Genomic DNA, 57671 nt, shown 5'->3' with positions numbered 1-57671 from the left:
AACGCCATCACGCGAGTGGCGCCCTTCATCCTGCACTGGACAGCGCTGCGTGCCACCCCGGGCGCCGACCTGCCCGGAAACCTGGAAGACCCCTTCGAGCCCTTGATCCTGCTCTTCGAGCGCGACGGCGGCTTCCACACCGAGAACGGTGCGGCCGACTTCGAATGGAAATCCGTGCGTCTGGCAGGTTGGCGCGACCGCGCCGACGACCCGCCGATGCCCAGCTTCGCCCCCGACTACCTGGACGAGATCGACCGGGCGGGTTCGATCGCGCAGTTCGGTTACGTCATGGAGCCTCTTGACTGACAGAGGCCGCACCGTGGGGTGGGCGGCCGCCACCGCGCACCCCACGGCTGTCATGGTCAGTTGCTGAAGATCTGGAATTCGGCGGCGACCGCGTTGGTGGCGGCCGGGGCGGTGGTGGCGCAGTCGGTGGTGGAGCGGGGGTCGTTCTCCTGCTCGCCGGCGTACAGGGGGTTGGCCGTGCACTGGTTGCTCAGGATGCGGAGCTTGACGTGCGTGGCCGGGGTCGGGCGGATGGGAAAGGACTTCAGGAGCAGGTTGGGGACCTTGGGGCGGTACTGGCCGGTGTCGAAGGCGTTGGCCGGGCTGGTGTAGGCCACCTTGTATCCCGCGTCGCTCGCGCAGTCCGCGCCCGCCGCCGCGTTGCAGGTGAGGATCTCGAACTGGCGGACGGTGCTGTACATCGTGGAGGTGGGGGCGCCGCCGCCCGGGAAGGCGCTGAGCTGGACGCGGGAGACCAGCTTGGCGGCGTCCGTGGGCAGGTCGACGGTGACCTGGCGGCCGGCGGCGCCGCCGGTGGCGGTCCAGGCCGTGCCCTCCGCGTCGTCGGTGAGCCGGGCGGGGGCCGTGCCGTCGCCGGTGATGGTGGCGCCGGAGGCCGCCGAGGCGAGGTTGGTCGGCATGACCACGCCGATGTCGGTGGTGACGCCCGGGTGGACGGTCTGGGTGAAGCGCTTGTGGCCGAAGCCCGCGCCGATGGCCAGGAAGCGGTACGTGCCCGGGGCCAGGGTGACCGTGGCCGGCAGGGCGGTGGCCGGGTCGGTGTCGGCGACCGGCACCGAGCCGAAGTCGTAGTCGCCGACGTAGAGGCGCACCGGCTTGCCGGCGGCCTCGCCCAGGGCCTTGAACGTCACCTCGGAGTTCTCCACGTACGGCGAGGCGAAGCTGGGCACCGGGTCGCTGTCGGACGGGCCGCTGGCGGCGCCGGCGCCCATGCCGCGGGCCGCGAAGGCGTTCCACAGCAGGTCGGCGTTGGCCCCGCCGAAGCGCAGCGCGTCCGCGGTGATCATGTTGTCGCGCATGTCGAGCATGCTGATCGTGCCGGTCGCGGCCAGCAGGAACGAGTCGAAGACGAGCTGCACCCAGCGGCGGTTGCCCGGGCACTCGGTCACCGGGGTGGTGCCCGCCGCGCAGCTCTCCTGCTGGGCGCGGCTGCCCGCGCCGTAGCGGGCGAGGAAGGCGCGGCGGACGTCGAAGTTGGTGGCGCTCCAGATCTCGCCGTCGGGGTGGACGGCCGCGCCGCGGTCGTACCCGTAGTTGGAGTAGTTGAGCACGCTGTTGCTCATGTCGTAGTTGCGGATGCCGGTCACGACGTCGCCGGTGACGTAGCCGCCGGTGACGTACGGCGTGTTGCCCCGCGGGGTGTAGCCGCTCTCGAACAGGTACTCCATCGCCAGCAGGTCGGACCAGCTCTCCCCCATCGCGCCGCCCTGCGAGGAGCTGATGCCGCTGTCCGGGCCGGCGATCATGCGGTTGCTGATGGCGTGGGTGTACTCGTGGCCGATGACGGTCATGTCGAAGTCACCGTCGACGCACGGCGGGTACGCGGCCCCGGCGAACGGCTGCCACATGTACATGTTGGTGGTCGGCTGCATGCCGTCCGGCGGGGTCGCCTGGTTGGCGTTGTTGCGGGTGGTCGCGGTGGCCGCGCCCTGCTGGGCGTTGCCGCGCTCGGGGTCGCCGCCCTTGCCGTACGTGCCGGTGTTGACCTTCTGCAGGTTCCAGGTCGCCTCGGTGAAGCCGAGCTTGTACGACCAGTCGTGCATCCGGTTGTGCATGGCGAACAGGTTGGCGGTGGCCGCGTCGGCGTCCGCCTGCTCCGGGGAGGTCAGCGAGTTGGGGTCGCACTTGCTGGTGTTCCACTGGTTGGTGAACGGGTAGACGTACTCCCGGTCGGGCCGGGCGGCGGCGGGTACCGCCGGGTTGCCGTTGCCCCACAGCCGTACGGTGTCGGCCGAGTTGCCGCTGGTGGTGAGGCTCGGCGTGCCGGTGGCGGCGTCGACGTCCCAGGCCTTGCCGGTGGCCGGGTCGAGCACCTGCCGGGCGCAGCCGGTGGCGCCGGCGGCGCACCAGATCTGCCGGGCGTCCGCGCCCCCGGCGGGCGGTGTGGCCGGGAAGACCTTCCAGTGCGGGTCGTCCTCGGCGAAGTTGACCAGGTTCTCCCGCAGCAGGATCCGGCCGTCGACGGCGTCCACATAGGTGGTGTAGCCGAGCGGGTGGTCGGCGTCGCCGGACATGACGACCACCTCGTACGCGGCGCGCGGCTCGGCGCCCGGCATCGGCACGGCGACCAGCCGCACCCGGGAGTCGGCGAGCTTCTCCCGCGGGATCTTCGCGTCGGCGAGGGCGGCGGTGAGGGCGTCCGCGGGCTGCAGGCGGGCGGCGGCGGGCGCGGCGGTGCGCGGGCTCAGCGACGAGGTGACCCGCAGGACGTCGCCGCCCTTGACCGCGACGGCGACCAGGCCGTCGTGGGCGGCGGGCAGGCCGCCGTACCGCTGGCGCATCAGCACCACGGTGCCGGCGCCGATCTTGGTGGTCGCGATGGTCTCGAGGTCGTCGACCGCCGCCTGGCGCAGCGCGAACAGGGCACGGCTCCGCTTCAGGTAGCGGCGGGCGACGGTGTCGGCGTCGCCCGCCGGCCCGGTGGCGAGCCGCCCCTCGATCGGGGTGACGGAGGCGGGCGTGCCGAGCCTGTTCCATCGGGTGACGACGTCGTCGGCGCGGAGCTGGGCGCGCTGGGCCGAGGTCGGCGCGGCGCTGGCGCCGCGGTTGTCGACGAAGGCGTACGCCTCGTCGAGATGCTCGCCGGTCAGCGGCGTGGCCGGGGCGGGCAGCGGGGCGGGCGCCGCGCTCGCGCCCAGCGGCGCGGACGCGAGGATGGTGGTAGCGGCGAGGATTCCGGCGACGGCGGACCGTCTGCGTATGCGCACGCAAGCCTCCTGGGGTCGGCCTGGGGGATCTCTCCAGACGATCCGAAACCTTACGTGAACATAGACGTTCGTAGATGAAGTTTTTGTTGCGACAATGACGTCGGTCGATACCCCTGGGCGACTTGCTAAGTTGTCGGGCAGGGAGGTCGCCGATGACGCCGCTCGAGGAACTGGCCGCCACGCTGAGGGTCGCCCTGGGCGCCGGCCGGGTCGTGTCGGACCGCCAGGAGCTGCGGACGTACGAGTGCGACGGGCTCGCCCACTACAAGGTCACGCCGGGTCTCGTCGTGCTGCCCCGCGACGCGCGGGAGTGTGCCGTGACGATCCGGGCCTGCGCGGCGGCCGGGGTGCCCTTCGTGGCCCGGGGCTCCGGCACCGGACTGTCCGGCGGCGCGCTGCCCCACGCCGACGGCGTGCTGGTCGTCACCGCCAGGATGCGCGAGATCGTCGAGATCGACCCCGCGGACGAACGGGCCGTCGTCGCGCCCGGAGTGATCAACCTGCACGTCAGCAGGGCCGCCGCGGCGCACGGCTACTACTATGCGCCCGACCCGTCGAGCCAGCAGATCTGCTCGATCGGCGGCAACGTCGCGGAGAACTCCGGCGGCGCGCACTGCCTGAAGTACGGCTTCACCACCCACCACGTGCTCGGCGCGCAGATCGTCACGCCGGACGGAGACCTCGTCGAGCTCGGCGGGCGGGCACCGGACACGCCCGGCTACGACCTGCTCGGCGCCTTCGTCGGGTCGGAGGGCACGCTCGGGGTGGCCACGCGGGTCACCGTACGCCTGACCCGGCTGCCCGAGTCCGTGCGTACGCTGCTCGCCGCTTTCCGGACCACCGACGAGGCCGGCGCCGCCACCAGTGCGATCATCGCCGCCGGGGTGGTCCCCGCCGCCATCGAGATGATGGACGCCCTCGCGATCGAGGCCGCCGAGGCGGCCGTGGCCTGCGGCTATCCCCCGGGAGCCCAGGCGGTGCTGATCGTCGAGCTGGACGGCCCGGCGGCCGAGGTCGAGGCCCAGTTCGCGCAGGTCACCGCCCTGTGTGCGGCCGCCGGCGCGACCGAGCTGCGGATCGCCGCGGACGAGGCCGAGCGGGCGCTGATCTGGAAGGGCCGCAAGTCGGCGTTCGCGGCGGTCGGCCGGATCAGCCCCGACTACATCGTGCAGGACGGCGTGATCCCGCGGACCGCGCTGCCCGAGGTGCTGCGCCGCATCGGCGAGGTCGCCCGCTCGCGCGGGGTGCGGGTGGCGAACGTCTTCCACGCGGGCGACGGCAACCTGCATCCGCTGGTGCTCTTCGACGCCGCGGTCGAGGGCGAGGCGGAGCGGGCCGAGGAGGTGTCCGGCGCGATCATCGACCTCTGCATCGAGTACGGCGGCTCGATCACCGGCGAGCACGGCGTCGGCGCGGACAAGGCGAAGTACATGCCGCGGATGTTCACCGACGACGACCTCGAGACCATGCACCTGCTGCGGTGCGCGTTCGACCCGGCCGGGCTGGCCAACCCCGGCAAGGTGTTCCCCACCCCGCGGCTGTGCGGCGAGGTGCCGCGCCGGCACCGCGCGACGGACCCGCCCGCCGCGGCGGAGATCTTCTGATGGGCTGGCGCCCGGCCACCGGCGCGGACGTGGTCGCGGGCCGTCCGGCGCGGTTCGTGGCCACGCCGGCCACGACCCAGGAGGCGTCGCAGGTCCTGCGCGCGGCCGCGGAGCGGAACCTCGCCGTGGTGGTCCGGGGCGCCGGCACCAAGCTGGGCTGGGGCATGCCCCCGCGCCGGGTCGACCTCATCGTCGACACCCACCGCCTGAGCGGCGTGGTGGAGCACGCGGCCGGCGATCTGATCACCGTGGTCCGGGCCGGCACCCCGCTGGCCGAGCTCGACTTCGGCGGCCAGCAGCTCGCCCTCGACTCGCCGCTGCCCGGCGCCACCGTGGGCGGCGCGGTCGCGGCCGGCACCAGCGGACCGCGGCGCCTGCACTACGGCACGGCCCGCGACCTGATCATCGGCATGACGGTGGTCCGGCCGGACGGCACGGTCGCCCGTTCCGGCGGCAAGGTCGTCAAGAACGTCGCCGGGTACGACCTGGGCAAGCTGTTCGCCGGCTCGTACGGCACCCTGGGGCTGATCACCGAGTGCGCCTTCCGCCTGCACCCGGTGCCGCCGGAGCGCGCCGTGGTGCTCCGCGAGGTGCCGCCCGCCGAGCTGGGCGCGCTGCTCGCGGCCGTCCGCGCGGAGCAGGTCGCGCCCAGCGCGGTGGAGATCGACCGGACCGGCTCCGGAGCCGTCACCGTCGCGGTGCTCGTGGAGGGCACCGCCGCCGGCGTCCGGGACCGGGCGGCCCGGCTCGAGAAGTGCCTGTCCGGCGCGACCGGCGACCTCCCGCCGTGGTGGGGCACCCTGCCGTGGCCGCCGGACGGCGTCGGCGTCAAGCTCACGGCCGCGCTGTCCCAGGTGCCGTCCCTGCTGGCGGCCGTCCCGGAGGTCCGGATCCGGGGTTCCGCGGGAGCGGGCGTGCTCTACGCGCACGTCGAGTCGGACGTTGCGGCGACGATCACGAGACTGCGGGCCGCCGCCACCCGGGCCGGGGGGCACGCCGTCGTGCTGACCGCGCCGGAGCCGGTCCGGCAGGGCGTCGACATGTGGGGTCCGGTGCCGGGCCTGGACCTGATGCGCCGGGTGAAGGACCGTTTCGATCCGGGGCACCGCTTCGCGCCCGGCCGCTTCGTGGGAGGGATCTGATGGTCGACGCCACCCGGGGGACCCACGACGACCCGCCCGACGTCCTCGGCCCGGTCGCCGGCACCCCCGCCTTCGACGACGACCGGCCGCCCAGCGCCGCCCTCGCCGGCGACTGCGTGCACTGCGGCTTCTGCCTGCCCACCTGTCCCACGTACGCGCTCTGGGGCGAGGAGGCGGACTCGCCGCGCGGCCGGATCTACCTGATCCAGGCCGGGCTGGACGGCGAGCCGATGAGCGACTCGATGGTCCGGCACGTCGACCGGTGCCTGGGCTGCATGGCGTGCGTCACCGCCTGCCCGTCCGGGGTGCGCTACGACCGGCTGATCGAGGACACCCGGGCGCAGGTCGAGCGGCGCCACGACCGGACGCCCCGGCAGCGGGCCCTGCGGGCGGCGATCTTCGCGCTCTTCCCGTACCCGCGGCGGCTGCGGTTGCTGCGCGGGCCGCTGCGGGCGTACCAGGCCAGCGGTCTGCGGCGGCTGGCCGCGCGCACCGGGCTGATGGAGCGGCTCGGTCCCACCCTCGCCACGCTGGAGTCGCTGGCCCCGCGCCTGCGCACGGTTCCCCGCCCGCCGCGGCTGGTGCCCGCCCTGGGCCCACGGCGGGCCGTCGTCGGGATGCTGACCGGATGCGTGCAGAGCGCCTTCTTCCCCGAGGTGAACTCCGCGACGATCCGGATCCTCGCGGCGGAGGGCTGCGACGTCGTCATCCCGCCGGGACAGGGCTGCTGCGGCGCGCTCAGCGTCCACAACGGGCGCCGCCCGGAGGCGCAGCGCTTCGCCCGGCGCCTCGTCGACACGTTCGCCCGCGCGGGCGTCGACCATGTCGTGGTCAACGCGGCGGGCTGCGGCTCGGCGATGAAGGAGTACGCCGACCTGCTGGGCGACGATCCCGCATACGCCGGGCCCGCCGCCGCGTTCGCCGCGCGGGTGCGCGACCTGTCGGAGCTGCTGGTGGAGCTCGGCCCGGTCGCGACCCGCCATCCCCTGCCGGTCACCGTCGCCTACCACGACGCGTGCCACCTCGCGCACGCGCAGGGCGTCCGCGCGCAGCCGCGGACGCTGCTGGCGGGCATTCCGGAGCTGACGGTACGCGAGATCGCCGACCCGGAGATCTGCTGCGGCTCGGCGGGCGTGTGGAACGTCCTGCATCCCGGGCCGGCGGCGGAGCTGGGCGAGCGCAAGGCCCGCACGGTGCTGGCCACCGGCGCGCAGCTGCTGGTCACGGCGAATCCGGGGTGCCTCATGCAGGTCGCCGCCGCGGTCCGGCGGCTCGGCGGGCAGGTCGCCACGGCGCACACCGCCCAGGTGCTGGACGCGTCGCTGCGCGGCCTCGCGCCCGGCGCTCTGCTGGGCGGGGACGTTCAGCCCGGGACCAGGTCGTCCAGGTAGGCCGACAGCTCCGCGGCGGCCTCGTCCGGGGTGAGGTGGCCGGCGAGAACGTGCACGGTCAGGCCGTCGACGACCGCGTGCAGCCGCCGGCCCGCCCGCTCGAGGTCGGCGCCGGCCGGCAGCAGGTGCCCGGCCAGCTCCCGGCAGAAGCCGGCCATGCCGCTGAAGTGCAGGCGCTGGACCCGGGCGAGCTCCGGGTCGCCGAGGCCGAGCGCGAGGAAGGCGAAGGCGATCGACGCCTCCAGGTGACGCCGCTCGTCCAGCGGCATCGTCTCGCGCAGCAGCGCCTCGGCGGCCTCGCGGACGGTGCCCTCGGGGCGCAGGTTCTCCAGCCGGTGGGTGACCGTGGCGATCACCTCCTCGCAGGCGAAGGCGAGCAGCTCGGCGCGGGTGGCGAAGTAGTGCCGCAGGGCGCCGGAGGACCACCCCGACTCGGCGGCCACCGTCCGGATGGAGACCTCGGCCACCCCGTCGCGGGCGAGGACGCGCCAGACCGCGGCGGCCAGTTCCCGGCGGCGTGCGGCGTGATCGACGACCTTCGGCATGACCCGATTATCGCACGACTGTGTTATGAAGGATGTAACACGATCGTGCGAGAACGGGGAGGACGACATGATCGTCGCGATCATCGCCTGCGAGGTCGGTTTCTGGGTGCTGCTGGCCGCGGGCCTGGCGACCCGGTATCTGCTGCGGCGCCGGAGACTGAGCACCGCCCTGCTGTGGTCGGTGCCGCTGGTGGACGTGGCGCTGCTGGCCGTCGCCGTCGCGGACCTGCGCGGCGGCGGCGAGGCGCACCTGGCCCACGGGCTGGCCGCGGTCTACCTCGGCGTGTCGGTCGTCTTCGGGCACCGGATGATCCGCTGGGCCGACCAGCGCTTCCGCCACCGCTTCGCCGGCGGTCCGGCGCCGGCGCGGGCGCCGCGGACCGGGGCCGCCCGGGCCGCCCGCGAGCGCCGGGACTGGCTGCAGCACCTGCTGGCGTACGCGGCGACGGCCGTCGTCCTGGGCGTCTTCACGCTGCTGGTGGGCGACGTGGAGCGCACCCTGCCGCTGTGGTCGGTGATGAAGCCCTGGGGCGTGGCGGTGATCGTCGACTTCGTCGTCTCGTTCAGCTACACGCTGTTCCCGCGCCGCGAAGCGCGCTGAAAGCCGAGCCGGGTTCCCCGAACGGCGGGCCGGGCCGGGCGCAGGTGTGAGGAAATGGGATGCGCGTGGCGGACCCGATTCCGGGGAGGACATCCGTGCAGCGACGCGGGCTGGCACTCGGCGCGGTGGCGATGCTGCTGCCGGCCTCCCTGGCCGCCCTGGGGCCGGCGCACCCCCAGGACCCGCCGGCCGCGACCGCCGCCCACGCCGCGGCGGACCCGGCGGACGCGCCGAACCCGGCGGACCCGGTGGACGCGCCGGACGCGGCGCCGGTGCGGATCATGCCGCTCGGCGACTCGATCACCGGCTCGCCGGGGTGCTGGCGGGCGCTGCTGTGGCGCAGACTGCCGGCCCGGCGGGTGGACTTCGTCGGCACGCGGCCGGCCCGGCCGTGCGGGTTCGCCCACGACGGCCGTCACGAGGGGCACAGCGGCTACCTGGCCACCGACGTGGCCGCGCGCGGGCTGCTGCCCGGCTGGCTGTCGGCCACCGACCCGGACGTGGTGATGATGCACCTCGGCACCAACGACGTCTGGCGCCACCGGAGCGCCGCGGCGATCCTGGCGGCCTTCACCACACTCGTCGGCCAGATGCGCGCGGCCAACCCCCGGATGACGATCCTCGTCGCGCAGGTCCTGCCGATGGACCCGGCGGGCTGCGCCGGGTGCGCGCGGCGGGTCGCCGCCCTGAACGCGGCCGTGCCGGGCTGGGCCGCGGCCCTGTCCACCCCGCGCTCGCCGATCGCGGTGGTGGACCAGTGGACCGGCTTCGACACCGCCGCCGACACCTCGGACGGCGTGCACCCGAACCGCGCGGGCGACCGCAAGATCGCCGCACGGTGGTATCCGGCCCTGCTGGCCGCGCTCAGCCGACCGCCATCTCCCCCAGGTCGGACCAGTCGTCCTGGTCCACCTTCTGACTGATGATCCGCGGGGTCGACCGCAGATGCGGGGGAAGCTCCCGCTGGGCCTGCTCGAAGTGCGCGGAGTTCACGTGCGCCGCACCCGCCGCGTCGTCGCGGAACGCCTCGACCAGGACGTACTCGTCCGGGTTGTCGAGGCCGCGGGACCAGTCGAACCACAGGCATCCCGGCTCCGCCCGGGTCGCGCGGGTGAACGCGGCGGTGATCTCCGGCCATCGCTGCGCCGACTCCGGCTTGACGAGGAACTTCGCCGTAATGAAGATCATCGTTGGATCCCTCCTGCCCGCACGGTCGGCGGCTCCGCGGTCCATCATGCCGAGGAAACGCCGCCAGCGCCCCTTCAGATGATGACAACGCGCTAAATCGAACCAGTGTTGACACCGACGATCAGTGCGCGGAAGCTACGAGCAGTCAGCACTTGCATCCGATCAGTAGATATCGCTGAGGATCCGCTGTGGACCTCGCCAGAGCCGGCCAGATCGCGATCATCATGCTCTCGCCCACGCTCGCCGTGGGCGTGGCGCTCTACGCTCCACGCGCCGCCCGGGCCCTGTGGCACCTCGCCCGGCGGCGGGACGACCCGCTGGGTCCGCACAGCCCACCCATCGAGCAGCTCGCCACGGACCTGCGCCGGCTGCTGTACCAGCACGACGACCTGCGCACCGACACCCGGCCGGGCCCGCGCGGCCTGCGGTTGCGCGCCCTGGAGGCGGCCATCACCGACCTGGCCGTCGAGGCGGCGCGCGCGCTGAACGTGCCGGCCCGCACACCTGCCCCGCACGCCGGCATGTCCCCCGCCGCGCTGCGCCGGCTGCTGCACGACCTGACCGATGCGGGCCTGGCCCTGCCCGCCGTCGGCCTGCTGGCGGGTGATCGCCCGCGCTGACCGAGGAGCCCGAGAGGAGCACGCCCGTGATCGGTAGCAGAACGGCCGGCCACCGCAGATCGGTGGCGGCCGCCGCCGCGGCCGCCGTCGCCTGTTCCGCCCTGGTCGGATGCGGCGGTGACACCGGCGACTCCCGGACCCTGAACTGGTACATCAACCCCGACAACACGGGTTCCACGCAGGAGGTCGCGGCGCAGTGCAGCCGCAACTCGGGCGGGCGCTACACGATCGCCGTCTCGGTGCTGCCGGCCACCGCGGACGGCCAGCGCGAACAGATCGTCCGCCGGCTCGCCGCCGCGGACCCGTCCATCGACTTCATGACCATCGACCCGCCGTACAACCCGGAGCTGGCCAGCGCCGGCTGGCTGTACGAGTTCACCGAGGCCGAGCGCGCGGAGCTGCTGACCGACATCCTCGAGTCGCCGATCGAGACCGCCGAGTGGAAGGGCAAGCTGGTCGGGGTGCCGTACTCGGCCAACACCCAGCTGCTCTGGTACCGCAAGTCGGTGGCCCGGGCGGCCGGCGTCGACCCCGCCGCGCCGTCCTTCACCTGGGACCAGATGATCGACGCGGCGGTCCGGACCAACAAGATCATCTCTGAGCAGGGCAAGCGCTACGAGGGCTACATGGTCTGGGTCAACGGGCTCATCGAGTCCGCCGGCGGCGCGATCATCCGCGACAACGAGCGCGGCCGCGACGCCACCGTCGCCATCGACTCGCCCGCGGGCCGCGAGGCCGCCCGGATCATCGCCAGGCTGGCGAACTCGACCGCCGCGGACCCGGCGCTGTCCACCGCGGACGAGGAGGTCGGCCGGATCGCCTTCCAGGGCGCGAACGGCGGGTTCATGCTGAACTGGCCGTACGCGTACGCCTCCCTGCAGGGCAACGTCGCCGACGGCACGACCGACCCCTCGGTCCTCGACGACGTGGCCTGGGCGCGCTATCCCCGGGTCCGTCCCGACCTGCCGAGCAAGCCGCCGATCGGCGGCGCGAACATCGGCATCAGCCGGTTCAGCACCAAGAAGGACCTGGCGGTCGAGGCCGTCAAGTGCCTGATCTCGCCGCCCATGCAGAAGATCCGCTTCCTCGGCCTGGGCGACCCGGTCGCGACCGGCTCGGTGTACGACGACCCGGACGTGCGCAAGAAGTACCCGATGGCCGACCTGATGCGCGAGTCCATCAACGACGCGGGCCCCCGCCCGATCACCCCGTACTACGGCGACGTGTCCGCCGCGGTGCAGCGGACCTGGCACACGCCGGCCGGCGTGGACCCGGACGAGACCCCGGCGACCGCCGCCCGGCTGATCGACGACGTCCTGCACGACCGGCGGCTGCTGTGACGGCCCCCGAGCCGGAGAGGAGACCCCGGTGACGGTCACCCGAGAACCACCGGCCCCGGCGGCGGCGCGCCGCAAGGCACCCCCGTTCGCGCTCACCGACCGCGCGCTGCACGAGCGCCGGCTCGGCTGGCTGCTGTCCGCGCCCGCGTTCATCCTGATGGTGGCGGTCACGGCGTACCCGATGGCGAACGCCGTCTACCTCTCCACCTTCAGCTACCGGCTGACCGACCCGGCGGGCAAGGAGTTCGTGGGGCTCGGCAACTACCTCGTCGTGCTCACCGACCCGCTGTGGTGGCAGGACGTCGGCACCACGGCGCTGATCACCCTGGTCACCGTGTCGGTCGAGCTGGTCGTCGGCTTCACCTTCGCGATGGTCATGCACCGGATCATCTTCGGCCGCCGGACGATCCGGACGTCCATCCTGGTCCCGTACGGGATCATCACGGTGGTCTCCGCCTTCGCCTGGCGGTACGCCTTTGCCCTGGACTCCGGCTTCGTCAACAACTGGCTGGGGCTGGGCGACTTCGACTGGTTCGGCCAGCGCTGGTCGGCGCTGATCACCATCTGCGCCTCGGAGATTTGGAAGACCACGCCGTTCATCGCCCTGCTGCTGCTCGCCGGCCTGGCCCAGGTGCCCGACTCGCTGCTGGAGGCGGCCCAGGTGGACGGCGCGACGTTCCGGCAGCGGCTCTTCCGGGTGATCATCCCGAACATGAAGGCCGCCATCATGGTGGCGCTGCTGTTCCGCACCCTCGACGCCTGGCGCATCTTCGACAACGTCTTCGTCATGACGTCCGGCGCCAGCGGCACCGAGACGCTGTCGTTCCTCGCCTACCGGCAGAACATCACCCGGGTCGCGCTGGGCATCGGCTCGGCGGTCTCGGTGCTGCTGTTCCTCTCGGTGCTGCTGATCGCGTTCGTCTTCATCAAGGGCTTCAAGACCGATCTCGGACAGGTACGGGGGGACCGCCGATGACCACGACCCGACGCTCCCAGGTGGCCTGGATCATCGGGGCGGTCCTGATCCTGCTCTACACGCTGACCCCGATCGCCTGGATGATCTCGCTGTCGCTCAAGCCGGGCGACGACATCTACAACAAGCGGTTCCTCCCGAGCGACTGGAGCCTCGACAACTACCGGACGGTGTTCCAGACCGACCTGTTCACCAGCGCACTGCGCAACTCCATCGGCATCTCGTTCATCTCCACCGCCTTCAGCGTGGTCATCGCGATGTTCGTGGCGTACGCGATCGCCCGCCTCGACTTCCCCGGCAAGAAGCTCATCCTCTCCGTCGCGCTGGCGATCGCCATGTTCCCGGTGATCTCCCTGATCGGGCCGCTGTTCGACATGTGGAGGGCGATCGGGCTGTTCGACACCTGGCTGGGACTGATCATCCCGTACATCTCCTTCACGCTGCCGTTGTCGATCTGGACCCTGTCGGCGTTCTTCCGCGAGATCCCCTGGGAGATGGAACAGGCGGCCCAGGTCGACGGGGCCACGCCCTGGCAGGCGTTCCGGCGGGTGATCGTCCCGCTGGCCGCGCCGGGCGTCTTCACCACCGCGATCATCGCGTTCTTCGCGGGCTGGAACGACTTCGTCTTCGGCGTCTCGCTCACCTCGACCGACGCCGCCCGCCCGGTCCCGGCGGCGCTGGCGTTCTTCACCGGCGCGTCGCAGTTCCAGCAGCCCACGGCCGCGATCGCCGCGGCGTCCGTGGTCGTCACCGTCCCGATCGTCATCGTCACGCTGATCTTCCAGCGGCGCATCGTGGCCGGCCTCACCTCCGGCGCCGTCAAGGGCTGAGCCCGGCGAGAAGAGAAAGGACCGCCCGAGATGGCAGCCATCACCATCAAGAACGTCGACAAGACGTACCCCGACGGCTACCACGCCGTGAAGGACGTCAGCCTGGACATCGCCGACGGCGAGTTCATGATCCTGGTCGGGCCGTCCGGCTGCGGCAAGTCCACGCTGCTGCGGATGATCGTCGGGCTGGAGGACATCACCTCCGGTGACCTGCTCATCGGCGGCGAGCGGATGAACCAGAAGGCGCCCCGGGACCGCAACCTGTCCATGGTGTTCCAGAACTACGCGCTCTATCCGCACCTGTCGGTCTTCGAGAACATCGCGTTCCCGCTGCGGCTCAAGCACACCCCGGAGGCCGAGGTGCGCGAGCGGGTCAAGGCCGCCGCCGACACCCTGGAGCTGCACGAGCACCTCGACCGTAAGCCCAGCCAGCTCTCCGGCGGGCAGCGCCAGCGCGTCGCCATGGGCCGGGCCATCGTCCGGCAGGCCGACGCGTTCCTCTTCGACGAGCCGCTGTCGAACCTGGACGCCAAGCTGCGCGGGCAGATGCGCACCGAGATCCTGCGCATGCAGCGCCGGCTCGGCACCACGACGGTGTACGTGACCCACGACCAGACCGAGGCCATGACGCTCGGCGACCGGGTCGCCGTGCTCCGCAAGGGCGAGCTCCAGCAGGTCGCCAGCCCGCGCGAGCTCTACGAGAAGCCCGCCAACCTGTTCGTCGCCGGGTTCATCGGCTCGCCGCCGATGAACTTCCTGCCGGCCGCCGTACGCGGGGACGAACTGCGCCTGCCATTCCTCACCTGCCCGCTGCCCGGCGAGGTCGCGGACCGGGTCGGCGACGGCCAGGTGCTCATCGCCGGCGTCCGCCCCGAGTACTTCGAGGACGCCACCCTCGTCGACGAGCGCAAGCGCGACCGCGGGGTGGTCTTCGAGGTCGAGGTCGACGTCACCGAGTGGCTGGGCAACGAGCAGTACGCGTTCATCCCGTACGAGGCGCCCGGCGACCTCGCCGAACAGCTCGCCGGCCTGCAGCGCGAGCTCGACAGCGAGCAGATGCGCACGCAGATGGTGGTCTCGCTGGACCCGACGAGCCGGGTCCGCGACGGGGAGAAGGCGTCGCTGTGGCTGGACCCGTCGCGGATCCTGCTGTTCGACCCGCGTACCGGGAGAAATCTCGCCCTGGGCGAGGAAGCCGGCGGCCGCCACGCCGAGCCCGAGATCCCGCCGCAGCGCGCGGGCTGAGCACCGGCCCGTAAGCTCGCACGGTCAGCCGTTGCGAGTGAGGAGGCCGGCCACGCCCAGGGAGACCGGCCGCAAGGTCATCGCGTCGAACCGCAAGGCGCGCCACGACTACGCGGTCCTCAAGACGTACGAGGCGGGACTCGTGCTGGCGGGCACGGAGGTGAAGTCGCTGCGCGCCGGCTACGCGTCCATCGTCGACGCCTTCGCCCAGGAGCACGAGGGCGAGATCATGCTCTACAACCTGCACATCGCCGAGTACGGGTTCGGCTCGTGGACCAACCATGCGCCGCGGCGTACCCGCAAACTCCTGCTGCACCGCGTGGAGATCGCCCGCATCCTCGACAAGCTGCGCGAGCCGGGCATCGCCCTGGTGCCGCTGTCGCTCTACTTCCAGGACGGCTGGGCCAAGGTCGAGCTCGCCCTGGCCAAGGGCAAGCGGGAGTACGACAAGCGCCAGGCGATCGCCGAGCGGGACGCGAAGCGGGAGATCGCCCGGGCCATGGGCCGGCACCTGAAGGGCCGCACCCGCTAGGCACCGCCGCCGCTCTCCCCGGTCAGGGGCAGCTCGGCGGCCTCCGCCGGCCGGGGCGGCCGCGGGGAGTGCTCGGGGGCGCTCAGGGCGCTGCGCGAGTACCGGCCCTGGTGGCGGGTCACGTGCACCGCGATGACGTGGATCGGCGGCGGCGCCTCGGCGATGCGGCCCGGGCCCCAGCGCACCCAGAACGGGATCCGCCCCTCCTCGGCCTCGGCGAGCAGCTTCTCGACCGTACGCCGCCGATCGGTGTGATCGACCTCGACCACGATGGGCGGCGCGCCGGGTCGCGCGAGGGCGACGTCGAGCACGGAATGGCGGCGGTCCATGGGCGGCGGCAGCCGCATCACGCTCGGCGCCCGCCGGTAGACGCGCCAGCCCTGCGCCTCACCCCACGCGGCGACGGTGTCGATCACGAGCGCCGTCACCTGGTCCTGGGTGAGCCCGCGGAACGTCAGCGCCGCGAGCCGGTCGGCCAGGTCGTCCACCCCCGCAGCCTATCGACCCCGCCGCCGCCCTCCCGCCGGCCGCCCCGGCCTCGGACACCCCGCCGCCGGCCGCCCCGGCCTCGGACACCCCGCCGCCGGCCGCCCGCCCTCGGACACCCCGCCGCCGGCCGCCCGCCCTCGGACACTCCGCCGCCGGCCGCCGCCGAGCGCCGCCGGGCCGCGGGACGTCGCGCTTACCCGTCGGTAATGAAAGGATGCCCGCATGACGACGCTCGATCCGGCGGCGGCCCGCGAGGCGTGGCGGTTCGCCGAGCCGCTGCACGCGATGGTCTACTTCGTTCCCGAGTCCACCCAGCGCTTCGAGGCCCTCGGGCTGCCCGCTCGCGCCGGCTACTTCGCGTCCCGTGGTGGCGCGTTCGGCCCCGTCGGCCCGGGCCCGGTGGTCGCGAGCTTCTACAACTTCCATCCCGGCCTCGTGGCGCGCTTCCTTCCGGAGATCTGGCACACGGTGAGCCCCGCCGCGGTGATCGAGGCACGCCTCGCCGCGGCGGACGCGGCCCTGGACCGCGGCCTCGGCGACGTGCTGCGCAGCGACGAGGTCGCCGAGGCGGCCACCCTGGCCCGGCGCGCCGCCGAGTCGGCGACCGCGCACGTCTCCGGCCGTCCCCTCTACGCGGCGCACGCCGACCTCGCCTGGCCGAAGGAACCGCACCTGGTCCTGTGGCACGCGCAGACCCTGCTCCGCGAGTTCCGCGGCGACGGGCACGTCGCGGCGCTGCTGCTCGCCGGCCTGTCCGGGCTGGAGTCGATCGTCCTGCACACCGCATCGGGCGAGGTGAGCGGGGACTTCCTGCGCGCCAGCCGCGGCTGGAGCCGCGAGGAGTGGGCCGCGGCAGCGGAGTCTCTGCGCTCCCGCGGCCTGATGACCGGCGACGGCCTCACCGACGAGGGCCGTGCGCTGCGCGCCCGCCTCGAGGCGGAGACCGACCGCCTGGCCGCGCCGGCGTACGAGATCCTCGGCGCCGGCGGTTGCGCCCGCCTGGTGGAACTCGTGCGGCCGCTGAGCCGCACCCTGGTGAAGGCCGGTTTCCTCGCCGGAGCCCTCCCCGCCAGGCCGAAGTGACCTGGTTGCTCCCGCTGCGACGGTTCCCTCCCGGGGGAACCGGCCCGGGTGTGACGGGATCGACGGCGGTTCGCGTGCGGACCCGGCGAACGGCTCCCCTATGATGCGCGCTACATCCGCATCTGAAGCCGTCCGGAGGCAAGTCGTGGCATCGTTCCTCTACCTCGTTGCCGGGTTGGTGGTCGGTGTGCTCGCCGGCTGGCTCCTGCGAGGACGCCAGGTAACCGCAGCCCAGCACAGCGCGACGAGCACCGCCACGCCCGCCGCCCCCGAAACCGCCGCCGAACCCGCGGCCGCCGAACCCGCCGCCGCCGAACCCGCGGCCGCCGAACCCGCCGCCGCCGAACCCGCCGCCGCCGAACCCGTCGTCAGCGGGCACACGCCGGCGCCCGCAGCGGTCGCCGAGGAGCGCGCGTCCGCTCCCGAGCCCCCCGCCGGCGACCACCCGGTGCTCGCACCGCCCGCCGAGGAGCGCGCGTCCGCTTCCGAGCCCGTCGAGGAGCAGGCCTCCGCGTCCGAGCCGGTCTCCGAGAAGCCTGAGCCGGCGCACGAGCGCGAACCCATCGCCGACCTGGAACCGGCCGGCAGGACCGAGCCGGTCACCGCGCCGGAGCCGCTCACCGCGACCGAGCCGGGCCTCACGCCCGAGCCGGGCCTCACCCCCGAGCCGGGCCTCACGCCCGAGCCGGTCCGGGCGCCCGAGCCCGTGGTCGCCGACGAGCCGGTCACGCCGGCGCCGGCGCCCACCGTGGTCACCGCGCGCGTGACGGAGCCGGACCTGCTCTCCGAGCCCGTCAAGGAACCGGTGCCGGTCCCCGAGACGGAGCCGGTCACGGTCGCGGAGCCTGCCCTGCTCACCGAGCCCGCGACGGAGCCGGTCGCGGTCACCGAGCCCGTCAAGGAGCCGGTCACGGCCGCCGGGCCGGCGACGGAACCGGTGGCGGTCACCGAGTCCGCCCCGGAGCCGGACCCGGCCGCCGAGCCCGTGACGGAGCCGATCCTGCTCTCCGAGCCCGTCAAGGAACCGGTCGCCACCATCCCGGCGCAGAGCGGGCCGGCGGACGCCGGGCCGGCGCACGAGCCGGACGACCTGACGAAGATCGCCGGGATCGGGCCCAAGATGGCGATGGCCCTCGCGGCCGGTGGCATCACCACCTACGAGCAGCTCGCCGCGGCCGACGTCGTCGCGATCCGGGCCGCGATCACGGCCGCCGGGATGCGCCCCGCGCCGAGCCTGGGCGCCTGGCCCGAGCGCGCCCGCGCCCTGACGACCCGCTGACCGGTCGCCGCACCGGCGTCACTTCGGGTTCACGCGGATCCGCGCCCCGGCGCGGATCCGCGTCAGCACGGCCGCAAGTCGCCGCGACCCGGATCTCCGTCCACGCCGGTCCGCCGGCCCGCTCCCCGACCCGGCCGCCATGGGCGGCCGCGCGCACCGATCGTGCCCGCCCGGCCAGCCGGGCGGGCACCGCCGTTACATGATCATGAAAGTCGGCTCCGCCGGGGGAGGCGCCCCTGTGACCTAGTTGCCAAGACTATGCAACAGCATCCCATGCCCAATATGCTGGCCCGCAGTTCGCGGACCGGGGAGGCATGATGGATGTAGTGGCGATGCACATCGCCAACGGGATCGTGGACGGGCCGGTGTCCGCCCTCTTCGCCGCCGTCGCCGCCGGGGCGCTGGCGTGCTGCGTGTGGCGGGCCCGCGCCGATCTCGACGACCGCCTGGCGCCGATGGCCGGCCTCGTGGCCGCGTTCATCTTCGCCGTGCAGATGCTCAACTTCCAGGTGCTGCCCGGCGTCTCCGGGCACCTGCTCGGCGGCGCCCTCGCGGTGGTCCTGGTCGGACCCTGGGTCGGGGCGCTCTGCGTCTCCACCGTGCTGATCGTGCAGTGCCTGCTCTTCGCCGACGGCGGGCTCACCGCGCTCGGGCTCAACATCACGAACATGGCGCTGCTCGGCACCGCGGCCGGCTACCTGCTCGTCGCCGGGCTGATGCGGCTGCTGCCGAAGACTCCGGCCGGGGTCGGCGCGGCCGCCTTCGCCGCCTCGGTCGTCGGCGTGGTCGTCGCCTCGCAGGGCTTCGTCCTGCAGTACTGGATGGGCGGCACGACCGAGCTCTCGATGCCCACGATCGCCGCCACGATGGCCGGGGTGCACACCCTGATCGGCATCGGCGAGGGCCTGATCGCCGCCACCACGGTCGCCACCGTGGCTCGCGTACGCCCGGATCTGGTCTACGCCCTGCGCCGGTTCCGCACCGCGCCGGCCGTCGAGCCGGTGCCCGTCGCCGGAGGTGTCCGATGACCAAGCGGCTCGGCTGGTTCCTCGCCGGCGGGCTCCTGGTGGCCCTGCTGCTCGCCGGGGTCGTCAGCGCCTTCGCCTCCGGCAGCCCCGACGGGCTCGACGCCACCGCGCGGCAGGGGTGCACGTTCAACGCCGACGACGAGATCACCGGCGGCACCTGCATGCTGCAGAAGGAGCAGGAGCACCAGCTCGCCGGGAGCCCGCTCGCCGACTACGGCATCCGCGGCCTCGGTACGGGTGCGCTGTCGACGGGGCTCTCCGGCGTGCTCGGCGTGCTCGTCACGTTCGGGCTCGGCGGCGGCGTGTTCTGGCTGGCCCGGCGGCGCACGCGGACGGAAGCCGAGGCCTAGTGGGCGCCGGTCACGCCCACCCGCTGCACCTGCACCGGCCGAGCCCGGTGCACCGGCTCGCGCCGGAGGTGAAGATCCTCGCCATGCTGCTGTTCACGGTGGTGGTCGTGGCGACGCCGCGGGAGGAGTTCGCGGCCTTCGGCGGGTACGCCCTGCTGCTCGCCGCGGTCGCCGTGACCGCGCGGGTGCCGGCGTCCTGGCTGGCCAAGCGGGCCACCATCGAGCTGCCGTTCGTGGTGCTGGCGGTCGCCCTGCCCTTCGCGGGACACGGCGACCGGGTGGACTGGCTGGGCCTGTCGCTCTCCGTCGACGGCCTGTACGGCGCGTGGAACATCTTCGCCAAGGGCACGCTCGGGGTCGTGGCCTCGCTGCTGCTCGCCGCGTCCACCACGATGCGCGACCTGATCCTCGGGCTGGACCGGCTGCGCTGCCCGGCCGTGTTCACCCAGATCGCCACGTTCATGCTGCGCTACCTGGACATCCTCGTCGAGGACGCGCGGCGGATGCGGATCGCGCGGCTGTCGCGCGGCTACGACCCCCGGTTCCTGTGGCAGGTGAAGGCGTTCGCGGTGAGCGTGGGATCGTTGTTCCTGCGGGCGTACGAGCGGGGCGAGAGGGTCTATCTGGCGATGGTGTCGCGCGGCTACGACGGACGCATGCCCCGGCCCGACACGGGCGGCGCGAGCGCGGCGCAGTGGGCCCAGTCGGCGGCCCTGCCCGTCGCGGCCGCCGCCATCGCCGTGACGGCGGTGCTGCGATGAGCCTGCGGGTCGCCGGGCTGACGTACGCGTACCCGGACGGCAGCGTCGCCCTGCGCGGGGTGGACCTGGACGTGGCCGAGGGTGAACGCGTCGCCCTGCTCGGCCCGAACGGCGCCGGGAAGACGACGCTGGTGCTGCACCTCAACGGCGTGCTGCACGGCGGCGCGGGCACGGTCGAGGTCGGCGGCCTGCGGGTGGACGCCCGCGACCGGGGCCGGCTCACCGAGATCCGCCGCCGGGTCGGCATCGTCTTCCAGGACCCGGACGACCAGCTTTTCATGCCGACGGTGGCCGAGGACGTCGCGTTCGGCCCGGCGAACCTGGGTCTGCGCGGGCCCGAGCTGCAGGAGCGGGTCGACGAGGCCCTCGCCGCGGTGGGCATGTCCGCGCATCGCGACCAGGTGCCGCACCACCTGTCGTTCGGGCAGCGGCGGCGGGTCGCGGTGGCCACGGTGCTGGCGATGCGGCCGCAGCTGCTGGTCCTGGACGAGCCGTCGTCCAACCTGGACCCGGCGAGCCGGCGCGAGCTGGCGGAGATCCTCCAGCGGCTGCCGGTGACGGTGCTGATGGTCACGCACGATCTTCCGTACGCGATGCAGCTCTGTCCCCGCTCGGTCATCCTCGACGGCGGCCGCATCGCGGCCGACGGGCCGACCGCCGGCATCCTCGCGGACGACGATCTGCTGCGCGCCCACCGGCTGGAGCTTCCCTACGGCTTCCATCCGGTACGCCCGTAGCACCGCGTCACGTGGTCGGGGCGCAGGCTCCCGGTGGCAGCTTCGCCTCGCCGATGATGCCCAGCGACTGGTGTGCCTCGGTGAGCCTGCCGAGCCGCTGGAATCCGGCGCCGACCACCACGTCGACCACGGCGCCCCGGCGGGCGGGGTCGTACGCGCGGGTCGCCTTGCCGAAGAAGTAGGCCTGCACCAGCTGGGCCGCGCCCACACCCTCCGGGCCGTAGCGCAGCTCGGCCACGTCGGCGACCTGCTTCCTGCTCATCGCCGGCTTCTGCACCTGGAACCGGCGGTCGACGAAGTCGGCGGACACGCGCGCGCCCAGCCCCGGGGTCGCGGTGCCGTTGAAGACCTTCACGGTCACCTGGGACGGCCCGGGCGGGAGCCGGAGGCTGGCGACGGGCGCACCGACCGGGCAGGCGGGGCCGGCGACCGGGCCGCCCTGGGAGTCGCGGGCCACGGCGAGAACGACGACGACGATCGCCGCCACGGCGAGGAAACCGACGAGGAGGAGGGCCCGGACCCGCGTGAAACTCACGAGGCGCGACGGTAGCGAGCCCGCGCAACATCCACCGCGTCCTCCGATCGGCCCCGTGCCCATCGCCCGATCGGGGGAGGCGGTAGCCCGCCATTGGTACAAAGGTGGCCATGCGCTCGGAGCACTTCACCATCACCCGGGTCATGGTCGACGGCGGCCGCGAGGTCTGCGTCCGGCTCATCGGCGACCTGGACGGCGACGCCCGCGACCCGCTGCGGCGCGAGCTCTACGACGCCGTGCACGACAACGGGGCTCCCCTGCTCGTGGTCGACCTGCACCACACGCTCTTCCTCGACTCCGAGGCGATCGGCGCCCTGCTCGACGGCCTGCTGCGGGCCCAGGAGGCGGGCAAGGACGCCCAGATCGTCAACGCGCGGGGCGCGATACGCACGGTCCTGCAGGTCACCGGCGTGCTCGAGCTGTTCGGGGCGAGCGCCGAAGCGTCCGCCCGGCTCGCCGGCACGGGCGGCGCGACGGTGCTGCCGCTGCGCCCCGCCCCGGCGGTGCCGGACGAGGAGCCGCCGGTCCGGCGCTGGGCGACCTGACCTCTCGGCGCCCGAAATGCATTTACCATGGCATTTCGGGCAGAAGGTGAGGGCGGGGGTCGCCATGACGCACGCACAGCCGGAGTTGCCGGTGCCGGAAGAGCTGGAATGGGCGCTGGACGAGGCGAACAAGGAGGTCGTGGCCATCGCGCCCGGCTGGTTCCGGGCCTGGCCCACCGGGGACGAGAAGTGGTCCGCGGTCAACGTCCGCGCCGCCACCCAGGTCATCGTCAACCACAGCCGCGAGGACGACCGCCACCCGGACAGCTGGACGGTGCGGGCGCTGTTCGGCGAGCACGCGGTGGAGCTGCGCGTCGGGCCCTACGACAACCGGACGCAGGCCATCTGGGTCGCGAACGCCATCCTGAGCATCGCGTACGGGAGCGAGCGCCGCTGACCTCCGTTGCGAGTCACGCCGTCCGTCGTACCCGTCCGGCAACCCACATGCCCTCCGGCGGCAACCGGTCCGGCCTACCGTCAGATCGCCGGGTGTCGACGAAGGTGGGTTCGAGTGGGTACGAACGGAGCGCTCGAGACGCGGTTCGCCGAGTGTGCCCGTGATCGGCAGCCGGAGCGACTGGCGGCTGCCCTCGAGGCGCTGGAGATGGAATCCGTGGCAGCGCCCCGGAGCCTCGCGGAGTTGGCCGGCCGCGCGGAGCGGCTGGCGAGCGAGCTGGACCGCATCGAGTTGGTGATGCGCGCCCGGCTGATCCGCGGCGAGGCGTGCCGGCAGGAGGGCGACCTGACGACATCGGGCCGGATCGCCCACGACGTCAGCGCATGGGCGACCCGGCACCGGCATCCGTACGTCCTGGCCCGCAGCCACCTCGCGGTGTCCCGCTTCCGGCGCCACATCGGCGACCAGTCCGACGCTCTCGCCCACGCCGTGCAATGCCTGGCCCACACCGGCGACGACGTGCCCGCCGGCATCCGTGCGAGACACATGTCGCATCTGGCGGTGACGTTGTGCGAGAGCGGCTCGGTGGACGAAGCCTCGCGCCGGTACCGCGAAGCGTTCGCCATCGCGTCCGCCATCGGGGACTTCGCGCTGTCCCTGCGGCTGCTCAACAATGTCGCCTACACGGCGTACAAGAACAATGACGGCGAACAGGCCCAGAACCTCATCGAGGAGATCCGGGCGTTCTCCGCCCGTCACGACGTGCCGCTCGACGCCTCCTACCTCGACACCATCGCGCGGATCGAGATCATGCGCGGCTGGTACGCCCGGGCGCGGGCCACGCTGCACCCGCTGCTGCACGGCACCGCCGAAGTGCCGGTCGACAGCCACACGCTCGCGGAGTCCCTCCTGACCCTCGCGTTGGCGCAGCGGCTGGATGGTGATGTCGCGGCTGCGCAGGCCACTCTGCGCCGGGCGGTCGCCATGTGCGAGGAGCAGGACCTCGCTTCCGTGCGGGCGCGGGCGCGCGACGAGCAGGCCCAGCTGTATGCGGTGACCGGCCGGTACCGCGAGGCCTACGAGGAGTACCGGCTCTTCCACGGCGAGACTCAGGCGTTGCAGTCGGCTCAGCGCGAGGCGCGTGCTCGTACCCTGCAAGCGGTCTTCGAGACCCAGGAGGCGCGCCGGGAGAGCTCCCGTTTCCGGGAGATGGCACTGCGGGACCCGCTGACCGGCCTGTACAACCGCCGCTTCGTCGACGAACACCTGACGATGCTGTGCGAGCGGGCCGCCGAACAGGGCACGCCGCTCTCGGTCGCACTGGTCGATCTGGACTACTTCAAGCGGATCAACGACACCCTGTCGCATGCCGCCGGCGACACGGTCCTGCAACAGGTCGCCGTGCTCCTGACCGGCACGGCGGCCGAGCCGGCCGTCGCCGCGCGGCTCGGTGGTGAGGAGTTCGTGGTTCTGCTGCCGGACACCGGCACCGACGATGCGGTGCTCCGCTGCGAACGGTTGCGGCTGGCGATCGCCGGTCACCCGTGGCAACCGGTCACCGGGGAATTGCCGGTGACCGCCAGCATCGGTGTGACGACCATCGACGCCGGGAAGACCACGCCCTCGGCGTTGCTCGCCCGAGCCGACCACAACCTCTACACGGCCAAGCGCACGGGTCGCAACCGGGTCGCGGCCGACCCGGCCGGCCATGCCTCACTCGCGGCAGCGAGAGCCACATGACGGCGTGAGCCCCTGGACGGGTGCCCTCCGGCGGAGGGCACCCGCTCGGGTGCTGCCGGCGCTACTGCGTCACGGACGCGTACGCGTCGACGATGCCGTGGCCGTAGAAGCCGTTGAAGCTGCGGTCGCCGGAGCAGTAGGCGTTGTACTCGGACGACCGGCCCTCACGGGTGTACGTGCGCAGCCGCGGGTTCGGGCAGGCGCGCTCGGCGGACGACGCGTAGAGGCGCTGCTCGAGCGCGTCCGGGTCCATCGTCAACCCGCCGCGGGTGGCGTCGCGCGTGCCGTACTTGCTGGCGATCAGCGCCGCGACGCCGCTGGCGTGCGGTGCGGCCATCGAGGTGCCCTGCAGGTAGGTGTAGTAGCCGCAGGAGCCGCCGGTGGTGCAGCGCTTGAAGACCGAGCTGGCGTACGACGAGCGCACGTTGCCGGCGGCGTCCACCTTGTTCTCCTCGCGGAGCACCTTCAGCGGGTAGCTGGACAGGATCTGGTTGGACACCGAGTTGAACGAGCTGGTGCCGTAGCCGTCGCCGCGGAAGCCGCCCGGGGCGGCCACGGAGATCTGCTCCACGCCGTAGTTGGAGTAGTCCGCCTTCGAGCCGGACGGGCCGACCGACGAGACGCCGATGACGTGCGGGCCCTCGACGGGCAGGTCCCAGCAGCTGGCGTTGTCGATGCGGCGCGGGCGCGGGGTGCCGCCGAAGTTGGGGCTCGAGGTGTCGGTACGCGGGCTGCCCAGGTCCTCGTGGTTGTTGCCGAGGGCACCGACCAGCGTGACGCCGCGGGTGTGCGCGTACTCCAGTGCGCGCTTCATGCCGGCGATGGTCGCCTGCTGCCCGGCCTGCTCCGCGGGGCTGTCCGCGGCGTTCGCGGTGCAGTTGTAGAGCCACGGGTCGACGTAGAACGACATGTTGACCACGTCGAGGCCGGCGTCGCCGGCGTAGGTGAGCGCGTTGACGACCGGCTCCAGGAAGAAGGAGCCCGAGTCCTGGCCGCCCTTGAGCTCGACGAGGGTCACGCCGGGCGCGACGCCCGAGATGCCGAAGCCGTCCGCGGCGGCGCCGATGGTGCCCGCGACGTGCGTGCCGTGGCCGCCGTCGTCGGTGCCGACCGGATCGAGGCAGCTCGCCACCTCGCACGGGCCGTCCTCGGGGATGTCGGGCGCGAAGTTGCGCGACAGGCTCGCGCTGAAGTTCGCCGCGAGGTCGGGGTTGCTGGCGTCCAGGCCGGTGTCCAGCACGCCGACGGTGATGCCGCGCTCGCCGGCCTCCACGCTGCGCGCCCGGTCCGCCCGGACCATCTTGAGGCCCCAGAGCCGGGTGTCGAGGGGGTCGAGGCCCGCGGTGCTGCCGGCCCGCCGGGGAGCCGCGGTGGTCGCGGTGGTCGCGGCGGTCGCGGCGGGCAGCGCGGCGACCGGGGCGGCCAGGGTGGACCCGGCGGACTGCACGCCCGCCTCGACGCGCGGCGCACGGGGGCTGCGGCCGATCGGCGCGCGCAGGTTCGCCCCGATGAGGACGCCGCTCTCGGCCGCCTTCGCGGAGAAGTCGGCCCGGGCCGAACGGACCCGGTACAGGCCGACGGCCTCGTTGCGGGCGACGACGCTGCCGCCGGCCGCGGTGATGGCCGCGGTCGCGGCCGAGACGGACACACCCTCCTCGGCGACGACGGTGTACTCGGTGGAGGCGGCCGGAGCGGCCTCGGCGGATCCCGTCACTATGGTGCTCAGCAGGGTCAGCGCCGCCACGGCGGCGGCGCTGACGATGCGGGGTTTCGTCATTGATGAACATCCCTCGGGTGAGTTGCTTTGCAGCAGTCCACCCGAGCAAGGTCACTTTTAGATATATAAATAAATCTTCCTGGTCGCGGCCGGTCAGCCCGGGCCGAAGGCGGTGAGACCGCACCATGCCACGTACTCCTCCGGGCCGCCCCCGGAGGACAGCGCCCGCCGGGCGTGCCACACCGCCGTGGCCAGCGAGTCGCCGCGGGCGATCCGCTCGTGCAGCACCGCCATGCACCGCGCGCTGGCCCCGTCCGGGATCGGCAGGTCGGTGGCGGCGATGCCCGCGCTGCCCTGCGCCATCATGGCGGCGACGAAGCCGAGGACCTCGTCGCCGCCGTACGCCCGCTGGGCGCCCGAGTCGCAGGAGGCCAGCACGACCCGGTGCGGCGCGACCCCGCGAGCCAGCAGCTCGTAGAGGGTGAGCCGACCGTCGCTGAGCTCGAGCGCGGAGAAGAGCGGGCTGTCCGAACGGAACAGTCCGTGGCACGCGACGTGCGCCAGGTCGGCGTCCCTGATCAGCTCGACGGTCGCGTCCACCGTGCTGTCCGGCGGCAGAAGCGTGCGGGCGTCCGGGTGCGCCGCGGCGACCGCCTCGGCCTCGGCAAGCGCGCAGGGCAGGTCCGGGCCCGCGACGACGGCGACCCGGGCGCGGCCGTCGGCGTCCGGCGGCCCCTTCGGCGGGGTGCGCCGCGCCCGGGCCCACAGGGCCGCGGACGGCGTCACGGTCACCGGTGCGCCGTGCAGGGCCGACCACGGTACGCCGGGCAGCCGGGCCGACGGGACCACGACCAGGGGCACGTCCGCGGGCACGCCGACCGGCGCGACGAGCAGCCGGGCCAGGGCGTCGACGGCCTCGGCCGCGGCGGCCAGGGCGACCGCGGCGAACCGGGTGCCGTGCAGCAGCCGGCGCAGCCCGAACATGAGCGCCGCGGCCTCCTGCCGGACCGGTTCGGCGGCGCCGAGCTCGACGAGGCGCAGCCGGCGCGGCTCCACCACGACGGCCAGCAGGCGGTCGCCGGTCACGGCGTACTCCACGAGCCATTCGCCGTCGAGGGCGCGGCGCAGCTCCGCTCCCCGGACCGGGGCCGCCGCCACCGTGCCCGGCTCCTCCCGGGTCCAGGACCGGCGCCGGATCCGCGCTTCGAGCGCGCTCTGCCGGGCCAGCAGCGAGGCCGGCTCCTCGCCGCGCTCCAGCCGGGCGACCCGCAGTTCCTGGGCGATGCCGCGCAGCGCGACGACGTCGGAGTCCACGCCGGTGGCCGGTGGGTGCACGCGCAGCAGCGCGGCGGCCCGGGTGCGTTCCAGCCAGTCCAGGACGCGCGCGGCGGACCCGGCCGGGAGCAGGTGGCGCAGGCCGGCCGCGCCCAGCTCGGTGCCGTGGCCGGAGGCGAGCACCCGCAGCTCCAGCGATGGCAGGGCGGCCCGGTGCCGGGCGAGGTCCCGCAGGCCCCGGGCACATTCGCGCAGCACGTCGCCGGAACCCTCGGCCTCGGCGAGCAGCACCCGGGCCACCCGGCCGCGCAGACGCACGAGCAGCGACTGTCCCTCGGCGACCTCGCGCACCGCGGTCAGTTCGGCACGGGCGGACGCGAGCCTGCCCAGCGCCAGGGCGGCCCGGCCGGCGGCGAGGTGCCCGTACGCCGCCTCGGCGCGCAGCCCCTGGTCGCCCAGGGTGGCCGCCGCCGTGCAGAGCCGGCGCAGCACCTCGGGCGAGTAGCCGTCGCGGGCCGCCAGGGCCTCCGCCTCGGTGACCGTGGCGCGGGCCGTCCACGCCGGACGGCGCTGGCGCCGGAAGTCCCGCCCGGCGGCCCGGGCCTCGGTCAGGGCGGTCGCCGGATCGCCGAGCTCCAAGGCGAGGCCGGCCACGCGCAGCCGGGCCTCGGCCGCCATGAGCCGGGCGCCGTGGCGCTCGAAGTCGGCCGCCGCCGAGCGGGCCGCGGCCATGGCCTCGTCGAGCAGCCGCAGGTCGCGCAGGACGTCGGCGTACTCGACAAGGTGCTCGCCGAGCGGCAGCCCGGCGGCGGCGTGCAGCCGGCCCGCCTCCTCGAAGTGGCGCACGCTCTCGGCCAGCCGTCCGGCGTGGAAGGTGGACCAGGCCCGGCTGTCGGCGATCACGGCGGGCAGCTGGGGACCGAGGTCGCGGGCGAGGACGGCGGCCCGGTCGAGGTGTTCGAGCGCCTCGTGCGGGCAGCCGAGCAGGGTCTGCGCGTTGGCGAGGTTGTTGGCGGCCTTCACCGCGACGATCGGCGGGCACTGCGGGTCGGCGAGCAGCTCCCGGTACGCCTGCGCCGCGGCGACGACGCGGCCCCGGTTGTGGTCCAGGACGGCGAGCTGCAACCGCAGGTCGGGCCGGTCGGCGGGCTCGATCAGGGGCTCGGCGCGGCGCAGGTCGCGGGCCGCGGCGTCGTGGCGGCCCAGCTCGTGCAGGGCCACGGCGCGGGTGACGAGCAGCTCGCCGAGGCGGCGGGACAGCCCGTGCCGCCGTGCCGTACGGACGCCGCCGTCCAGCAGCTCGCGGGCGCCCTCGTTGTCCAGCCTGGCGTGCCGGGCCCAGGCCACGGCCCGCAACGCGACCAGGTGCGCATCGACGTTCGTACCGGCCCGGGTCCGCCGGAGGGTCACTTCTGCCGCGTGCGCGTATCTCGCCGGATCGCGCAGAACTCTCCGGTAAGCGGCGTCGGCCTCCGCTCCTAGGCTCACCTCTGTGTCCACGTGCACCGCCCGAGGTCGAGGCGAGGAAGTCGACGTCAGCGTACCGACGGACAGGGGGAGAAATCCATGACCATCGCCGCACGTTGGCCGCTACCGGACACCCGGACGGCCGCGCAGCTGGCCCATGACCGCGAGGACGTCGCCCGGCAGGTCGCCGTCCTCGCCACCGCGCAGCAGGACATCGTGGAACGCATCCGGGTGCGCCGGCGCTCGGCCGGCGACCCGATCCTGGTCGTGACCACGGACGACGAGCGCATCGCGCTCACCGCCGAGAACCAGCTGGTGGTCGACGCGGACGCGGAGCAGCAGGGGCGGCTCGGCGCCCTGCTGCCCAACTGGCACCCGGACGACCGCCCGGGCCGCAGCGACCGGCGGCGGACCCGGGTGTTGCGCTGCCGGACCAGCCGCACGGCGCGCGAGCTGCGCGCCGACGCGAAGCGGCTGCGCGAGCACGGCATCACGGCCACCGTGAACCTGCTCGTCCCGCTCGGGTACGTCATCAAGGGCAAGTCGTATCCGGGCGTCACCGTCGCCCCGGGACCGTACGCGCCGAACGGTGCCCAGGCGCCGGTGCGGGTGGCGGTCGTGGACACCGGCCTGACCGACCAGGGCCGCTCCGACGCCTGGGACACGGGGCTCGTCCGCAACGGCACCGACGAGCTGGACGTGGTGGCGCCGAAGAACCGCATCGACTGGTTCGCCGGCCACGGCACCTTCGCGGCCGGGATCGTCCGGCAGATCGCGCCCGACTGCGAGGTCGTCGTCTACCGCTTCACCGGCCCGGACGGCCTCGGCACCGACGAGGCCGCGGCCGACATGCTGATCCGGGCCGCGGACGACGCCGCGGGCCGCCGGCTGGTCGTCAACGCCTCGTTCGGCGCGCCCGCCGTGGACGGCGTCGCGCCGCTGGCGATGCGCGAGGCGGTGGAGTACGTCCACGCCACGTACCCGAAGGCGCTGATCGTCGCCAGCGCCGGCAACGACGGCGCGGACCTGCCGCTGTATCCGGCGGCGTACCCGGGCGTGAAGGCGGTGGGCGCGCTGAACGCCGACCTGACCCCGGCGGCGTTCTCCAACCGCGGGTCCTGGGTGCACTGCTCGACGGTCGGCGTGGGGGTCGTCTCGACGTTCGTCGAGGGCCTGCTGCCGCCCGAGGAGGGCGTGGGCGCCGACATCCCGTTCGGCAGCGACGCCTGGGCGACCTGGAGCGGCACGTCGTTCAGCGCGCCGCAGATCAGCGGGGCCGTCGCCGCGTTGTGCGGGGAGGACGCGGCGCTGACCCCGCGGGAGGCGTTCGACGCGCTGATCGGGCCGCGTCCGGCGCTGCCCGGCTTCGGCAAGGTCGTCCACCTGCTGCCGGGGACCCCGACGTCCTGAGGTCACCCGCCGGGCGTCACACGAGGGTCCACTCGGTGGCCACGGCGGGTGCGCCGGCGCGGCGGCAGGTCAGGCTCAGCGGTCCCGCGAGCACGTCCTCGACGACGAACAGGCCCCGCCCGTCGGCGTCGACCTGGCGGGCTTGCGGGGCCGCGGGCTGGCGTACCTCGATGCGGGCCGGCCCCTGCGGGGCGAGGTGGCCGGTCAGCCGGCGGCGCGGGCCGAGGAACTCGACCTGCACCGCGATGACCACCTCGTCGCGGCCCTGCGGCCCGACGACCTGGAAGGTGAGCTGGCGCGGCTGCGGCGCGGTGCCCGGGTCGCGGACGGCGACGGCGCGCCGGTGCACCGCGCCGTCGGCGGCCTGGGAGTCCTCGACCAGGGCCGCCAGCTCGGCGTCGAGGGCGCGCAGCCCGAAGCTCTGCCGGGCCAGCTCCCGCAGCAGCTCCGGCGGCGGGTCGGCCTGGGCGAACAGGTCGCCGAGCCGGGTGAGGAGGCGCTCGTCGTCCGCGGGATCGTACGCGTCGTGCACGGTGACTCCTCCGGCAGGTGGGAAATCGGGTTGCGTGGCGTATCCATCACTGTCAGGAGTCGCCGTCGTTCTCCCGGATACCTTCTGTCAGGAATCGGCGGAGTTGGGCGAGGCACCGTCCGCGGGTGGGCCCCAGGCTGCCGATCGGCATACCCAGCGCGGCGGCGGCCAGTTCGTACGACGGCCGCCCGCCGTCGGCCTCGACCACCAGCACCCGCAGCACGTCGCGGCAGCGGCGGCTGAGCCGCCGGAAGGCCTGCCACAGCTCGGCGTCGCGGTCGGCGGCCAGGAAGGACGACACCGGGTCGTCGGCGGCGTCGCCGGGCTGGTCGTCGAGCCACGAGTCGTCCACGGGCTGCGCGCGCCGCGCCCGGCGGAGCACGGCGAGGGACTCGTTGCGGCACGTCGTGCCGATCCAGGCGCCGAACTTCGCCGGATCACGCAGGGAGTCGAGGTTCTCGAGCGCGCGCAGCCAGGTCTGCTGGAAGACGTCGGCCGCGTCGGCGGGGGCGAGCCGGTGCACCCGGCACACCGCCCAGACCCGCCCGCTGTAGCGCCGGACGATCTCGTTCCACGCCTCGGGATCGCCGGCCGCCGCCCGGCCCACCACCAGCGCCATGTCGTCGAGCGGTCCAGCGTCGTTCATCCTCGCCTCCGATGGGGGTGCTCGGAGCCCGCGGCGTCACGCCGTCCGCCCGTCGGCGGCCCTGGACGTACCCCGCTTCACCATAGACCACGCTCCATGCCTAGCGCTTCGGTGCGACCGGCTCCCGCGGCCCGGTCCACGCCGTCAGCTCGGCCAGGGCCAGATCGCGCCGGCGCGGCACGACCCCGGGCGGGCGGGCCGCCGCCGGGCGGGGCGTGGCCGCCCGGACGGCCTCGACGCCGCGCCGCAGCGCGTCGCGCATCCGGGGGCCGAAGGGCCGCTCGACGCACCGGTGCACCAGCCAGGCGGGGACCAGCATGACCGCGAGGGTGCCGGCGACGAGGAGGCCGACGCTCAGGCCGGTGTGCTCGTAGCCGTATCGGATGACGATGTATCCGATGCGCTGGTGCAGCAGGTAGAAGGGAAAGGTCAGCGCGCCGGCGACGGTCAGCCACCGCCAGCTCAGCCGGTCGGTGCGGCCCAACGCGATCAGCAGCAGGACGCCGTAGCACGCGGTGACGATCAGCACCGCCGGCCAGAGCGCGACCTTCCAGCCGGGGTCGAGCCGGACCCGCTCGCCCAGGCTGTAGAGGCTGAGCAGCCAGGTCAGGCCGAGCATCGCCCAGAGCAGCGGCGTGGTCCCGAAGCGGCGCATCAGGTACAGGACGATGCCGGCGACGAAGTACGGCGCGTAGTGCCGGACGGTCAGCATGGTGAAGGCCTTGTTGCCGATCGCCGGGGCCACCGCGGCGGCGAGCATCCAGGCCGCGCAGAAGATGACCGTACGCCGGTAGGTGATCCCGGGCGCCACGACGAAGACCGCGAACAGCAGGTAGAACCGCAGCTCGCTCCAGAGCGTCCAGTAGACGCTCTCGACCCCGTGCACACCCAGGGGCTCTTGCAGCATGGTGAAGTTGACGGCGACGTCGGCCAGGGTGTGGTCGGTGAAGACCGGCAGGTGGCCGCCGATCGGGAAGACGGCGGTCACCGTCACGGTCAGCACGATGCAGACCCAGTACGCCGGGTAGAGGCGCGAGACCCGGGAGACGACGAAGTCGCCGAGGCCGCGCCCCCAGCCGCTCATGCAGATGGCGAAGCCGCTGATCATGAAGAACAGTTCGACGCCCAGGAATCCGTACACGGTGACCTTGGCGGCGTGCGGCAGGAAGTACACCGGTTCGTGCTCGCCGTCCAGGTGCCAGAACGTCGTGTAGTGGTAGACGGCGACCGCGACGGCGGCGACCAGGCGCAGCCCGTCGAGCGCCACCAGCCGGCGCGGGGATGCCTGCGGCACGTCCTGACCTCCTCGCCGCTCGCGCGGCCCTCGGGGCGATCTTGCGGAGGCCGATCCTGGGCGGTGCCGCGTCCCGTGCCGGTGAACCGGATCTTGACGTGGGCCTTAACTTCCGCCTGGCACACTCGGGCGGTGCGAGTGCTGGTGGCGGACGACGAGCGACTTCTGGCGGACACGGTGGCCGAGGGGCTGCGGCGCCTCTCCATGGCGGTGGACGTCTGCTACGACGGCGACACGGCCTTCGAGCGGATCAGCGTGCACCGCTACGACGTGGCCGTCCTGGACCGCGACATGCCGGGGCGCACCGGTGACCAGGTGTGCCGCTGGGTCGCCGACACCGCGGACGTGGACACCCGGGTGCTGCTGCTGACCGCCGCGGCCGGGCTGCGCGACCGGGTCGAGGGCCTGGGCCTCGGCGCCGACGACTACCTGACCAAGCCCTTCGCCTTCGCCGAGCTGGCGGCCCGGGTGCAGGCGCTCGGGCGCCGGTCGACGCCCGCGGTGCCGCCGGTCCTCGAGCAGGAGGGCGTCGTCCTCGACGTCGCCCGGCACGTCGCCACCCGCGACGGGCGGGTGCTCAACCTGACCAACAAGGAGTTCGCCGTCCTGCACGTACTGCTGGCGGCGCGCGGCGCGGTGGTGAGCGCGGAGGAGCTGCTCGAACGGGCCTGGGACGAGAACGCCGACCCGTTCACCCACGTCGTCCGGGTCACCGTCATGAACCTGCGCAAGAAGCTCGGCGATCCCGCGGTGGTGCACACGGTGCACCGGTCGGGCTACCGCATCGGCGGGTGACGGCGCGCCCGGCTCACTCGTCGGTGCGCACGCCCTGGTGGGTCCGGCGCAGCGCCTGTGCCACGGTGCGGCCGTGCAGCGGCTCGCAGAAGTGGAAGCCCTGACCGGCGGCGCAGCCCAACCCGGCGAGGATGCGGGCCTGCTGCGCGGTCTCCACGCCCTCGGCGACCACCGTCGCGCCGAGCGTCGCGCCGAGCCGGACGATCTCCTCGACGGCCGTCCGCGCCGCCGGGTCGGCGGCGACGCCGGCGACGAGCGATCCGTCGATCTTCAGGGTGCTGGCCGGCAGCCGGCGCAGCCCGTCCGGCGGGGAGAAGCCGACGTCGTCCACGGCGAGGCCGGCGCCCAGCTCGCGCAGGCTCGCGAGCCGGTCCCGCAGGTCCGGGCCGGGGTCGCGGAGCAGGTCCGCGGCGAGCTCGAGGACCAGCCGGTCCGCCGGGAAGCCGGTCCCGGCCAGCACGCCGCGGACCGTCTCCACCAGGTCCGGCGCCAGGACCTGCTCCGGTGAGAGGTTCACGCTCAGCCGCACGTGCTCCACGCCCGGCACGGTGGCCCGCCAGCGGGCGGCCGCACGGCAGGCCTCGCGCAGCACCCACTCCCCCAGCGGCACGATGGCGCCGGTCTCCTCGGCGAGGCCGAGGAAGTCGTCCGGCATCAGCAGGCCGCGCCGCGGGTGCAGCCAGCGGACCAGCGCCTCCACGGCCACGACGGCGCCGGTGCTCAGGCCGACGACCGGCTGGAAGAGCACGACGAGGCCGCCGTCGGCGATCGCCCGGCGCAGTTCCGCGTCCCGCGCCCCGGCGTCGGGACCGGCGCGGTAGATCTCGTGACGGCCGCGTCCGGCGCGCTTGGCCGCGTCGAGGGCGGCACCGGCGTGCCGCAGCAGCCGCTCGCCGCCCGGGGTGGCCTCGTCGCGCAGCGCGACACCGACGCTGGCCCCGGCCGCGACCACGTGCTCGCCGGCGATGACCGGGGTGCGCAGCGTGTCGACGAGCCGCTGCGCGACACGCGCCGCGGCGGCGGGCTCGGGCAGGTCGCGCAGGATGACGGCGAACTCGTCGCCGCCGATGCGCCCGGCGGTGTCCCCGGCGCGCAGGACCGAGCGCACCGCGCTGGCCACGGCCGTGAGCACCGCGTCGCCGGCGCGGGTGCCGTACCGGGCGTTGACGTCGCCGAGGTGGTCCACGTCGATGACGAGGACGGCGGCGTGCCGGTCGCCGTCCGGCGGCCGGGCGCCGAGCTCGGCCAGGCGCCCGGCGAGGCCGGCCCGGTTGGCGAGCCCGGTCAGCGGGTCGCGGTCCTCGCGCCGCCGGGCGGTGCCGGCGCCGCGTCTGCCGGCCCGGAAGCCCAGCGCCGCGCAGAGCACCGCCAGGAGGACGGACATCGCGATCATGACGTACGGTCGGACGGTCTCGCCCGGCCACCCCCCGGCGAGGCCGACGGCCAGGCCGGCCAGCAGCACGGCGGCCCCCGCGGCGGCCACCGAGGCCGCACGCTCGGCGGGGACGCGCCTGTCGGTCACGCCCGACCATCGACCGCGGGCGGACGCGACTTGAGGATTCGCCGCGGCGCCGCCGACCCGGCGCGCGGGCCGCCGGAGGCGATCCGGGAAAATGGCCGGGACCAGACGAGAACGGAAGTTGGAGATCGTGGCTGAAGCAGCAGGAGCCGTCGACTGGGTGAGCCGGTTCGCCGACGAGGTGATCGCCGAGGCACAGCGCCGCTCGCCGGGCAAGCCGGTGGTGTGCGCGTCCGGGCTGAGCCCGTCCGGGCCCATCCACCTGGGCAACCTGCGCGAGGTGATGACGCCGCACCTGGTCGCGGACGAGATCCGCCGGCGCGGGCACGAGGTGGAGCACCTCATCTCGTGGGACGATTTCGACCGGTTCCGCAAGGTGCCGGCGGGCGTCGACCCGTCCTGGGCCGAGCACATCGGCAAGCCGCTGACCGCCGTGCCCGCGCCGCCCGGCAGCCGCTTCCCCAACTGGGCCGAGCACTTCAAGGCCGCGATGATCGACTCGCTGGCCGAGCTCGGCGTCGACTACCGGGGCATCTCGCAGACGCAGATGTACACCTCCGGGGCCTACCGGGAGCAGATCCTGCTGGCGATGCGCGAGCGCGGGCGCATCGACGCGATCCTGGACCGCTACCGCACCAAGGGCCGGACCGCCGCGCCGAAGGCGAACGCCAAGCTCGACGCGGCCGACGCCGCGGCGGCCGCGGAGGCGGCCGAGGGTTCCGGCGCGGCCGACGAGGACGACGGCGCGGCGAGCACCGGTTACTACCCGTACAAGCCTTACTGCGGTCAGTGCGGCAAGGACACCACGACCGTCACCGCGTACGACGACGAGAGCACCGCGCTGACGTACCTGTGCGCCTGCGGGTTCACCGAGACCGTGCTGCTGCGCGAGTTCGACCGCGGCAAGCTGGTCTGGAAGGTCGACTGGCCGATGCGGTGGGCGTACGAGGGCGTGCACTTCGAGCCCTCCGGCGTCGACCACTCCTCCCCCGGCTCGTCGTTCGTGGTCGGCGGCCAGATCGTCACCGAGGTCTTCGGCGCCGAGCAGCCGATCGGCCCCATGTACGCCTTCGTCGGCATCAGCGGCATGGCGAAGATGTCCAGCTCCCGCGGCGCGGTGCCGACCCCCGCGGACGCCCTGGCCATCATGGAGGCGCCGCTGCTGCGCTGGATGTACGCCCGCCGCCGCCCCAACCAGTCCTTCAAGGTGGCCTTCGACGCGGAGATCCAGCGCCTGTACGACGAGTGGGACGCCCTGGAAGCCAAGATCGCCACCGGCGCGGCCGCACCCGGCGACGAGGCGGCACACGACCGCGCCGTCCGGACGGCCACGGTCACGCTGCCCCGCACGCCGATCCCGGTCGCGTACCGCACCCTGGCCTCGATCGTCGACATCACCACCGGCCACGACGAGCAGACCCTGCGCATCCTGCGCGACCTCGACCCGCGCCGCCCGGTGACCGACCTGTCCCAGGTGCGTCCCCGCCTCGACCGGGCGCAGACCTGGGTCCTCACCCAGCTCCCCGCCGAGGCGCGCACCCAGGTCCGCACCGAGCCGGACAAGGAGCTCCTGGCGTCGCTCGACGACGACCAGCGCGAGTCCCTGCGGCTGCTGGCGGCCGGGCTCGACGAGAACTGGTCGCTGGACGGGCTGACGACGCTCGTGTACGGCGTACCGAAGGTCATGGCGGGCCTGCCCCCGGACACCAAGCCGACCGCGGAGCTGAAGGTCGCGCAGCGGTCCTTCTTCGTGCTGGTGTACCGGCTCCTGATCGGCAAGGAGACCGGGCCGCGCCTGCCCACGCTGCTGCTGGCCGTGGGAGCCGACCGCATCCGCACGCTGATCGGCGGCTGACCCCCGGTTTCGGCCTTTCACCCCGGTCCGCGGCGCGGCACCCGGGTCGCCGCTAGGCGGCCCCGGTGTGCCGGCCGCGGGCCGCGGGGGCCTCCTCGAGCGAGGCGATGTCGACGCCGGCCTCGGCGAGCAGCCGCTCGACGGTGGCGATGACCAGGCCGTCGACGATGTTGTCGCCGTGCACCAGCCGGTAGAACCGCTGGCCGCCGCGGCGGACGATCTCGACGCGCCACCGGCCGTCGGGGGTCTGCAGGGCGCCCTCGACGGTGCCCGCCGGCGGCGCGGGGATCGGCTCGGGCGCCCGGCGCACGGAACCGGCGCTCCGGTCGGGACGCAGCCCGCGCCAGGACGGATGCCGCAGCCGGCCCTCCTCGGTCCAGTTCCGGAACGCCACCTCGCCGATGAGCACGGGCTCGACCCAGTGGGCGTGCCGGGCGTGCTCGCGTGGGACCGCGGCCACCGGCGGCGTCGTACGGGCCAGCGGTGCCAGCTCCTGCTGCAACCGGCGCAGCATGGCGTCGGTGAAGCCGGTACCGACGTGCCCGGCGAACACCAGCGCGTCCGCGGCGTCGTAGACGGCGAGCAGCAGCGACCCCGGCAGCCCGGCACGGCGGCCGTTGCCGGGCTTCCAGCCGATGACGATGACCTCCTGGGTGCGCACCAGGGGCACCTTCGTCCAGTCGGCGGAGCGCTTCCCGGGCCGGTACGGCGCGGCGAGCCGCTTCGCGACCACCCCCTCGTACCCGGCGAGCTCCGCGGCCCGCAACACGGCGACCCCGTCGGCGCCGGGGAAGCCGGCCGGCACCCGCACGTGCCGGCCGGACAGGCCCAGCCCCTCCAGCAGCTCCCGCCGTGCGGTGTACGGCAGGGCGGTGGTGTCGGCTCCGTCGAGGTGCAGCACGTCGAACGGGAAGAACACCACCGGTACGGCGTCGCGCAGGGCGGCCGGGGGCGCGCTCTGGTGGATCCGCTGCTGCAACCGGGCGAAGCTCGGCCGGTCCCCCGCCTCCAGCGCGACCACCTCCCCGTCCAGGACCGCCGCTCGCCGGCCGAGAAGCCGCCCGAGCTCGGCCAGCTCGGGGTACGAGTGGGTGACGTCGTTGCCGTTGCGCGACAGCAGCCGGACCTGCCCGTGCTGCACGTAGCCGACCGCGCGGACGCCGTCGTACTTCATCTCGACCGCCCACCCGGGCCCGGCCGGCAGCGCACCGGCGGCGGCCAGCATCGGCGCGATCAGGGGCAGCTCAGCCACCGGCCCCACCTCCGAAGCCGGCCGTCAGGCGCCCGCGCCGGACCGCGGCCTGCCCTGCCAGGCCGCCTGAAAAGGCCCCTGACCTGCCTCGCTCCGCCCTCGGCGCGATCTCCGCCACATGATCAGTCACTCTCATGAACGGCGGCTCGGCAACCCGAACGCCGCAACATCACCTAATTACCGCGATGTAACTCGGTGCGGGACGGATATTCGCTGGAGTGGCTGTGCGCCGGATGCGATCATCCCCGGCATGACGACGACCCGAGAGGACGATGGCGCGTAGGGCTCCGGCAGCGGTGCGGGCCGCACCGCGGCGCCGGGGTGGCGCGGGGAACGTACCCGAGATCGACGGCGTGAGCGCGGGCACCGCCCGGGAGATCCGCTGCTACGAGCGCTCACGGCTGTGGCCCGGCGCCGTCGCCCGGGCTCTGGCGGGGTGGAAACGTGCCGTACACCGGCCGGTCACCGATCTCTTGCAGGACGCCCTCTCCGCCGGATGCCCCTGCTGTGATCCGCTCGAGCACCGAGATGTGCTGGCGCGGGCACTCCAGGGACTCGGCCGCACGGCGCGCCGGGAACTCCAGGCCCAGGTGAGCGCGTGGGACGACGTCTTCCGGCGCCGTACGCATCCCGACCCGCAGAAGCCGGCGGAGTGGCCGTGGTGGCGGCGCCGGGCGTGACGGCGAACCGCGCCGACCGGCCGGGTCAGTACCGGTCGATCGTGGGGATCGTCGGGCCGCTCTGGTCGTACTTGCCGGCCGTGTACTTCCACGCCCTCCGGTACGAGCCGTCCCCGAACGACGCCTCGATGGTGTCGTTGATGAAGTTGCGGAACTGGTCGTCGCCCTTCTTCACGCCGATGCCGTACGGCTCCTCGGTGAAGGCGGTGCCGGCCAGCGCGAGCTTGCCCTCGTTGGTCGCGATGAAGCCGAGCAGGATGACGTTGTCGCTGGTGACGGCGTCGACCTTGCGGTTCATCAGCGCCTTCACGCACTTGTCGTAGTTCTCGAAGAGCACCAGCTGCTTCGTCTTGTCCTTCAGGTACTTCTGGATGTTGGTCGCCGGCGTCGAGTTGGTCACCGAGCAGACCTTCTTCGTCGGGTCTTTGAAGGAGTCCGGCCCGGTGATCTCGCTGTAGTCGGCGTTCACCATCAGCGTCTGGCCGGCGATGTAGTACGGCCCGGCGAAGTCGACGAGCTGCTTGCGCTTGTCGGTGATCGTGTACGTCGCCACCACGATGTCGACCTTGTCCTGCTGGAGCACCTGCTCACGGATGGACGACGGCGTCTCGGTGTACTCGATCCTCTCCTCGGCAATGCCGAGGCGCTCCGCGATGATCTTCGCGATCTCGACGTCGAAGCCCTTCGGAGTGCCGCTGGGCCTCTTGAGCCCGAAGCCCGGCTGGTCGAACTTCGTGCCGACGCGCAGCTTCTGTGCGTCCCTGAGCTTCTGCATGGTCGAGCCGGCCGGGAAGCTCGTGCGCTCGCCCGTGGAACCGGCATCGTCCCCGCCGCACGCGGCCGTGGCCAGCGCCAAGGTTAGCGCGACGGCCGCCACGGCGGCTCGGGTCTTGCGCATCGTCATGCTCCTCGTGCTGCTCCGGCGTCGGATGAAATTGCTCGGGTAAGTCGATTTCGTCGAGAGAACTGTAGATACCACGCACCCACCGCGTCCTCGGCCAAACGGTGGATGGTCTTGACCCCGCCCCAGCGAGGCGGCCTGGCGGTGGCTCACGGGAGCGCCGCCGCCGCGGGTGCGACTTTCCGGCCGGTGCCGGGTCAGGGCAGAATTTCGACGTAGCCGCCGGTTCCGTGCACGCGGATGCGCTGCCCGTCGGGGATCAGCCGGGTGGCGTCCAGCACGCTGACCACGGCCGGCAGGCCGTACTCCCGGGCGATCACCGCGCCGTGGGTCATCAGGCCGCCCACCTCGGTCACCAGGCCGGCGACGGCGACGAAGAGGGGCGTCCAGCTCGGGTCCGTGTGGGCCGTGACCAGGATGTCGCCCGGTTCGAGATCCGCCCGGGCCAGGTCCAGGACGACGCGGGCGCGTCCTTCGACGGTGCCGGCCGAGACCGGTAGGCCGGCGAGGGCGCCGGCCGGCACGTCGTCGCGCCGGTACGCCCCGGCGACGACCTCGCCGTCCGAGGTGAGCACCCGCGGCGGCGTGAGCGCGTGGTACGACCGGAACGCCTCCCTGCGCCGCCGGACGAGCTCGGCGTCCACCCGGTTCGAGCGCACCACGTCGTGGAGCTCCGGGAAGGTGAGGTAGAAGACGTCCTCCCGCTCGGCGAGCACACCCGCCTCCACGAGGCGCCCGGCCTCCTGCAGCAGGGCCTGCTTGTAGACGAAGTAGCGGCTGACGATGTCGTACTTCGGGTACTCGCGGTAGCCGATGAAGGTGCGTACCCGGTCGATCATCCGCTCGGTCTCGCCGGCCTTGCGCTCCCCGTCCGGCAGTGCCCGCAGGCGTTCGAGCACCTCCCGGGCCATGGCCCGGGCCTGCTGCCGTCCGTGCTCGAAGCGCCGTCCGGCGGCGCCCGGCGCGAAGTTCCGGACGTGGTCGAGGAGCACGGGTACGAGGGTGGCCGGGCGCTCGCGCCACCGCGGCCTCGTGATGTCGATCTCGCCGACGCAGCGCATGCCGTACCGGTCGAGGTAGGCCTCGATGGCGTCGCGCGCCTCGGTCCCGCCCGCGAGCTTCGGCAGCTCGTCCAGGAATCCTTCGTCGCCGGCGCCCTGGAGGAAGGCCACCACCTCGGGATGCGGGCGGATCACGTCCGCAACGTCGAGCAGCGCCAGTCCCATCTCCGACGTGACGTTGCCGGGGGCGGACAGCGTGAGGGTGCCGGCCGCGTTCTTCTCCCCCAGCCATTCCCCCAGCCGGTCGTCGAGCCACCAGGTGGCCTCCATCCCCGCCATGACCGCCTGCATGCTCAGGGGGTCGCCGAGGACCCGCTTGTGCTCCTGGAAGGCCTCCCGCAGGAAGTCGAAGAGCGCCGGTCCGGTCACCGTCGCGATGTCGCGCCGCAGGGCCGCGAGGGACGCCTCGCTGCGGGCGATCAGCTCGGTGACGACGGCCGGGTCGGTCTCGACCGGGGCGGTCCCGCCGGCCGGTGGCCCGGCGGGACCGCCGCGGCCGCCGGGTCCGCCGTCCGGGAGCGCCAGGACGAAGTCGTCGCGGTCGAGGAGCGTCTCCAGCGCGTCCCTGGTCAGCGGATCGGACCGGCCCACCAGCTCCAGGAAACCGGCGCGGCTCGCCGGCGCGGCCAGCAGCCGGGTGGCGTCGACGAACAGCCTCCCGCCGGCCTCGAGCATCGGCGCCATGGCCGTCAGCTGCCACACGGACAGGCCCAGTGGCCTCATGGGGTCGGTCATCATCTGCTGATGGCCGACGGAGAGGTAGACGTGGTTCTCCCGGTCGCCGGCCGCGGGAACCGGGAACAGCGTGGTGATCGGACGGCTCTGCACGATGTGGAAGTCGTCCCCGGCGAGGCACCACTCGATGTCCTGCGGACGCCCGAAATGCGCCTCGATCCGCCGTCCTAGCCGCACGAGCCGCACGACCTGCGCGTCCGTGAGCGCCGGCCGCTCCTGCCGCTGCGGGTCGACCGCCACCTCCCGCGTCCCGCCCGCCGGCAGGGGGTGCACGGCCCGCTGCTTGACGGCGACCGCCCTGGCGACGACCTCGCCGTCGCGCACCCGGAAGACGTCCGGGTTCACCAGGCCGCCGACCAGGGCCTCGCCGAGGCCGAAGCTCGCGTCGACGGCGGCGACCTTCCGGTTGCCCGTGACCGGGTCGGCCGTGAACAGCACGCCGGCCGCATCCGGGAGGACCATCTGCTGCACGACCACGGCCATGTGGACCTTCCGGTGGTCGAAGCCGTTGCGCAGGCGGTAGGTCACGGCCCGCTCGGTGAACAGCGACGCCCAGCACCGGCTGACGTGCCGGAGGATCGCCGCCGGCCCGACGACGTTCAGGTACGAGTCCTGCTGGCCCGCGAAGGACGCCGTCGGCAGGTCCTCCGCCGTCGCGCTGGATCGCACGGCGCAGGCGGCCTGCTCGCCCAGCGGGGCGAGCGCTCCGGTGATCGCCCCCGCCGGCTCGTCCGGGACGGCGACCCCTTCGACGGCGCGGCGGAGCTCCGCGCCGAGCGTACGGATGGCCTCGCGGTCCTGCGGGTCGACGCGCGACAGCTGGTCGAGCCGAGCGCCGATCGACGGCGTCTCCGCCACGATCCGCCGGAAGGCGGCCGTCGTCACGCAGAACCCCGGCGGCACGCGGACGCCCTCGATCCGCGACAGCGCGCCCAGGTGCGCGGCCTTGCCTCCGACGACCGCCACCTGCGTCTCGTCGATCTCGGCAAGAGACATCACGTACTGCTCGCTCATCGCGACACCCATGTCCTCGTGCTTGCTGTGCGCTCCACGTTAGAGGCGCGCTCTCCCGGCCGTCCTTTTTAGTCACCGGTCTAGATGCTTCGGCTCTCTACCGTGGTGGCGATGTTGATCGAGCATCCTCGCCCTTGCCGGCGGCGGCGCCACAAGCGCGCCGGCGGCAGGGCGGGCACGCGGACCAGAAAGGGACGTCATGCAGCTCGCGTACCGCTATCCGGTACGGACCGTGGGAGTCGTCGGCGGAGGCGGCATGGGCAGCGGTATCGCCCTGACCTACGCCCTCGCCGGACACGATGTCGTCGTCGTGCAACGCAGCCCGCAGGGCTGTGCCGCCACCCGCAGCCGGCTGAGCGGGCTCGCCCGCCAGCTGGTCCGGGCCGGATCGCCCGATGCCGGACGGATGTCCACGGTGCTGGGCCGGATCCGCACCACCACGGACCTGGCGGAACTGGCCGTCGCCGACTACGTCGTGGAGGCGGTGCCCGAGGACCTCGCCGTCAAGCGGCAGGTGCACGCCGCTCTCGACGAGATCGCCGCCCCGGACGTGATCGTGGCGAGCGCCTCGACGGCGATACCGGTCGACGTGCTGGCACAGGATTGCAAGCACGTCGAGCGGATCCTCGGCACCCGGTTCTACCTGCCGGCGCCGCTGGTCCCCCTGGTCGACGTGGTCCGCGGCGAGCGGACCGGGGAGGCCGCCGTGGAGGTGGCGACCCTCCTGCTCGCCGGCGCGGGCAAGCGGCCGGTGACGTTCGACCGGCACGCCGCGGGCACCGTCGGCCCCCGGCTGCAGACCGCGCTGATCGACGAGGCGCTGCGCATCGTCGGCGAGGGGCTGGTCCCGCCGGAGACCGTCGACCGGGTCCTCACCCTCGGCGTCGGCCGGCGCTTCGGTGTCACCGGCGTGTTCGACCGGCTCGACTTCGCCGGGCTGGACACCGTCGCCGCGACACTGCGCAGCCTGGGGCGGCCGGTGCCGGCGCCGATCGAGGAGCGGGTCCGGCAGGGCCGGCTGGGCGTGAAGACCGGCGCCGGCTTCTACCCGTGGACCGACGAGCGGGTCTGCGCCGTGGAGGAGGCGCTCGCCCGCCAGCTGATCGCGCAGGCGGCGCAGGACCGCGCCCCGGCGCCGGCCGCGGGAAGGTCGCAGGCGGTCGTGGTGGACCCCGCGGTGCTGCGGCCGTTCCTCGACGCGGCGCTGGCCGCGTACCGGGCGTGCACGCCGGAGGAGCCCCCGGGCTGCTTCGCGTTGCTGGTCGGCCGGATCGAGCCGGACCGCATGGTGGTGGAGCGCGCGGTCCTGGCCCGCAACGTCCGCGGCACCGACCAGGCGGCGGCCGGCGAGTACGAGTCCACCATCGTCCCGTGCTTCGGCGAGGCCTACGGCAACCGGCGCCGGGGCTTCTGGTGCCATGCGGTGGACCAGCTGCGGGTCCACCGGGAAGCCGAGGCGGACGGGCTGGAGGTGCTGGGCTCCGTCCACCTGCACCCGGACTGGCACCGGATCGGCCCTCCCGGCGAGCGCGGCCTGCACATCAGCCAGCACCCGACGGCGATGGACGCGTACATGATCCAGCAGACACAGTGGCCGCTGAACATGATCTGCTACATCGAGTCCTCGGGTGACGGCTGTTCCTACACCTTCGGCGCGTGGGCGCCGCCCGCGGACGGCGGCAACCGGTGCGAGGAGCTGACGCTGCACTGGAGCGTGCCGGCCCGGTAGCACCGCGCCGGGTCACGCCGCACCCACCGCCTGCCGGGCCGCGTCGGTGGGGCCGGCGCCGGCTGCGTGAGCGCGGCGACGATCGGGGCGGCACCTCGGGTGGATTATTCACCGGGCTGCGGGAGCGCCAGGTCGAGGAGATAGCCGACGGTGCTCCCGCGGCCGCCGTGGCGAAGATCGGCGCGCCGCATCACCGGCACGTCGTGACCCTGCCCACGGTACGCCGGCCCGGGCCCGCCCACCGCACCGTCCAGCCGGGTGATCCGGCGGACGGTCCAGGCCCGCACGGCGCGATCCCGCAGCTCGGCCTCGGGTGCGAAGCCGTCGGTCTCGTACGGCTCGGCGATGCCGAGCTGGCCGCGTACTCGTAGCCAGGTTCCGGGCCGCGGAACGGGCAGGGCCGGATCCGAGCCGGCCTCCCGGTCGCCGGGCCGTCCCGGCATGCGGGGTGAGGGACTCGCGTCCGCCTCGCTGACGTACATACCGAGCCCGCCGACATCGAGCATCCAGCCGTCCGGCCAGATGCGGCTCTCCGCCGGGACCACGCTGCCGACAAGGTCGTAGATCCGCCGGTGGCCGGGGTCGGACCGGCTGCCCGGGGTGGAGGTCACCGCGGTACGGCGATGCTCCGCGCCCACACCGGCGCGGTACCGGCAGAAAAGCGCCAAGGGCAGCTCCGCCACGCCGCCGACCTCGGCGGTGAACCCGTCGCCGGCGACCACGTGGGAAGGAACGAAGACGTCACGCCACAGCACGCCCCCGATGATCCCTGATGACGGCAGGCGCCACGCGCGGCACGGCCGCTACGGGTCGAGGAGCTGCTCGCGAAGGATGTCGGCGTGTCCGCAGTGCTGCGCGAGCTCGCGCAGCACGTGGAGGTACACCCACCGCAGCGGGAGCGGGCCGCGCCGGTTGCCGTGGACGAGGTCGTCCAGCCCCAGGGCCGAGGTCGCGCGGCGGGACGCCTCGCATGCCTCGCGGTGCGCTCGCTGGACCGAGGCGATGGTGTCGTCGGGGTGCAGGACGAACGACTCGTCCGGCGTGGCCGGGATGCCGATCTCGGCGCGCGAGCGGCAGGTGATCGCTTCGTCGAACCAGACCTTCTCGACGAAGACGGCGTGCTTCACCAACCCGAGCAGGGTGGTCCGGGAGCGGACCAGCGATCGGCGCACCTGTTCCTCGCTCAGCCCGTCCAGGCATCGGTGGAGCGCGTCGCGGTGGTCGTCGAGGAACGCCTCGAACTGTTCGCGGACCGGCCGGGCGATGACGTCCTCGGCCGGCGTCCTGGGAAGGGAGGGCACGCCCGCAGCATCCCAGAGGGCCCAGTCGAAGAACAACTCGCGACCACCGGCAGGCCGCGCGGTCCTCGGTGGGCCCGATGCTCAGTTGGCGTCCGGCAGGAGGATCGGCGTGCCGTCCGCCCATGCGCAGTCGTCGGCGGGGACGCCGAGCGGCTGGTAGGAGACTTGGATGCCGTAGCCCTCCCGCTCGGAGGTCACCACGAACCACCACGGGCAGCCGCCGCCGGCGGGCTTGGTCGCCGAGTACAGGCCCACGGTGGTGGGGTCGGGTCGCCAGCCCGAGCGCTCGGCGAGGCCGGCGTAGTAGGCCCGGACGCCGGCCTGCGTCATGGTGGTCGTCAGCCGCCGGCTCACCGCGCCGTGCGACACCGCGCCGAGGGAGCTGCCGGGTGGCGAGGTGTCGCACGACACCGAGTCGACGTCCATGCCGAGGCTGCCCGCGCCCGGGTGCTCGTTGAGCACCGGTTCCTTCCGGATCTGCGCCACGGTCTCCGGCCGGTGGCGGCAGCCGGTCCCGCTGGACGATGCCGCGTCCTTGCGGAAAGCCGGTTCCGCCACGGCCCAGCCGAACAGAGCGGTCACCAGGACCGGCCCGGCCACCATGCCGATCCGCCGGAGCGCGCGTCCGCGCGCGGCGGCCGGATCCTGCGATGGCGCGGGCGGCGGAGGCGCCGGCGACCCGGGTGCGGATGCCGCAGCAGGGTGCGGTGGGTGCGTGCTCATCGCGGTTCCTCCGGTCCGGACCGAGACGTTCGGTGATCATCGATGCGGCGGATGATAGGGCCGGGCCCGGCACGGCGTCCCGCCCGGCGGCGGTCCGGCGGCGCGGATCTCGTTGCGCAATTCTTGCAAGAGATTCCAGGGTCTACAGTGACGCCCATGCGCGCACGACTCTCCGACATCGCGCGCCAGGCCGAGGTCAGCGAGGCGACGGTGTCGCGGGTGCTCAACGACCGGCCCGGCGTGTCCGCCGACACCCGGCAGGCCGTACTGACCGCTCTCGACGTGCTCGGCTACGAGCGCCCCGAAAGGCTGCGCAAGCGCAGCGCCGGGCTCGTCGGCCTCATCGTGCCCGAGCTGGAGAACCCGATCTTCCCGGCGTTCGCACAGACGATCGAGTCGGCGCTGGCGCAGTCCGGGTTCACGCCGGTGCTGTGCACGCAGACCCCGGGCGGAGTCACCGAGGACGAATACGTCGAGATGCTGCTCGACCGCCAGGTTTCCGGCATCGTCTTCGTCTCCGGCCTGCACGCCGACACCACCGCCGACCACGAGCGCTACCGGCGCCTGGTGGGCCGGCCGCTGCCGATCGTGCTGATCAACGGCTACGCCGAGGGCCTGGACGCCCCGTTCATCTCGTGCGACGACCGGCTCGCCGGCGAGATGGCGGTCAACCATCTGGTCGCCCTCGGCCACCGGCGGATCGGCTTCATCTCCGGCCCGGACCGCTTCCTCAACGTGCAACGCAAGCTCGACGGCTACCGTACGGCGATGCGCCGCGAGCTCGACGTGACGGACCGGGAGCTCGAGGACCTGATCGCGCTCTCCCTCTTCGGCGTCGAGGGCGGCGAGGTGGCCGCCGGGCAGCTGCTCGATCGCGGGGTCACCGGCGTCGTCTGCGGCTCGGACCTGATGGCGCTGGGCGCCATCAGGGCGGCCCGCCGGCGCGGGCTCAGCGTGCCGCTCGACGTCTCGGTGGTGGGCTACGACGACTCGCCGCTGATCGCCTTCACGGATCCGCCGCTGACCACCGTGCGCCAGCCGGTGGCGGCGATGGGCAACGCGGCCATCCGCCAGCTCGTGGACGAGATCAACGGGCACGGCGCGCCGCGCTCGGAGTACGTCTTCCCGCCCGAGCTGGTGGTGCGTGGATCGACCGCCATGAACAAGAGCGGGCGCGGGCCGGAGAGCGTGACGTTCCCGGCTGCATAGAGCACCGTCGCTTTACCTTGTGGAAACAGGCTGATAATTTTCCTCCAGTTGCGCAAGGAGTTTCATCGGCTCCCGCGTCCTGGAGGCACCCATGCGGATCCGTCCGGTCCTCGCCGCGGTGACCGTCCTGCTCGCCGCGGCGCTCGCGGCGGCCTGCTCCGGCCGCGAGCGGGCGGAGGCGTCCATGGAGCCGTCCGGCGCCCGGGACGTCATCGTGCATCTCTTCGCCTGGCCGTGGGCGTCGGTGGCCGGCGAGTGCACCCGGGTGCTGGGCCCGAAGGGCTACGGCGGGGTCCAGGTGTCGCCGCCGCAGGAGCACGTCGTCCTGCCGGGCAAGGGCTATCCGTGGTGGCAGGACTACCAGCCGGTCAGCTACCGGCTCACCTCGCGCCGCGGCGACCGGGAGGCGTTCGCGGCCATGGTGCGCGCCTGCCACGCCGCCGGGGTGAAGGTCTACGCCGACGCGGTGGTCAACCACATGGCCGGTGGCGCCTCCACCGGCCCCGGTAGCGGCGGCTCGGCGTACTCGCAGTACGCGTATCCGGCGGTGCCCTACGGCGACGGCGACTTCCACCACTGCGGCCGCAACGGCACCGACGACATCGCCGACTGGGGCGACCGCTGGGAGATCCAGAACTGCGAGCTGGTCGACCTCTCCGACCTGCGCACCGAGTCGCCGTACGTGCGCGGCAAGCTCGTCGCCTACCTGGACGACCTGGTGTCGCTGGGCGTGGACGGCTTCCGGGTCGACGCCGCCAAGCATCTGAGCGCGGCCGACCTCGCCGCCGTCGTCGACGCGGTCCGCGGCGACCCGTACGTCTACTCCGAGGTCATCGAGGGCGGCGCCGGCGAGCCGGGCCCGGAGGAGTACACCGGCATCGGCGCGGTCACGGAGTTCCGCTACGGCGACGTGGTGGGCGGCGCGTTCCGCGACGGCAAGCTGTCCGGCCTGCGTGACCTCGCCACCCGGATGCGGGTGGGTTCCGGTGACGCGGTGGCGTTCGTGGACAACCACGACACCCAGCGCACCGGCCGCGCCTCGCTGACCTACCGCGACGGGGCCCCGTACGCGCTCGCCGAGGCCTTCATGATCGCCTGGCCGTACGGTGTCCCGCAGGTCATGTCGAGCTTCACCTTCGGCGACCCGGAGGCCGGCCCGCCCACCGCGGGCGACGGCACCACCACCGCGGTGAGCTGCGGCGACGGCTGGCAGTGCGAGCACCGGTGGCGGACCACCGCGAACATGGTGGCGCTGCGGACCACGGCCGCGGGCGCCCCGGTGACCCACTGGTGGAGCAACGGGACGGACCAGATCGCCTTCGGGCGCGGCGGCGCGGCGTACGTCGCCTTCAACCGCTCCGGCGCGGCGCTGACCCGGACCTTCCAGACGTCGTTGCCGGCCGGCGGCTACTGCGACGTGATGGCCGGCGACTTCTCGGCCGGCACGTGCACCGGTCCGGCGTACACGGTGGACGCCTCGGGGCGGGTGACCGCCACCGTGCCGGCCGGCGCGGCGCTCGCGCTGCACGCCGGCGCCCGCGTCGGCCCCGCCACCCCGGTGCCCGCCTGCGCGAGCGCGCCGGTCACGTTCGCGGTGACGGTGACCACGACCTGGGGACAGAACGTCTTCGTCACCGGCGACACGGCCGGGATCGGCGGCTGGAACCCGGCGGCGGCCGTCCCGCTCTCGGCCGCGGCGTACCCGGTGTGGCGCGCGACCGTGACCCTGCCGGGCGCCACGACGGTGCAGTACAAGTACCTCGAGAAGGAGGGCTCCACGGTCGTCCGGGAGAGCGGCGCCAACCGCGTCCGGACCACCGCGGCCGCCGGGCCCTGCGGCGCGACCTGGCAGGACACCTGGCGGTGAGTTGCCACCGTCGGACATGATCGGCTGATGAGTTCCGTCCTGCGCCGCAGCCTGCGCCTGCGGCTCATGATCATCTGGACGGTTCTCGTCACCGGCTGCTACTTCATGCTGCTGTACCGTTACGACCTGCTGTTCTGGGTCGACCAGGGCTGGGGCTGCGAGCTGACCTCGCTGCCGGACCAGATCCGGCCCTGCGGACGGATCCAGGTCGTCAGCTGGAAGACCGACCTGGCCATCTACGCGGTGCTGGCGGTCCTGCTGCTGCTCGTCGGGCGGGCCCTGACCGCCTGGTGCCTGCGGCCCGTGCGCGACCTGGTGCCGGTCATCGCCCAGGTCGGGCCGCAGAACCTCGGGTTCCGCATCGACACCGGCGGCCGGCGCCGCGACGAGCTGGTCGCCCTCTCCGCGGAGCTGAACGCGATGATGGACCGGATCGCCGCCGGCTACGAGGGCCAGCGGCGCTTCGCGGCCAACGCCTCGCACGAGCTGCGGACCCCGCTGGCGGTGCAGCGGACGCTGATCGAGGTCGGCATGGCGCACGTGAGCAACGCCGACCAGCTCGCCCTGGTGACCGCGCAGCTGCTGGAGACCAACGAGCGCAACGAACGGCTCATCGAGGGCCTGCTCGTGCTGACCGAGGTCGAGCAGGGTCTGGCCGGCAGCACTCCGCAGCAGCTGCACAAGATCGCCGCCGGGGTGGTGGAGGCCCACGCGGAGCAGGCGGCGACGGCCGGCGTCACCATCGCCACCGACCTGGCCGTCCGTACCGTCCCCGGCGAGGAGGTGCTCCTGGAGCGCCTGGTCACCAACCTGGTCCAGAATGCGATCAAGTACAACCGCCCGGGCGGCACCGTCCACGTCCGGGTCGGCGCGGCACCCGCCCTGACGGTGGTCAACACCGGGCCGCCGGTGCCGGCCGACGCGGTGGCCGGACTCTTCGAGCCGTTCAAGCGCCTGGGCTCCGACCGCATCGACCACAGCGGCGGCGCGGGGCTCGGGCTGGCCATCGCGCGCTCGATCGTGCACGCGCACCAGGGCATGATCGCCGCCGTGCCCGGCGAGCAGGGCGGCCTGCGGGTCGAGGTTCGCCTCCCGGAAGAAAGCCACAAACGGCCGTAATGTCGGTAGTATGGGTTTTCGACGCCGCGTGGCCGGATTGCTCGCCGCCGCCAGTCTGCTGACCTCCTGCACGTCGCACGCCGCGCCCGGGCCGGCCGCCTCGGTCAGCCCCGCACCGCCGGCCGGGAACCGGCCCAACATCGTCCTGGTGCTGACCGACGACCTGTCGACGAACCTGGTCCAGTTCATGCCCCACCTGCGCGACCTGCAACGCCGGGGCACGACGTTCACCGAGTACACGGTCTCGAACTCGCTGTGCTGCCCGTCGCGGGCGTCCCTGCTCACCGGGAAGTTCCCGCACGGGACCGGGGTCTACACCAACGGCGGCATCGACGGCGGCTTCGTACTCTTCCACCGGCGCGGCCACGAACGGTCCACATTCGCCACCGATCTGCGCAGGGCCGGGTACCGCACGGCCTTCCTGGGCAAGTACCTCAACCGGTACGAGCCGGGCAACACCCTCGGCGGCGCCCGGGCGTACGTGCCGCCCGGCTGGACCGACTGGTACGCCGCGGGCAACGCCTACGCGCAGTTCGACTACGTGCTCAACGAGAACGGCAAGCTCCGCCGGTACGGCAGCGCGCCCGGCGACTACCTGACCGACGTGCTCGGTGCCAAGGCGTCCGCGTTCATCGAGGACGCGGCGGCGGCCCGTACCCCGTTCCTGGTCGAGGTGTCGACGTTCGCGCCGCACTCGCCCTACACCCCGGCACCGCGCGACGCCGGGGCCTTCGCCGGGCTGCGGGCGCCGCGCGGGCCGGCCTTCGACGCGCTGCCCGCGGACCCCCCGGCGTGGCTGGCGGACCGGGCGCCGCTCACCGCCGCGCAGCAGGCGGAGATCGACGACGTCTTCCGCCGGCGGGCGCAGTCCGTACGCTCGATCGACCGGCTGCTCGCCTCCCTGCAGGACACCCTCGAACGCTCCGGCGTGGCCCGGGACACCGTCGTGGTGTTCACCTCCGACAACGGTTTCCACACCGGCGAGTACCGGCTCCTGCCGGGCAAGCAGACGGCCTTCGACACCGACGTCCGGGTGCCGCTGGTCGTCGCCGGTCCCGGGATCGCCGCGGGGCGCCGCGTCGCCGCACCGGTGCAGAACGTCGACCTGCGGCCCACCTTCGCCGGCCTCGCCGGGGCCGACCTGCCCGCCGACGTCCACGGCCGCGACCTGCGCCCGCTGCTGTCGGGCGGCACACCCGCCTGGCGTACGGCCGCGCTCGTCGAGCACCACGGCCCGGACGCCGACCCCACCGACCCGGACCGGCCGCGGCCCGGCAGCGGCAACCCGCCCTCGTACGCGGCCCTGCGCACCGCCACCTTCACCTACGTGGAGTACGTCGACGGCGCGCGGGAGTTCTACAACCGCCGCACGGACCCGCACCAGCTGCGCAACCTCTACCCCCGGCTGGCCGAGTCCCGGCGCGCAGACCTGCACGACGCGCTGAAGAAGCTGACCACCTGCCGCGGCGCGGGGTGCCGGACGGCGGACCGGCTCCGGGGGTGAACGCGATCAGGAATCGAGAAGCAGGGCCGCGAGGCCCCACGTAACCTGGCCGCCATGGACCGGAACCCGAGGCGGCCCGCGCCGCACGCCGCCGACAGCCACGACCTGATCCGCGTGCAGGGCGCGCGGGAGAACAACCTCAAGGACGTCAGCGTCGAGATCCCGAAGCGCCGGCTGACGGTCTTCACCGGCGTCTCCGGCTCGGGCAAGAGCTCGCTGGTGTTCGGCACCGTCGCCGCGGAGTCGCAGCGCCTGATCAACGAGACCTACAGCGCCTTCCTGCAGGGGTTCATGCCGACGCTGGCCCGGCCGGAGGTCGACCTGCTGGAGGGGCTGACCACGGCGATCATCGTCGACCAGGAGCGGATGGGCGCCAATCCGCGCTCCACCGTCGGCACCGCGACCGACGCCAACGCGATGCTGCGCATCCTGTTCAGCCGGCTCGGAGACCCGCACATCGGCTCGCCGAACGCGTACTCGTTCAACATCCCCTCGGTGAAGGCCAGCGGCGCGATCACCGTCGAGCGCGGCGAGGGCACGAAGGCCGAGAAGGTCACCTTCACCCGGCTCGGCGGCATGTGCCCGCGCTGCGAGGGCATGGGCGCGATCAACGACATCGACGTGACCGCCCTGTACGACGACACCAAGTCGCTCAACGAGGGTGCGCTGACCATCCCCGGCTACAGCATGGACGGCTGGTACGGACGCATCTTCCGGGGCTGCGGCTACTTCGACCCGGACAAGCCGCTCGGCAAGTACACCAAGAAGGAACGCCACGACCTGCTGTACCGGGAGCCCACCAAGATCAAGGTCGACGGGATCAACCTCACCTACTCGGGGCTAATCCCGGCGATCCAGAAGTCCTTCCTGTCCAAGGACGTCGAGGCGATGCAGCCGCACGTGCGCGCCTTCGTGGAGCGGGCGGTGACGTTCACGACCTGCCCCGACTGCGCCGGCACCCGGCTCGGCGAGGCGGCGCGGTCGTCGAAGATCAGGGGCAGGAACATCGCCGACCTGTGCGCGATGCAGATCAGCGACCTGGCCGAGTGGGTCCGCGAGCTCCGCGAGCCGTCGGTGGCCCCGCTGCTCACCGGCCTGCAGCATCTCCTCGACTCGTTCGCGGAGATCGGCCTGGGCTACCTCTCGCTCGACCGGCCGTCCGGTACCCTGTCCGGCGGCGAGGCCCAGCGCACCAAGATGATCCGCCACCTCGGATCGTCGCTCACCGACGTCACGTACGTCTTCGACGAGCCCACGATCGGCCTGCACCCGCACGACATCCAGCGGATGAACGACCTGCTGCTGCAGCTGCGGGACAAGGGCAACACCGTCCTGGTCGTCGAGCACAAGCCGGAGGCGATCGCGATCGCCGACCACGTCGTCGACCTCGGCCCGGGCGCCGGCACCGCGGGCGGCGAGGTGGTCTTCGAGGGCACCGTCGACGGGCTGCGCAAGGCCGGCACGCTGACCGGGCGGCACCTGGACGACCGCGCGTCCCTGAAGCCGTCGGTACGCACGCCGTCGGGCAAGCTGCCGGTCCGCGGGGCCGATACCCACAACCTGCGCAAGGTGGATGTGGACATACCGCTGGGCGTGCTGGTCGTGGTCACGGGCGTGGCCGGGTCCGGCAAGAGCTCCCTGATCCACGGCTCGGTCTCGGGCCGCGACGGGGTGGTGTCGGTCGACCAGTCCGCGATCAGGGGCTCCCGGCGCAGCAACCCGGCCACGTACACCGGCCTGCTCGACCCGATCCGCAAGGCGTTCGCGAAGGCCAACGGCGTGAAGCCGGCCCTGTTCAGCGCCAACTCGGAGGGCGCCTGCCCGACCTGCAACGGCGCCGGCGTCATCTACACCGACCTGGGCATGATGGCGGGTGTCGCGACCACCTGCGAGGACTGCGCCGGCAAGCGGTTCCAGGCGTCGGTGCTGGAGCACCACCTCGGCGGCCGCGACATCAGCGAGGTTCTCGCGATGTCGGTGACCGAGGCCGAGGAGTTCTTCGGCGCGGGCGAGGCACGCACCCCGGCCGCGCACGCCATCCTCGGCCGCCTCGCCGACGTGGGCCTCGGCTACCTCAGCCTCGGCCAGCCGCTCACGACCCTGTCCGGCGGCGAGCGGCAGCGGATCAAGCTGGCCACCCAGATGGCGGGCAAGGGCAACGTCTACGTCCTCGACGAGCCGACCACCGGCCTGCACCTCGCCGACGTCGCGCAGTTGCTCGGCCTGCTGGACCGGCTCGTCGACTCCGGCAAGTCGGTGATCGTCATCGAGCATCACCAGGCGGTGATGGCCCACGCCGACTGGATCATCGACCTCGGCCCGGGCGCCGGCCACGACGGCGGCCGGATCGTCTTCGAGGGCACGCCCGCCGACCTCGTCGCGGCGCGCTCCACGCTCACCGGCGAGCACCTCGCGGACTACGTGGGCGCCTGACCGTCCCCGGCCGGGCTCGCGGGCGACGCGGCCGCCCGGGCCGTCCGGACCGCCCCGGCCGGGGCCGCCCGGGGGCTCAGGGCACCGCGGCGCCCGAGCGCCGCTTGTGCCGGTACATGGCCGCGTCGGCGCGGGCGACCAGGGTCTGGACGTCGTCGCCGGCCGCGCCGAGCGCCCACCCGACGCTGGCGCCGACGCGGTGCATCCCGGTGCCCGCGGCGATGGGCTCGGCGATCGCCGCCCGCAGGCGCTCGGCCGTCCCGGCGATGGTGGCGGCCAGGTCGGTGCCGGTGAGGACCGCCACGAACTCGTCCCCGCCGGTACGCGCGATCACCTGGTCGCCGCGCAACTGCCGCCGCAGCCGGCCGGCGACCACCCGGAGCACCTCGTCGCCGGCCTCGTGCCCGTCGGCGTCGTTGACCCGCTTGAAGCCGTCCAGGTCGACGACGAGCACGGCGACCTGGGTGCCGGGCCGCCGGCCGATCGCGTCCGCGCGGGTCTTCAGCAGGCTGCGGTTGGCCAGGCCGGTCAGGCTGTCGTGGGTGGCGGCGTGCTGGGCCTCGGCCCGGCTGCGCTCCAGCGCCGAGTGCAGCCGGGCGTGCTGGATCGCGATCGCGGCGTGCTCGGCGAACAGGGCCAGGATCTCCTGCTGCTCGGGCCCCGGCTTGCGCAGGCCCTCGGGCAGGTCGACGCTGAGCACACCCACCCACTCCCCCGAGGGCGCCATCAGCGGCGCGAACAGGCAGTCCTTCGGATGCCACCCGTCCGGGTCGTCGGTCTCCTCGATCGGCGGGGTCCAGCTGGAGAGGGTCTCCGGCACGCCGGTGCGGTGGTCCACGAAGTACAGCGCGCCCCAGCGCTCGGAGCGCCGGAACAGCTCCTGCCAGTTCTCCGCCGAGCCGCGGGCCCCGAGCAGGTCGCGGCGCAGGTCGTCGCTGCCGGCCACGGCGACGGTGGTGTAGTCGCCGTTCGGCTCGGCCAGGTTCACCGCGGCCAGCCCGAACCCGGCGGCCTCGACGACGCCGCAGGCCACGGCCTCGAGCGTACGGGTGAGATCCAGGCTGGCGTGCACCCGCTTGGTGACCGCGTGCAGGGTCCGCAGCGCCTGCAACTGGGCGTCGGCAGCGGTCATCACGCCTCCCTCCGCGGCGTCTGATCGACTGACGGTAGTCCATCCGCGGCCGGCCCGTGGGCCCCGGCACCCGCACGTCCGGGGCCCGGGGACGTCGATGCCGCACTCCGCCCCCGGTGTAGCAGGATCGATGCCATGATGATCTCTCACGACGTGTCCGGAACCGGACCGACCGTCCTGTTCGTACACTCCACGGTCGCAGACCGCCGCATGTGGGACCCGCAGGTGAGCGCGCTCGCCGCGGCCGGATACCGCGCGGTGCGGTGCGACCTGCGCGGATACGGTGAGACCCCGGCCCCCGACCGGCCGTACGACAACGCCCTCGACGTCCTGGAGCTGCTGGACGACGGGCCGGCGGCCCTGGTCGGCGCGTCGGGCGGCGGCCGCGTCTGCCTCGAGCTGGCCGCCCGCTGGCCGGACCGGGTCCGCGCGCTGGCCCTGCTGTGCACCGCCGTCGCGGACCACGAGCCGAGCGCGCAGCTGCGGGCCTTCGGCGCCCGCGAGGACGAGCTGCTCGAGGCGGGCGACGTGGCGGGCGCCACGGAGCTGAACGTGGCGACGTGGCTGGGCCCGGACGCCGGCGACGCCACCCGCGAGCGGGTCCGGCTGATGCAGCGGCACGCCTTCGAGGTGCAGCTCGCGGCGACCGCGGAGGTGGCGCCGGTCCGCACGCCGGTGGACGTCTCCGCCGTCACCGCGCCGACTCTGGTCGTCTCGGGCGGCCACGACCTGGCCGACTTCCGCGAGGTCGCCGCGCGGCTGGCCGCCCGGCTGCCCGGCTCGCGGCACGTCGAGCTGGACTGGGCGGGGCACCTGCCCAGCCTGGAGCGCCCCGGGACGGTCAACGATCTGCTGCTGGACTTCCTCGGGAACCATATATAGTCACGGGCGTCGATGTCTATCGTTCGGAAGGCAGGATCCCGTTGCGCCTGTTGCCGGTGCTCGCCGTCTGCGCCACGTTGCTGAGCGCGCCCCAGGCCGCCTCGGCCGCCGCTCCCCCGGCCTGTTACGACCGCGGAGCCGCCGTCACCTACGAGGAGGGCCGCATCGAGACGCCCGCGCTGCCCGGCGGGACCCGGGTGCCGTACCACCTGGTCGAGGTGGGCGGCTTCGGGCCGTACGTGGCGGCGCTGCAGCGCGACCTGTGCCGGGCGGCCTCCCCGGAGTCGGCCCGCCGGCTGCTGGAGCAGCACGGCACGCGGCTGTGGCAGACCGCCGTGGCCCGCGCGCAGGGCCGGGTCACGATGGGCACGATCGACCGGTACGACGACCGCCCGCTCTACTGGTCGCGCCTGATGGGCACCCGCGACATCCGCCAGTGGCGGCCGCGGTTCCCGCTCGGCGACGCGGACCGCACCGCGCTGCTGCGGACCTACGAGTACGCGGCGCGCGGCGTGGCGCACACGAGCTTCGGCGGCGGGGTGCGGCGCGTGCTGGTCAGCGGCTTCGACCCGTACCAGCTGAACGGGGAGATCCGTCGCTCCAACCCGTCGGGGGCCTCGGCGCTGCAGCTCGACGGGCTGACCTACCGCGACGGCGACGCGACCGTCCGGGTGCGCGCCGTGGTGCTGCCCGTGACCTGGAGCGGCTTCGACGCCGGCATCGTGGAGGACGCGTTCGGGCCGCACCTGGCGGCCGGCGCCCGGGAGCCCGCCGATCTGATCATGACCATCAGCCAGGGCGGCCGCGGGGCGATGGTCGTCGAGCAGTGGGCCGGCGCATGGCGGGGCGGCTATCCGGACAACAACAACGAGGGAGAGGCGGAGCTCATCCCGCCGGCGCCGCGGTGGCCGCAGCCGTCGCCCACCCCGGAGTTCATCGAGACGACGCTGCCCCACCAGGCGATGACCGGTGCGGGGACGGGCCCGTGGCCGACCACCTTGAACCCGCGCCTCTGCGAGTGGGCGGCGGGCACCCGCCCCTCCGGCCCGGTGCGCTGCCACGGCGACGGTCCCTCGCCGGGCGCCGAGGCGCAGGCCGGCGGCGGCGGCAACTACCTGTCGAACGAGAGCATGTACCGCGCCAACCGGCTGCGGCGGGAGCTGGGCGCGACCGGCGTGCCCGGCGGCCACCTGCACATCTCCGCCCTGGTCTACCCGGCGGACCCGGTCGTGGTCGTCGACGACGCGTTCGCCGCGGACCGCGCCGCGACCGTCGACCAGACGGTGGCCCTGGTGCGGGCGGCCGGCGCGGCGGCGTAGGGCACGAAAAAGCCGCCCCGCGGTGTGCGGGGCGGCTCTCCTGCGTCCGGGATCAGGACATCAGCAGCGTCGGGAGCTTCTCGAACAGCTGCGTCGTGTACGTCATCATCTC

Annotated in this window: 51 protein-coding genes (1 of these 51 running past the window's edge); 33 read left to right on the top strand and 18 right to left on the bottom strand. The window is 73.7% G+C overall.

Translation table 11 applies throughout. The annotated features are described in order from the left end of the window. Nucleotides 1-306 carry the 3' portion of a hypothetical protein gene (locus IEY99_RS15335; protein ID WP_189203729.1) on the top strand. The gene continues 255 nt to the left of window position 1, outside the view, so only the last 306 of its 561 coding nucleotides appear in the window; its start codon lies beyond the left edge, outside the window; its stop codon occupies nt 304-306. A gap of 56 nt (nt 307-362) precedes the next feature. On the opposite strand, the gene IEY99_RS15330 is transcribed toward IEY99_RS15335, so the two are convergent. Continuing rightward, nucleotides 363-3233, bottom strand: a complete 2871-nt coding sequence (locus IEY99_RS15330) for a M36 family metallopeptidase (RefSeq protein WP_189203727.1) — start codon at nt 3231-3233, stop codon at nt 363-365. Between the two features lie 152 nt (nt 3234-3385). On the opposite strand from IEY99_RS15330, the gene IEY99_RS15325 reads away from it, so the two are divergent. Genes IEY99_RS15325 through IEY99_RS15315 form a run of 3 tightly spaced genes read left to right on the top strand, consistent with a single transcriptional unit; the run spans nt 3386 to nt 7370 of the window. Continuing rightward, nucleotides 3386-4837 (top strand): FAD-linked oxidase C-terminal domain-containing protein, encoded by a 1452-nt coding sequence (locus IEY99_RS15325; RefSeq protein WP_189203725.1) that lies wholly within the window; start codon nt 3386-3388, stop codon nt 4835-4837. After that, nucleotides 4837-5979 (top strand): FAD-binding oxidoreductase, encoded by a 1143-nt coding sequence (locus IEY99_RS15320; RefSeq protein WP_189203723.1) that lies wholly within the window; start codon nt 4837-4839, stop codon nt 5977-5979. Before IEY99_RS15325 ends, IEY99_RS15320 begins: the two co-directional genes overlap by 1 nt. Further along, the gene (locus IEY99_RS15315) at nt 5979-7370 is read left to right on the top strand and encodes a (Fe-S)-binding protein (RefSeq protein WP_189203721.1); all 1392 of its coding nucleotides are present in this window, start codon (nt 5979-5981) and stop codon (nt 7368-7370) included. Before IEY99_RS15320 ends, IEY99_RS15315 begins: the two co-directional genes overlap by 1 nt. Here the strand turns inward: IEY99_RS15315 and IEY99_RS15310 are convergent. Then, nucleotides 7343-7915 carry a TetR/AcrR family transcriptional regulator gene (locus IEY99_RS15310; RefSeq protein WP_189203719.1) on the bottom strand — a complete coding sequence of 191 codons (573 nt, stop codon included), beginning with the start codon at nt 7913-7915 and terminating at the stop codon, nt 7343-7345. The genes IEY99_RS15315 and IEY99_RS15310 overlap by 28 nt on opposite strands. Before the next feature lie 67 nt (nt 7916-7982). Between IEY99_RS15310 and IEY99_RS15305 the strand changes: the two genes are divergently transcribed. Together IEY99_RS15305 and IEY99_RS15300 are read left to right on the top strand one after the other, a co-directional pair. Continuing rightward, on the top strand, nt 7983-8516 hold the full coding sequence (locus IEY99_RS15305) for a hypothetical protein (RefSeq protein WP_189203717.1): 534 nt from the start codon (nt 7983-7985) through the stop codon (nt 8514-8516). Between the two features lie 95 nt (nt 8517-8611). Continuing rightward, complete coding sequence (locus IEY99_RS15300) at nt 8612-9439, top strand: SGNH/GDSL hydrolase family protein (RefSeq protein ID WP_229798730.1); 828 nt, start codon at nt 8612-8614, stop codon at nt 9437-9439. Here IEY99_RS15300 and IEY99_RS15295 read toward each other — a convergent pair. Continuing rightward, nucleotides 9381-9704 carry a putative quinol monooxygenase gene (locus IEY99_RS15295; RefSeq protein WP_189203715.1) on the bottom strand — a complete coding sequence of 108 codons (324 nt, stop codon included), beginning with the start codon at nt 9702-9704 and terminating at the stop codon, nt 9381-9383. The genes IEY99_RS15300 and IEY99_RS15295 overlap by 59 nt on opposite strands. Before the next feature lie 188 nt (nt 9705-9892). On the opposite strand from IEY99_RS15295, the gene IEY99_RS15290 reads away from it, so the two are divergent. From IEY99_RS15290 to smpB, 6 genes are read left to right on the top strand one after another with little or no spacing between them, the layout of a single operon-like run. After that, nucleotides 9893-10324 (top strand): hypothetical protein, encoded by a 432-nt coding sequence (locus tag IEY99_RS15290; RefSeq protein WP_229798728.1) that lies wholly within the window; start codon nt 9893-9895, stop codon nt 10322-10324. Nucleotides 10325-10350: 26 nt separating this feature from the next. Next, on the top strand, nt 10351-11664 hold the full coding sequence (locus IEY99_RS15285) for an extracellular solute-binding protein (RefSeq protein ID WP_229798726.1): 1314 nt from the start codon (nt 10351-10353) through the stop codon (nt 11662-11664). A 28-nt stretch (nt 11665-11692) separates the two neighbouring features. Beyond that, nucleotides 11693-12640: a carbohydrate ABC transporter permease gene (locus IEY99_RS15280; RefSeq protein WP_229798723.1), complete on the top strand. Its 948-nt coding sequence runs from the start codon at nt 11693-11695 to the stop codon at nt 12638-12640. Further along, entirely contained in the window at nt 12637-13467 is an 831-nt protein-coding gene (locus IEY99_RS15275) for a carbohydrate ABC transporter permease (RefSeq protein WP_189203713.1), read from the top strand. The genes IEY99_RS15280 and IEY99_RS15275 overlap by 4 nt, the downstream gene beginning before the upstream one ends. Nucleotides 13468-13497: 30 nt before the next feature. After that, the gene (locus tag IEY99_RS15270) at nt 13498-14712 is read left to right on the top strand and encodes an ABC transporter ATP-binding protein (protein WP_189203710.1); all 1215 of its coding nucleotides are present in this window, start codon (nt 13498-13500) and stop codon (nt 14710-14712) included. Nucleotides 14713-14749: 37 nt separating this feature from the next. Beyond that, nucleotides 14750-15244 (top strand): SsrA-binding protein SmpB, encoded by a 495-nt coding sequence (gene smpB, locus IEY99_RS15265; RefSeq protein ID WP_189204771.1) that lies wholly within the window; start codon nt 14750-14752, stop codon nt 15242-15244. Here the strand turns inward: smpB and IEY99_RS15260 are convergent. Beyond that, nucleotides 15241-15732, bottom strand: a complete 492-nt coding sequence (locus IEY99_RS15260) for a hypothetical protein (RefSeq protein ID WP_189203708.1) — start codon at nt 15730-15732, stop codon at nt 15241-15243. The genes smpB and IEY99_RS15260 overlap by 4 nt on opposite strands. Before the next feature lie 223 nt (nt 15733-15955). Between IEY99_RS15260 and IEY99_RS15255 the strand changes: the two genes are divergently transcribed. The 6 genes from IEY99_RS15255 to IEY99_RS15230 all read left to right on the top strand — a co-directional run bounded on the left by IEY99_RS15255 (nt 15956) and on the right by IEY99_RS15230 (nt 20971). Beyond that, complete coding sequence (locus IEY99_RS15255; RefSeq protein WP_189203705.1) at nt 15956-16816, top strand: SCO6745 family protein; 861 nt, start codon at nt 15956-15958, stop codon at nt 16814-16816. A gap of 145 nt (nt 16817-16961) precedes the next feature. After that, a complete protein-coding gene (locus IEY99_RS15250; protein WP_189203704.1) occupies nt 16962-18095 on the top strand; it encodes a helix-hairpin-helix domain-containing protein in 1134 nt (377 codons plus the stop codon). A 317-nt stretch (nt 18096-18412) separates the two neighbouring features. Further along, nucleotides 18413-19123 (top strand): energy-coupling factor ABC transporter permease, encoded by a 711-nt coding sequence (locus IEY99_RS15245; RefSeq protein WP_189204769.1) that lies wholly within the window; start codon nt 18413-18415, stop codon nt 19121-19123. Further along, entirely contained in the window at nt 19120-19473 is a 354-nt protein-coding gene (locus IEY99_RS15240; RefSeq protein WP_189203702.1) for a PDGLE domain-containing protein, read from the top strand. Before IEY99_RS15245 ends, IEY99_RS15240 begins: the two co-directional genes overlap by 4 nt. After that, nucleotides 19473-20234, top strand: a complete 762-nt coding sequence (cbiQ, locus tag IEY99_RS15235; RefSeq protein ID WP_189203700.1) for a cobalt ECF transporter T component CbiQ — start codon at nt 19473-19475, stop codon at nt 20232-20234. The genes IEY99_RS15240 and cbiQ overlap by 1 nt, the downstream gene beginning before the upstream one ends. Beyond that, nucleotides 20231-20971 (top strand): energy-coupling factor ABC transporter ATP-binding protein, encoded by a 741-nt coding sequence (locus IEY99_RS15230; protein ID WP_189203698.1) that lies wholly within the window; start codon nt 20231-20233, stop codon nt 20969-20971. The genes cbiQ and IEY99_RS15230 overlap by 4 nt, the downstream gene beginning before the upstream one ends. Nucleotides 20972-20978: 7 nt before the next feature. Here IEY99_RS15230 and IEY99_RS15225 read toward each other — a convergent pair whose 3' ends face one another. After that, nucleotides 20979-21506 carry a LytR C-terminal domain-containing protein gene (locus IEY99_RS15225; RefSeq protein ID WP_189203696.1) on the bottom strand — a complete coding sequence of 176 codons (528 nt, stop codon included), beginning with the start codon at nt 21504-21506 and terminating at the stop codon, nt 20979-20981. Nucleotides 21507-21616: 110 nt separating this feature from the next. On the opposite strand from IEY99_RS15225, the gene IEY99_RS15220 reads away from it, so the two are divergent. The 3 genes from IEY99_RS15220 to IEY99_RS15210 all read left to right on the top strand — a co-directional run bounded on the left by IEY99_RS15220 (nt 21617) and on the right by IEY99_RS15210 (nt 24188). Further along, nucleotides 21617-22051, top strand: a complete 435-nt coding sequence (locus tag IEY99_RS15220; RefSeq protein ID WP_189203694.1) for an STAS domain-containing protein — start codon at nt 21617-21619, stop codon at nt 22049-22051. A 64-nt stretch (nt 22052-22115) separates the two neighbouring features. After that, nucleotides 22116-22448 carry a hypothetical protein gene (locus IEY99_RS15215; protein WP_189203692.1) on the top strand — a complete coding sequence of 111 codons (333 nt, stop codon included), beginning with the start codon at nt 22116-22118 and terminating at the stop codon, nt 22446-22448. A 114-nt stretch (nt 22449-22562) separates the two neighbouring features. After that, nucleotides 22563-24188, top strand: coding sequence for a tetratricopeptide repeat-containing diguanylate cyclase (locus IEY99_RS15210; protein WP_229798721.1), 1626 nt, complete (start codon nt 22563-22565; stop codon nt 24186-24188). 61 nt (nt 24189-24249) lie between these two features. Here IEY99_RS15210 and IEY99_RS15205 read toward each other — a convergent pair whose 3' ends face one another. Together IEY99_RS15205 and IEY99_RS15200 are read right to left on the bottom strand one after the other, a co-directional pair. After that, entirely contained in the window at nt 24250-25965 is a 1716-nt protein-coding gene (locus tag IEY99_RS15205) for a S8 family serine peptidase (protein WP_189203690.1), read from the bottom strand. Nucleotides 25966-26058: 93 nt separating this feature from the next. Then, nucleotides 26059-28590, bottom strand: coding sequence for a CHAT domain-containing protein (locus IEY99_RS15200; RefSeq protein ID WP_229798719.1), 2532 nt, complete (start codon nt 28588-28590; stop codon nt 26059-26061). Between the two features lie 156 nt (nt 28591-28746). Between IEY99_RS15200 and IEY99_RS15195 the strand changes: the two genes are divergently transcribed. After that, on the top strand, nt 28747-30057 hold the full coding sequence (locus IEY99_RS15195; RefSeq protein WP_189203687.1) for a S8/S53 family peptidase: 1311 nt from the start codon (nt 28747-28749) through the stop codon (nt 30055-30057). Between the two features lie 16 nt (nt 30058-30073). Here IEY99_RS15195 and IEY99_RS15190 read toward each other — a convergent pair whose 3' ends face one another. From IEY99_RS15190 to IEY99_RS15180, 3 genes are all read right to left on the bottom strand, one after another. Beyond that, nucleotides 30074-30589 carry a hypothetical protein gene (locus IEY99_RS15190; protein ID WP_189203685.1) on the bottom strand — a complete coding sequence of 172 codons (516 nt, stop codon included), beginning with the start codon at nt 30587-30589 and terminating at the stop codon, nt 30074-30076. Between the two features lie 52 nt (nt 30590-30641). Further along, nucleotides 30642-31235, bottom strand: coding sequence for an RNA polymerase sigma factor (locus IEY99_RS15185; RefSeq protein ID WP_189203683.1), 594 nt, complete (start codon nt 31233-31235; stop codon nt 30642-30644). Nucleotides 31236-31335: 100 nt separating this feature from the next. Further along, complete coding sequence (locus IEY99_RS15180; RefSeq protein ID WP_189203681.1) at nt 31336-32529, bottom strand: acyltransferase family protein; 1194 nt, start codon at nt 32527-32529, stop codon at nt 31336-31338. 132 nt (nt 32530-32661) lie between these two features. Between IEY99_RS15180 and IEY99_RS15175 the strand changes: the two genes are divergently transcribed. Then, the gene (locus IEY99_RS15175; protein WP_189203679.1) at nt 32662-33324 is read left to right on the top strand and encodes a response regulator transcription factor; all 663 of its coding nucleotides are present in this window, start codon (nt 32662-32664) and stop codon (nt 33322-33324) included. Nucleotides 33325-33337: 13 nt separating this feature from the next. On the opposite strand, the gene IEY99_RS15170 is transcribed toward IEY99_RS15175, so the two are convergent. Beyond that, nucleotides 33338-34846 carry a putative bifunctional diguanylate cyclase/phosphodiesterase gene (locus IEY99_RS15170; RefSeq protein ID WP_189203677.1) on the bottom strand — a complete coding sequence of 503 codons (1509 nt, stop codon included), beginning with the start codon at nt 34844-34846 and terminating at the stop codon, nt 33338-33340. Between the two features lie 127 nt (nt 34847-34973). Between IEY99_RS15170 and lysS the strand changes: the two genes are divergently transcribed. Continuing rightward, entirely contained in the window at nt 34974-36698 is a 1725-nt protein-coding gene (gene lysS / locus IEY99_RS15165; protein ID WP_229798717.1) for a lysine--tRNA ligase, read from the top strand. A gap of 52 nt (nt 36699-36750) precedes the next feature. On the opposite strand, the gene ligD is transcribed toward lysS, so the two are convergent. Then, nucleotides 36751-37950, bottom strand: a complete 1200-nt coding sequence (gene ligD / locus IEY99_RS15160; protein WP_189203673.1) for a non-homologous end-joining DNA ligase — start codon at nt 37948-37950, stop codon at nt 36751-36753. Between the two features lie 353 nt (nt 37951-38303). On the opposite strand from ligD, the gene IEY99_RS15155 reads away from it, so the two are divergent. After that, nucleotides 38304-38630 (top strand): hypothetical protein, encoded by a 327-nt coding sequence (locus IEY99_RS15155; RefSeq protein WP_229798715.1) that lies wholly within the window; start codon nt 38304-38306, stop codon nt 38628-38630. Nucleotides 38631-38655: 25 nt separating this feature from the next. On the opposite strand, the gene IEY99_RS15150 is transcribed toward IEY99_RS15155, so the two are convergent. Further along, nucleotides 38656-39528: a glutamate ABC transporter substrate-binding protein gene (locus IEY99_RS15150; RefSeq protein ID WP_189203670.1), complete on the bottom strand. Its 873-nt coding sequence runs from the start codon at nt 39526-39528 to the stop codon at nt 38656-38658. 200 nt (nt 39529-39728) lie between these two features. After that, nucleotides 39729-42341: a rifamycin-inactivating phosphotransferase gene (gene rph, locus IEY99_RS15145; RefSeq protein ID WP_189203669.1), complete on the bottom strand. Its 2613-nt coding sequence runs from the start codon at nt 42339-42341 to the stop codon at nt 39729-39731. Between the two features lie 199 nt (nt 42342-42540). Between rph and IEY99_RS15140 the strand changes: the two genes are divergently transcribed. Beyond that, entirely contained in the window at nt 42541-44070 is a 1530-nt protein-coding gene (locus tag IEY99_RS15140) for a 3-hydroxyacyl-CoA dehydrogenase NAD-binding domain-containing protein (protein WP_189203668.1), read from the top strand. Between the two features lie 104 nt (nt 44071-44174). Here the strand turns inward: IEY99_RS15140 and IEY99_RS15135 are convergent, their stop codons facing one another. The 3 genes from IEY99_RS15135 to IEY99_RS15125 form a co-directional block, all read right to left on the bottom strand. Then, nucleotides 44175-44825, bottom strand: a complete 651-nt coding sequence (locus IEY99_RS15135; protein WP_189203667.1) for a hypothetical protein — start codon at nt 44823-44825, stop codon at nt 44175-44177. 48 nt (nt 44826-44873) lie between these two features. Next, nucleotides 44874-45371: a DinB family protein gene (locus IEY99_RS15130; protein WP_189203666.1), complete on the bottom strand. Its 498-nt coding sequence runs from the start codon at nt 45369-45371 to the stop codon at nt 44874-44876. A gap of 81 nt (nt 45372-45452) precedes the next feature. After that, a complete protein-coding gene (locus IEY99_RS15125; RefSeq protein WP_189203665.1) occupies nt 45453-45974 on the bottom strand; it encodes a hypothetical protein in 522 nt (173 codons plus the stop codon). A gap of 276 nt (nt 45975-46250) precedes the next feature. Between IEY99_RS15125 and IEY99_RS15120 the strand changes: the two genes are divergently transcribed. The 5 genes from IEY99_RS15120 (at nt 46251) to IEY99_RS15100 (ending at nt 54226) form a co-directional block, all read left to right on the top strand. Then, complete coding sequence (locus IEY99_RS15120; RefSeq protein WP_189203664.1) at nt 46251-47303, top strand: LacI family DNA-binding transcriptional regulator; 1053 nt, start codon at nt 46251-46253, stop codon at nt 47301-47303. 91 nt (nt 47304-47394) lie between these two features. Next, nucleotides 47395-49170 carry a carbohydrate-binding module family 20 domain-containing protein gene (locus tag IEY99_RS15115; protein WP_189203663.1) on the top strand — a complete coding sequence of 592 codons (1776 nt, stop codon included), beginning with the start codon at nt 47395-47397 and terminating at the stop codon, nt 49168-49170. A 27-nt stretch (nt 49171-49197) separates the two neighbouring features. Beyond that, nucleotides 49198-50289 carry a sensor histidine kinase gene (locus IEY99_RS15110; protein WP_229798714.1) on the top strand — a complete coding sequence of 364 codons (1092 nt, stop codon included), beginning with the start codon at nt 49198-49200 and terminating at the stop codon, nt 50287-50289. 10 nt (nt 50290-50299) lie between these two features. Then, nucleotides 50300-51793, top strand: coding sequence for a sulfatase family protein (locus IEY99_RS15105; protein WP_189203661.1), 1494 nt, complete (start codon nt 50300-50302; stop codon nt 51791-51793). 54 nt (nt 51794-51847) lie between these two features. Then, complete coding sequence (locus IEY99_RS15100; RefSeq protein WP_189203659.1) at nt 51848-54226, top strand: ATP-binding cassette domain-containing protein; 2379 nt, start codon at nt 51848-51850, stop codon at nt 54224-54226. A 76-nt stretch (nt 54227-54302) separates the two neighbouring features. Here the strand turns inward: IEY99_RS15100 and IEY99_RS34905 are convergent, their stop codons facing one another. Beyond that, complete coding sequence (locus IEY99_RS34905) at nt 54303-55358, bottom strand: diguanylate cyclase domain-containing protein (protein ID WP_189203657.1); 1056 nt, start codon at nt 55356-55358, stop codon at nt 54303-54305. Between the two features lie 135 nt (nt 55359-55493). Between IEY99_RS34905 and IEY99_RS15090 the strand changes: the two genes are divergently transcribed. Together IEY99_RS15090 and IEY99_RS15085 are read left to right on the top strand one after the other, a co-directional pair. Further along, nucleotides 55494-56240: an alpha/beta fold hydrolase gene (locus IEY99_RS15090; RefSeq protein ID WP_189203655.1), complete on the top strand. Its 747-nt coding sequence runs from the start codon at nt 55494-55496 to the stop codon at nt 56238-56240. 41 nt (nt 56241-56281) lie between these two features. Then, nucleotides 56282-57559 carry a PA0049 family protein gene (locus tag IEY99_RS15085; protein WP_189203653.1) on the top strand — a complete coding sequence of 426 codons (1278 nt, stop codon included), beginning with the start codon at nt 56282-56284 and terminating at the stop codon, nt 57557-57559. The last annotated feature ends 112 nt before the right edge of the window (nt 57560-57671 follow it).

It is taken from the genome of Couchioplanes azureus (assembly GCF_014648355.1).
GTDB lineage: Bacteria > Actinomycetota > Actinomycetes > Mycobacteriales > Micromonosporaceae > Actinoplanes > Actinoplanes azureus.
The sequence above is the reverse complement of the archived record's forward strand: the minus strand, read 5'-3'. Positions and strand labels throughout refer to the sequence as shown.

Bases quoted from the DNA above. Each gene is read 5' to 3' on its own strand.
- IEY99_RS15120 (WP_189203664.1), top strand. From the start codon at position 46,251: ATGCGCGCACGACTCTCCGACATCGCGCGCCAGGCCGAGGTCAGCGAG.
- IEY99_RS15325 (WP_189203725.1), top strand. From the start codon at position 3,386: ATGACGCCGCTCGAGGAACTGGCCGCCACGCTGAGGGTCGCCCTGGGC.
- IEY99_RS15100 (WP_189203659.1), top strand. From the start codon at position 51,848: ATGGACCGGAACCCGAGGCGGCCCGCGCCGCACGCCGCCGACAGCCAC.
- IEY99_RS15275 (WP_189203713.1), top strand. From the start codon at position 12,637: ATGACCACGACCCGACGCTCCCAGGTGGCCTGGATCATCGGGGCGGTC.
- IEY99_RS15150 (WP_189203670.1), bottom strand. From the start codon at position 39,528: ATGCGCAAGACCCGAGCCGCCGTGGCGGCCGTCGCGCTAACCTTGGCG.
- IEY99_RS15295 (WP_189203715.1), bottom strand. From the start codon at position 9,704: ATGATCTTCATTACGGCGAAGTTCCTCGTCAAGCCGGAGTCGGCGCAG.
- rph (WP_189203669.1), bottom strand. From the start codon at position 42,341: ATGAGCGAGCAGTACGTGATGTCTCTTGCCGAGATCGACGAGACGCAG.
- IEY99_RS15310 (WP_189203719.1), bottom strand. From the start codon at position 7,915: ATGCCGAAGGTCGTCGATCACGCCGCACGCCGCCGGGAACTGGCCGCC.
- IEY99_RS15320 (WP_189203723.1), top strand. From the start codon at position 4,837: ATGGGCTGGCGCCCGGCCACCGGCGCGGACGTGGTCGCGGGCCGTCCG.
- IEY99_RS15215 (WP_189203692.1), top strand. From the start codon at position 22,116: ATGACGCACGCACAGCCGGAGTTGCCGGTGCCGGAAGAGCTGGAATGG.
- IEY99_RS15245 (WP_189204769.1), top strand. From the start codon at position 18,413: ATGGATGTAGTGGCGATGCACATCGCCAACGGGATCGTGGACGGGCCG.
- IEY99_RS15255 (WP_189203705.1), top strand. From the start codon at position 15,956: ATGACGACGCTCGATCCGGCGGCGGCCCGCGAGGCGTGGCGGTTCGCC.
- IEY99_RS15185 (WP_189203683.1), bottom strand. From the start codon at position 31,235: ATGAACGACGCTGGACCGCTCGACGACATGGCGCTGGTGGTGGGCCGG.
- IEY99_RS15140 (WP_189203668.1), top strand. From the start codon at position 42,541: ATGCAGCTCGCGTACCGCTATCCGGTACGGACCGTGGGAGTCGTCGGC.
- IEY99_RS15110 (WP_229798714.1), top strand. From the start codon at position 49,198: ATGAGTTCCGTCCTGCGCCGCAGCCTGCGCCTGCGGCTCATGATCATC.
- IEY99_RS15220 (WP_189203694.1), top strand. From the start codon at position 21,617: ATGCGCTCGGAGCACTTCACCATCACCCGGGTCATGGTCGACGGCGGC.
- IEY99_RS15305 (WP_189203717.1), top strand. From the start codon at position 7,983: ATGATCGTCGCGATCATCGCCTGCGAGGTCGGTTTCTGGGTGCTGCTG.
- IEY99_RS15240 (WP_189203702.1), top strand. From the start codon at position 19,120: ATGACCAAGCGGCTCGGCTGGTTCCTCGCCGGCGGGCTCCTGGTGGCC.
- IEY99_RS15230 (WP_189203698.1), top strand. From the start codon at position 20,231: ATGAGCCTGCGGGTCGCCGGGCTGACGTACGCGTACCCGGACGGCAGC.
- IEY99_RS15205 (WP_189203690.1), bottom strand. From the start codon at position 25,965: ATGACGAAACCCCGCATCGTCAGCGCCGCCGCCGTGGCGGCGCTGACC.
- IEY99_RS15195 (WP_189203687.1), top strand. From the start codon at position 28,747: ATGACCATCGCCGCACGTTGGCCGCTACCGGACACCCGGACGGCCGCG.
- IEY99_RS15105 (WP_189203661.1), top strand. From the start codon at position 50,300: ATGGGTTTTCGACGCCGCGTGGCCGGATTGCTCGCCGCCGCCAGTCTG.
- IEY99_RS34905 (WP_189203657.1), bottom strand. From the start codon at position 55,358: ATGACCGCTGCCGACGCCCAGTTGCAGGCGCTGCGGACCCTGCACGCG.
- IEY99_RS15270 (WP_189203710.1), top strand. From the start codon at position 13,498: ATGGCAGCCATCACCATCAAGAACGTCGACAAGACGTACCCCGACGGC.
- IEY99_RS15125 (WP_189203665.1), bottom strand. From the start codon at position 45,974: ATGGTGGCCGGGCCGGTCCTGGTGACCGCTCTGTTCGGCTGGGCCGTG.
- IEY99_RS15115 (WP_189203663.1), top strand. From the start codon at position 47,395: ATGCGGATCCGTCCGGTCCTCGCCGCGGTGACCGTCCTGCTCGCCGCG.
- IEY99_RS15315 (WP_189203721.1), top strand. From the start codon at position 5,979: ATGGTCGACGCCACCCGGGGGACCCACGACGACCCGCCCGACGTCCTC.
- IEY99_RS15090 (WP_189203655.1), top strand. From the start codon at position 55,494: ATGATGATCTCTCACGACGTGTCCGGAACCGGACCGACCGTCCTGTTC.